Below are 54979 nucleotides of genomic sequence, written 5' to 3' on the forward strand. Positions count from 1 at the left end.
CGACCGGCCATCGGTGTGGGGAGCAACCATCCTCAGGGTCCTCACCCAGCGCATCCCCTTGAACCGGTCGATCTCGGCCAGCAGCTCGGGGACGCTGAACCCGCGGAGTCTGTGCAGGGCGTCGAGCGCGGTCAGCGCCGGCTCCGGCCACCGCTGCCGACCCAGGTCGAGGGCGGTCCGCAGGGGCGTGGTCATTCGAACGCCGTCGACCACGGTCAGGTCTCGCTCGAGAAAGGTGCGCTCGCCGCTGTCCGCGAGCTTGTTGCGGAGCCGACCGCGCCCACCGGGCAGGAACATGGCGATCGGCATCGCGTGCAGGTGCTCGTTCGGGTGGAGGAGCATGTCGGCTCCCTGCGCCCAGCCGGCGTGCCGATCGACCACGATGGCGTCGGGCGGTGTCACGAGCCTGAGGCACGCGAGCCGGTGTGCCGTGTCGTCAGGCTCCTGCGCGGCAACATGGACGCCCTTGATGGGCGACCGGAGCAGCCCCTCGCGCCTGAGGAGCGTCAGGTCGTGTGGAGCGATCCCAGCGTCGTACGCGTGCCGTGTGGTGAAGGGAGCGTCAAGCGGCAGAGGGAAGGTGTCGTCGAGGTAGGGCATGTGCAGCCACTGGTTCGGGTTCATGACCACGCTGATGCCCGCGGGCCGCGGCCTTGACTCCGCTGTGTCGCGGCCTGTGGACAAGGGCCAGGACGCGCCGACTCGACACCCTCACAACGTCAGGACGCGCCGACTCGGCGCGATCCGGACGCCAGGATGCGCCGACTCGACGAATGGTCAGGGGAGGGCGGAGGCGGCGGCCTCGTCGAGCCACCAGACGGTCTCGTCACCGCGCACGCCGCGGGCGGGGGTCTCCTCGATCGTGCCCTCGGGTGCGAGGGCCCGCGCGACCGCCTCGGCCTTGCCCTCGCCGCTGGCGATGAACCACACCGCGCGGCAGCGCTCCATCGCCTCGAAGGTGAGACTGACCCGGTCGGGCGGCGGCTTGGGGGAGTCGTGGACGGCGACGGCGATCGCGTCGCGGGCCGCGAGGGCCGGGTGGCCCGGGAACAGCGACGCGCAGTGCCCGTCGGGTCCGATGCCGAGCATCAGCACCTCGAAGAAGCCGGCGCCGTGCTCGCGCATCGCCCCGCCGTACGCCGCAGCCGCGTCCTCCGCGGTCGCCACCTGGCCGCTGGCCGGCACCTCGTGGACGTTGGCCGGGTCGACGGGGACGTGGTCGAGCAGCGACTCGCGCGCCTGCCGGGCGTTGCGGTCGGGGGACTCGGCGGGCACGAAACGCTCGTCGCCCCACCAGAAGACGACCTGTGACCAGTCGACCGCTGAGTCGGCGGCCCGGCGGGCGAGCTCGCGGTGCAGCTCCTCGGCGATGCTGCCACCGGTGAGCCCGACCTGGGGGACCTCGCCCCGCGCCTGGGCGGCCTCGAGCCGGTCGAGGAGGGCGGAGGCGACGTCGCCGACGAGGACGTCGGCGTCGTCGTGGCGGCGGACGTGGACGTCGTTCACTTCTTGCTCCTCAGCTTGACCAGGTGGGCGGCGACATGGGCGTAGACGTCGTCCTCGTCGAGGCGGCGCAGCTCCTCGGCCAGCAGTGCCGGCACCTCGCGACGCTTCAGCGCGACCGGCCGGTCGGGACGATTGGGGGAGGAGAACGTCGCCAGGCGGCCATCAGCGCGCGAGATGCGGATCGGGCCCTCCTTGGTGTCCATGCTGACCTCGGTGATGCCGGGCCCGTCGGAGCTGCCGCGCGCGACGTCGACCTTGAGGCGATCGCTGAGCCACGCGACGAGCAGGTCGGCGCTGGGGCTGATGCGCTCGGCGGTGACCTTGGCCGCGGTCACCTTGAGGGGGTGCTGGTCGAGTGCCGCGGCGAGGAGCGCCCGCCACGGGGTCAACCGCGTCCAGCTCAGGTCGGTGTTGCCGGGCGCGTAGGTGCGGCACTGGGTGAGCATCGCGGTGGACTTCCCGCGCGGCACGGCCGCGGAGTCGGTGATGCGCCGTTGCGCGAGGGCACCGAGCGGGTCCGTGGCCGGGTCGGCCGGAGCGGTCGTCGGCCACCAGATCGCGACGGGGGAGTCCGGCAGGAGCAGGGGCAGCACGACCGACTCGGCGTGCTTGACCACCTCACCCTTGAGCCGGATCAGGGCGGTCTCGCCGCCCCACCCGTCGCCGCTGCCGACCTGCGCGTTGACCTGCCCGGCGCCGCGGGCGTCACCGAGGATCACGCCGAGGACCCGCGACGGGTGCTCGCGCGAGGCGCGCTTGGCGGCGGCCATCGCCTCGACGGCGTCCTCCTCCGGGGCGACGATGACCAGGGTCATCACCATGCCCATGGCGGGGCTGCCGGCCCGGGTGCGCGCACGGACGAACTCCGCGGCGATGCTGGACGAGTTGGTGTGCGTGAGCTCGATCATCAGGGCCTCCTCCAGGTCCGGCCATCACGCGCCAGCATCTTGTCGGCCGACGCCGGACCCCAGGTGCCGGAGTCGTAGGGCTCGGGCTTGCCCTTCCGGGCCCAGTGCTCGATGACCGGGTCGAGGATCTTCCAGGAGAGCTCGACCTCCTCGTGGCGCGGGAACAGCGGCGGGTCGCCGAGCAGCACGTCGAGGATGAGACGTTCGTACGCCTCGGCGCTGGCCTCCGTGAACGAGCCGCCGTAGGCGAAGTCCATGTTGACGTCGCGGATCTCCATCGCGGTGCCGGGCACCTTCGACCCGAAGCGCATGGTCATCCCCTCGTCGGGCTGCACGCGGATCACGATGGCGTTCTGGGACAGGTCCTCGGTCGCGGTCTGCGAGAACGGCAGGTGCGGTGCCCGCTTGAAGACGACGGCCACCTCGGTGACGCGCCGGCCAAGGCGCTTGCCGGTGCGGAGGTAGAACGGCACGCCCGCCCAGCGGCGGGTCTCGACGTTGACCGTGATCGCGGCGTAGGTCTCGGTCGTGGAGGTCTTCTTGATGCCCTCCTCCTCGAGGAACCCCTGGACCTTCTCGCCGCCGGCCCACCCGGCGGTGTACTGGCCGCGGGCGGTGGTGAGGTCGAGGCGCGCCGGCAGGGTGGCGGAGGCGAGCACCTTCTGCTTCTCGACGCGCAGGCCCTTGGCGTCGAACGCGATGGGCTCCTCCATCGCCACGAGCGCCATCAGCTGGAGGAGGTGGTTCTGGATCACGTCGCGAGCGGCGCCGATGCCGTCGTAGTAGCCGGCGCGGCCGCCGATGCCGATGTCCTCGGCCATCGTGATCTGCACGTGGTCGACGTAGTTGGCGTTCCAGATCGGCTCGAACATGTTGTTGGCGAAGCGCATCGCCAGGATGTTCTGGACCGTCTCCTTGCCGAGGTAGTGGTCGATCCGGAAGACCGAGCCGGACGGGAAGACGCCGTCGAGGATCTGGTTGAGCTCGCGCGCCGACTCGAGGTCGTGGCCGAACGGCTTCTCGACGACCACGCGGCGCCACTGGTCGGGACCGGGGTCGGCGAGGCCGTGCTCCTTGAGCTGTCCCACGACGGTGCCGAAGAAGGCCGGCGGGATCGCGAGGTAGAAGGCCATGTTGCCGCCGGTGCCGCGCAGCTGGTCGAGCTCCTCGACGGTGCGGCGCAGCTGGTCGAAGGCCGCGTCGTCGTCGAAGTCCCCGGAGACGAACCGGAAGCCCTCGGACAGCTGGTTCCACACCTCCTCGCGGAACGGCGTACGGGCGTGCTCCTTGACCGCGTCGTGGACGATCTGCGCGAAGTCCTGGTCGGCCCAGTCGCGCCGGGCGAAGCCGACGAGGCTGAAGCCGGGCGGCAGCAGGCCGCGGTTGGCCAGGTCGTAGATGGCGGGCATGACCTTCTTGCGTGACAGGTCGCCCGTCACGCCGAAGAGCACCATGCCGCACGGGCCGGCGATCCGCGGCAGCCGGCGGTCCTGCGGGTCGCGCAGCGGGTTGGCGTGGCTCATCAGCCTCGGTTCTCCTGGTAGTAGCGGATCAGCGACTGGGTGGAGGGGTCCTGCTCGGCGAGGACGTCCGCGTCGCCGGACACGGCCGGGCCGAGCTGCTGCGCGAGCTGCTTGCCCAGCTCGACGCCCCACTGGTCGAAGCTGTCGATGCCCCACACCGCGCCCTGCACGAAGGTGATGTGCTCGTAGAGGGCGATCAGCTGACCGAGCACCGACGGCGTGAGCTCCGGCGCCATGATCGAGGTGGTCGGCCGGTTGCCCGGGAAGGTCCGCGCGGCGACGAGCTCCTCGGCGACGCCCTCGGCCCGGACCTCGTCGGCGGTCTTCCCGAAGGCGAGCGCCCGGGTCTGGGCGAAGAAGTTGGCGAGGAACAGCTCGTGGACGTCGACGTCGCCATCAGTGAGCTCGTACGCCGGTCGAGCGAAGGCGATGAAGTCGGCCGGCACGAGCCGGGTGCCCTGGTGGATGAGCTGGTAGAACGCGTGCTGGCCGTTGGTGCCGGGCTCGCCCCAGAAGACCTCACCGGTGTCGTAGCCGACGGCCTCGCCGTCCCACCGGACGCTCTTGCCGTTGGACTCCATCGTCAGCTGCTGGAGGTAGGCCGGGAAGCGGTGCAGCAGCTGTGCGTAGGGCAGGACGGCGTGGGTGTGGGCGTCGAGGAAGTCGGTGTACCAGACGTTGAGCAGCCCCATCCGGAGCGGGACGTTGGACTCCGGGGGCGCGGTGCGGAAGTGCTCGTCCATCGCGTGGAACCCGCCGAGCATCTCGGCGAAGCGCTCGGGCCCGACGGCCACGACGAGCGAGAGCCCGATCGCCGAGTCCATCGAGTAGCGACCGCCCACCCAGTCCCAGAAGCCGAACGCGTTGTCGGGGTCGATGCCGAAGTCGGCGACCTTGTCGAGGGCTGTGGACACCGCCACGAAGTGCTGGGCGACCGCGTCGTCGCGCCCCACGTCGGACGGCAGGTGCTCGAGCAGCCAGGCCCGGCACAGCCGGGCGTTGGTCAGCGTCTCGAGGGTGCCGAACGTCTTGCTCGAGACGATGAAAAGCGTCGTCTCCGGGTCGAGGCCCTTGAGCTCCTGCCCGGCGTCGGTGGGGTCGATGTTGCTGATGAAGCGGCAGGACAACCCGTCCTGGCGGTAGGGCTCGAGCGCCTCATAGGCCATCACCGGCCCGAGGTCGGAGCCGCCGATGCCGATGTTGACGACCGTCTCGATCCGCTTGCCGGTGACGCCGGTCCACTCGCCCGACCGCACGCGCTCGGCGAAGGTGTACACCCGCTCGAGCACCTCGTGGACGTCGGCCACGACGTCCTGGCCGTCGACGGTCAGCGACGCGTCGGCGGGCAGCCGGAGCGCGGTGTGGAGCACCGCCCGGTCCTCGGTGACGTTGATGCGCTCGCCCGCCAGCATGGCGTCGCGGCGCCCCGTCACGTCGACCTGGTCGGCGAGCGCGAGCAGCGCCGCCTCCACGTCGCCGTCGAGGAGGTTCTTCGACAGGTCGACGTGGAGATCGGCGGCCGCGAGGGTCTGCCGGTCGACCCACTCGGGCGTGAGCGTGGTGCGCAGGTCGGGCTCGTACGACGCTGCGAGCCCGGTGAGGCGCGCCCACGCCTCGGTCGTGGTCGGGTCCACCGGACCGGGCCCGCTCATGCTCGGGCGGCCTCGAGCGACTTCCCGAGGGTCGTCTGCAGCTCGTCCCAGGCGACGACGAACTTGTCGACGCCCTCCTTGATGAGCACCTCGATGACGTCGTCGTAGTCGATGCCCGCGGCGGCGAGGGCCTTCATGTGGGCGGCGGCGTCGTCGTAGAAGGGTCGGATGCGGTCACCGCGGACCTCGCCGTGGTCGGCGACGGCCTCGAGCGTCTTCTCTGGCATCGTGTTGACGGTGTCCTCGACGACCAGGTCGACGACGTACATCGTGTCGTCGTAGTCGGGGTTCTTCACCCCGGTCGAGGCCCACAGGGGACGCTGCTTGCGCGCGCCCTTGGCCTCGAGCGCCTCCCAGCGCTCGCCCCTGAAGAAGTCCTCGAACATCTGGAAGGCGAGCCGCGCGTTCGCCACGCCGGCCTTGCCGCGCAGGTCGGGGTCGGTGCCCGGCCCCTCGGTCGTCGCCTCGAGCCGCTTGTCGATCTCGGTGTCGACCCGCGAGACGAAGAAGGACGCCACGGAGTGGATGTCGGCGAGCTCGTGGCCGTTGTCGGCGGCCTTCTCCAGGCCGGCGACGTAGGCCTCCATCACGTTGCGGTACTGCTCGAGGCCGAAGATGAGCGTCACGTTGACCGAGATGCCGGCGGCGATGGTCTCGGTGATCGCCGGCCACCCCTCCTTCGTGCCGGGGATCTTGATGAGCAGGTTGGGCCGGTCGACGATCCGCCAGAGCTCGGCGGCCTCCTTGACGGTCTCCTCGGTGTCGTGGGCGAAGCCGGGGGACACCTCGATCGAGACGCGGCCGTCCACGCCGTCGGTGGCGTCGAAGGTCGGGCGCATCACGTCGCACGCGTCGCGGACGTCGTCGGTGGTGATGACCTGGGTGGCCTTGTCGACGTCGGCGCCCGCGGCCGCCAGCTCCCGCACCTGCGGGTCGTAGCGCTCACCGTCGGCCAGTGCGGCCTGGAAGATGGCCGGGTTGGACGTGACACCCACGACGTGGCTGTTCTTCACCAGGTCGGCCAGGTTGCCGGTCTCCAGCCGCTCGCGGGAGAGGTCGTCGAGCCAGATGGACACCCCGGCGTCGGCCAGGGCCTTCAGACGATCGTTCATTGGTGCCTCCTGTGTGGGCTGTCGGGACGCGTACGTCAGTCGGTCAGGGTGCGCAGGCTGTCGCGGGCGGCGTTGGCCACCGCCTCGCCGGTGATGTCGAACTCCTCGTAGATCCGCGCGAAGTCGGCCGAGGCGCCGTAGTGCTCGATGGACACGATGCGGCCGTGGTCGCCGACGTACTCGCGCCAGCCCTGCTTGACGCCGGCCTCGACCGACACGCGGGCCTTCACGGTGGGCGGCAGGACCGTCTCGCGGTAGGCCTCCTCCTGCTCCTCGAACCACTCGAGGCAGGGGAGCGACACCACGCGGGCGCGGATGCCGTCGGCGGCGAGGAGCTCGCGCGCGGCGACCGCCACCTGCACCTCCGAGCCGGTGCCCATGAGGATCACGTCGGGGTCGCCCCCACGGTCGTCGGTCGTCGGGGCGTCGAGGAGGACGTAGCCGCCGCGGTGCACGTTGCTGGTGTCGCTCCAGCCGTCCTCGCCGCGCGGGAAGACGGGGACGTTCTGCCGCGTCAGCGCGATGCCGGCCGGGTGGTCGGTGCGCTGGAGCACGGCGTGCCACGCCGCCGCCGTCTCGTTGGCGTCGGCAGGTCGTACGACGTCGAGGCCGGGGATGGCGCGCAGGGCGGCGAGGTGCTCGATCGGCTGGTGCGTCGGGCCGTCCTCGCCGAGGCCGATGGAGTCGTGGGTCCAGACGTAGGTGACGGGCAGGCCCATCAGCGCGGCCAGGCGGACCGAGCCCCGCATGTAGTCGCTGAACGTGAGGAAGGTGCCACCGAACACGCGCGTGCCGCCGTGGAGCGCGATGCCGTTGAGGATGCCGCCCATGCCGTGCTCGCGGATGCCGAAGTGCAGCACCCGGCCGGCGAGCGGGTCACCGGTCCACTGGTCGGTGGAGCGGCTCTCCGGGATGAACGACGGCGCGTCCTCGATGGTGGTGTTGTTGGACTCGGCGAGGTCGGCCGAGCCGCCCCACAGCTCGGGCATGACGCCGGCCACGGCGTTGATGACCGCGCCGGAGGCCTTGCGGGTGGCCACGCCCTTGGGGTCGGCGTCGAAGCTCGGCAGCGCGTCGGCGAGCCCGGCGGGGAGCGCGCGGGTCTTCATCCGCTCGAAGGTCCGGACGGCGTCGTCGGACGCGGCGCCCTTCCACGCGTCGAAGCGCTCCTGCCAGGCGGCCTGCTCCTCCTTGCCCCGCGCCACGAGCGAGCGGGTGCGCTCGATCACGTCGGTCGGCACCTCGAAGTGCTGCTCGGGGTCGAAGCCCAGAACCTCCTTGGTGGCGGCCACCTCCTCCTCGCCGAGGGCGGAGCCGTGGGACTTGCCGGTGCCCTGCGCGTTGGGGGCGGGCCAGGCGATGATCGTGTGCAGCACGATGAGGCTGGGTCGGTCGGTCACCTCGTCGGCGGCGCGGATCGCGGCGTAGAGCTCGGGGACGTCCTCGACGTACTCCGTGCCGTCGTTGGTCCAGTCGACGTGCTGGACGTGCCAGCCGTAGGCCTCGTAGCGCGCGCCCACGTCCTCGGTGAACGCCACGTCGGTGTCGCCCTCGATCGAGATCTGGTTGGCGTCATAGATCAGGGTGAGGTTGCCGAGCTGCTGCGTGCCGGCGATGGAGGAGGCCTCGGCGCTGACGCCCTCCTGCAGGTCGCCGTCGGAGCAGAGCGCGTAGACGTGGTGGTCGAAGGGCGACTCGTCCTCGGCCGTCTCGGGGTCGAGCAGCCCGCGCTCACGGCGCGCCGCCATCGCCATGCCGACGGCGTTGGCGACGCCCTGGCCGAGCGGGCCGGTCGTCGTCTCCACGCCGGCCGTGTGGCCGAACTCGGGGTGTCCCGGCGTCTTGCTGCCCCACGTGCGCAGCGACCGCAGGTCCTCGATCTCGAGGCCCCACCCGCCGAGGAACAGCTGGGTGTAGAGGGTGATCGAGCTGTGGCCGCACGACAGCACGAAACGGTCGCGGCCGGTCCAGCTCGGGTCAGCGGGGTTGTGCCGCATCACCTTCTGGAACAGCAGGTACGCCGCCGGCGCCAGGCTCATCGCCGTGCCGGGGTGGCCGTTGCCGACCTTCTGGACCGCGTCCATCGCCAGGACCCGGGACGTGTCGACGGCCCTGCGGTCGATGTCGTCCCACTCGAGGGTGGCGGGCAGGGCGGACTTCTTGGTCAACGCAGTTCCTCTCGGTGGAGTGCAACCGGGTGCAGTCAGGATCACAGCCCAGCAGGGGTGGCCTCGACTGCGACCCTATCGTCGTGGCCGAGTAGACTCGACCGTGCCCGAGGGTCGTCCCGGACGCCGCAGCAGCTGGCCGTTCATCCTTCGGTTCCCCGCTGTCCGCGTCCCATCCGTCCCCGTCCTCCCGAGGTTCTCCACCGTGTCCCACGCCGGCCCGAACGCTGCCGCGTCCGCCCGGCCGTCGACCGGTGACGAGGGCGTCGCCCCTGAGGGGTCGAAGACGTGGCGCGACGTCGTCGCCGCCTACGTCGGGCTGACCAAGCCGCGCGTGATAGAGCTGCTCCTGCTGACGACGGTCCCGGTGATGTTCTACGCCGCCCGCGGCGTGCCCGACCTCGACCTGGTCGTGTGGACGGTCCTGGGCGGCACGTTCTCGGCGGGTTCGGCCTCGGTCTTCAACTGCGTCTACGACCGCGACATCGACGAGCAGATGCGACGGACGCGCCGACGGGCGCTGCCGCGTCACATCGTGTCGCCCCGCGCCGCGCTGGTCTTCGGATTCGTGCTCGGCATCCTGTCGACGGTCGTGCTCTACCTCGGCGTGAACGCGCTGTCCGCGCTCCTGTCGGTCACCGCCATCGCCTTCTACGTCTTCGTCTACACGATGCTGCTCAAGCGCCGGACCACGCAGAACATCGTCTGGGGCGGGATCGCGGGCTGCTTCCCGGCGCTGATCGGCTGGACGGCCGTCACCGGCTCGCTGGCCTGGACGCCGGTCGTGCTCTTCCTCGTGGTGTTCTTCTGGACGCCGCCGCACACGTGGGCGCTCGCGCTGCGCTACCGCGAGGACTACCGCAACGTCGACGTGCCGATGCTCCCGGTGGTCAAGCCCGCCGCCGAGGTCGGACGCCAGGTCGTGGTCTACAGCTGGGTCATGGTCGCGACCTCGCTCCTGCTCTGGCCGGTCGCCGGGACGAGCCTGGTCTACCCGGTCGCCGCTGCGATCCTCGGCGCTGTCTTCCTCGTCGAGGCCCATCGGATGTGGAAGCGCGCGAAGAGCTCCGATTCCCTGACCGACATCAACCCCATGCGGCTCTTCCACGCCTCCAACCTCTACCTCTCCCTGCTCTTCGTCGCCGTAGCACTGGATCCCCTGCTCGGCCGGTAGCGCAACCTGCAGGTCGTGTCAGGAGACTTCGAGGTCTCTGCGGACCTTCTTGAGACAACGTTCCGCGTCCGCTGACGCGATCTCCCGTTGACTTCTCGCAGGGGGCGGCATCGGGTCACCCCCGCGGGAGCAGGGGGTAGTTCTGCATGTCTTCATCACGTGAGCGACGACACCGGACCGCTGGGGGCGCGTCCGGACCGGGGGTACGTCGCCGTCCCATCCACCGTGGGGTCTCGAGGGTCGTGACCCTCGTCCTGGCCGTGGGCTTCGCCGTCGTCGGCGTCGCCGGCGCGGCCAGCGCCCACCACAACACGATCAGCGGCACCGTCGCCTGCAAGACGGGCGGCGGCTGGGCGGTGACCTGGACGGTCGTCAACAGCGAGGACCGCACCGAGTGGATCACCGCGTCCAACCGAACGGGTGTCGTCCCGGTGGGCACCGAGCTGACGCGTCGGCAGACGCGCACCTTTGCCGAGACCGTCACCGTCAAGCCGACCTCACCGCTGACGCTCACGCTGTCGGCCAGGTGGTCCAACGACACGCGAGCCACCAATTCGGGAAGCATCAAGGTCGAGAAGTTCTCCGACGACTGCAACGTCACGACCGTGCAGCCGCCGACGGTCCCGGTCGTCGACGACTGCGGCCCGGGCAACGCCCACTACGGCCAGGTGCCGTCGGGGCCCTGGACCTCGACCACCAACCCCGACGGCAGCGTCACGGTGACGGCGACGTCGGGCCACCAGTTCCCGGGCGGTCAGACGACCACGACCTACCCGGCGCCGACCGACAGCGACGACCCGTGCCCGACCCCGCCGGTCGTCCCGCCCGTCGAGCCGCCGGTGGCGACGCCCCCGGTGGTCACGCCGCCGGTCGTCGCCCCGCCCGAGGTGCTGCCCGAGGTGCTGCCCGCCGAGGCGCGCGCCGTGTCGGCCCGGGCCCGCAAGATCGACAAGTGCGGCACCCGCGGTGACGTCTACAAGGTCGTCGAGCGCTCAGGTGTCGTCTACACGTCGAAGGGCAAGGTCCTGCGCCAGGGCGTCTGGCTGAAGGCCGGTGGCAAGCGCGTCACCGTCCGGGCTCACGCGGCGGACGCGTCCTACCGCCTGCAGGGCAAGCAGGTGTGGAAGATGTCGTTCCGCACCCGCCCGTGCGCCAGCGCTCCGGAGGTCGCCCCCAGCACCGGGTCGCGATGACCCGCTCCCGCGCTGCCGGGATCGTCGCCGCGACGGTGCTGTGCACGACCGTGGTGCTCGGTCAGGGTGCGGCCCACGCCGCCCCCGACCGGCTCACGATCGCGCGCACCTCCACCGACGCAGCGGTCATCAGGGTGCCGGCGCGCAACGACACCCTCGCCGTCGGCAACCGGCTCCGCGGGGCCGTCTACACGTGGTCGAAGGGCGACCCGCCGTGCGACCCCACGGGCAGCACCGTCTACGCCGGTCACGCCTGGCGCGCCGGCAACGGGGTGGCCGACCGCTGGGGCTCGTTGCGGCGTGGCGACGTCATCGAGGTCGCGGGTTGCCGGTTCGAGGTCACCCGGCGTGAGTACTGGCCGGCCTCGAGGCGGATGGGGTCGCTCTACTCCGTCGCCGGACCCGCCCGGATCGTGCTCGTCGGGTGCAAGGCCGACGACTACTCCAGGCGCACGGTCGTCTTCGCCCGCAAGGTGGGCCGGTCCTAGCTACGACGGGGCGATGCGCGTGGCGGCGTGCGTCTGGCGTACGCCGTCCGCGCGGGCCTCGTCGGACCCGCGGTGCGGCAGCACGGCGAGCGCGATGCGGGCCAGACCGGCCGCCAGGAGCCCCGCGCCGAGCATGTGGAGGGCGACGAGGCCGACCGGCAGGTCGAGCCAGTACTGCACCCAGCCGAGCACGCCCTGGAGCACCTCGATGAGCAGCACCAGCGCGGTGACCCGGGCGAGCCAGTGGTGACCTCCGCGCCGCGCGACGACCAGCAGGGCCACGGTCAGCGCGACCAGCACGTAGACCGAGATGGCGTGGGCCTGCGACACCGTCGCAGGGTCCAGGCCGTTGCGAGGCGAGTCGGTGTCGCCGGCGTGGGGGCCGGCCCCGGTCACGACGGTGCCGAGGTAGAGGACGACCCAGCCGGAGGCGAACGTGGCCCAGGCGAGCGCGCGCGGCAGCGACGGCGCGAGCCCGCGCGTGGGACTGCGGAGCTCGTCGAGCAGGGCGACGCAGACCATGATGATCGCCATCGACAGCAGGAAGTGGCCGGCGACGACCCAGGGGTTGAGGTCGGTCAGCACCGTGATGCCGCCGAGCACCGCCTGCAGGGGGATGCCCAGCCCGATCACGAGGGCGAGCCTGGTCGCCCGGCGGTGCCGGGCCCCGAGGGCGGCGAGGAAGCACAGGACGGCGACGGCGGCGAGGACGAAGGTCAGCAGCCGGTTGCCGAACTCGATGGCGCCGTGCATGCCCAGCTCACCGTGGGCGACGTACGACGCGTCGGTGCAGCGCGGCCACGTCGGGCACCCGAGGCCCGAGCCGGTGAGCCGGACGGCGGCCCCGGTGACGACGATGCCGATGTTGGCGAGGAGGTTGGCCACGGCGAGCGGCCACAGGAACCGTGCCAAGCCGTCGAGCAGGGTGCGTCCCATCATTCCCACCTGAAGGTCCGGGCCGTGAGCACGGCGCCGAGCAGCGCCCAGGCCGCCAGCACGAGCAGCGATCGGCCGTCGATGTCGCCGTGGACGAGCGTGGAGCGCATCGCCTCGCCCAGGGCTCCTGACGGCAGCCACTCGATCAGCCCGCCCGCGGCGCCGTAGGTGCTGGTCGGGAGCACCACGCCGCCACCGGCCATGAGGAGCAGGTAGACGAGGTTGGCGAGCGCGAGCGTCGCCTCGGCACGCAGCGCGCCGGCGACGAGGAGACCGAGGGAGGCGAACGCGGCGGTGCCCAGGCCGATCGTGAGCACCAGGCCGAGCACGGTGCTCGACGGGTCTGCGAGCGAGGGCTCCCAGCCGAGGGCCAGGGCGACGCCGCCGAGCACCACCAGCTGCAGGGCGACGACGTTGAGCAGGGCCAGCACCTTGCCGAGCAGCAGGCCGTGGCGGGGCAGGGGAGAGGACCCCAGCAGCTTGATCACGCCGTAGCGGCGCTCGAAGCCGGTGGCGATCGCCACCGAGGTGAACGCGGTCGACATGACGGCGAGCGCGAGCACGCCCGGCGTGAGGACGTCGACGGCGCGACCGTCGAAGGCGTCGCTGAAGCGACCGGCCGCGACGACACCGCCCACGAGCACGATCACCGGGATCACGATCGCGAGCAGGAGCTGCTCGCCGTTGCGCAGCATCAGCCGCGCCTCCATCCGCGCCTGCGCCCGCACCATGCGCCCGAGGCCGGCTCCACCGGGGGCAGGCGTGAAGGTGCCGGTGGCCGGGGCGCTCACGACGCGAGCTCCCGCCCGGTCAGCTCGAGGAAGACGTCCTCGAGGGTGCGCTGGCCCAGGGTCAGCGTCTGGGGCAGCACGCCGTGCTGCTCGCACCACCGCGACACGCGGCCGAGCGTGGTGGCGTCGGCCGGGCCGTGGATGAGCATGCTCACCTCGTCGAGCTGCCGCACCTCGGTGAGCGGGCCGAGCTCGGCGCGCAGCGACTCGGGCGCGCCGTCGGGGAACGGTCGGTTGACGACCAGCCGGATGGTCGCCGAGCGTCCGCCGCGGGTCAGCTCGGCCGGCGTCCCGGAGGCGATGAGCGTGCCGCGGTCGATGATGTGGATCCGGTCGGCCAGGTGCTCGGCCTCGTCCATGTGGTGGGTCGTCAGCACGACGGTCACGCCGTCCGCGCGGACCTCCTCGAGCATCTCCCACGTCGTGCGCCGCGCCTGCGGGTCCATGCCGGCGGTCGGCTCGTCGACGAAGACCAGCTCGGGCCGCCCGACGAGCGCGATGGCGAGCCCGAGACGCTGCTTCTGGCCACCGGACAGCCGGCGGTACGGGGTCCGGCCGCAGTCGGCCAGCCCGAGTCGGTCGACGAGCATGCCGGTGTCGAGAGGGTGCGCGTGGAGCGAGGCCATGTGCTCGAGCATCTCCACGGCGCGTACGCCGCTCCAGGCGCCGCCGCTCTGGAGCATGACGCCGATCCGGGGGAGCAGCTCCGCGCGGTCGCGCTGGGGGTCGAGGCCGAGCACCCGCACGGTGCCCCGCTGCGGGACGCGGTAGCCCTCACAGGTCTCGAGCGTCGTCGTCTTGCCGGCGCCGTTGGGGCCCAGCACAGCGGTGACCGATCCCCGGGGCACCTCGAGCGACAGCCCGTCGACGGCCACCTTGTCGCCGTACGCCATCACCAAGCCGTCGATCACGACGGCGGGGGAGGCGGGTGGCACGTCCCAATTCTAGGTGCGCCTTAATGAGGAGCGGCTGTCGGTCCCCATGGCTAGCGTGGTCGCCATGAGCCCACACCATGCGATCGAGGCCGAGCACCTGGTCAAGCGCTTCGGCGACACCCTTGCGGTGGACGACGTCTCGTTCGTCGTCCCGCAGGGCTCCGTGCTCGGGCTGCTGGGCCCCAACGGCGCCGGCAAGACGACCACGGTGCGCATGATGACCACCCTGACGCGCCCCACCTCCGGCACGGCCCGGGTCGCCGGCCACGACGTCCTCACCGAACCCGACGCGGTGCGCAGCAGCATGGGGCTCACCGGCCAGGCGGCCACCGTTGACGAGCTGCTCACCGGCCGGGAGAACCTCCGCCTCATCGGCCAGCTCTACGGCCTCGACAAGGGCTACATCGCCCGCGCCAGCGAGGACCTGCTGGAGCGGTTCTCCCTGGCGGAGGCGGGCGACCGCACCGCCAAGACCTACTCCGGCGGCATGCGGCGACGGCTCGACCTGGCAGTCAGCCTCATCGCCACCCCACCTGTGCTATTCCTCGACGAGCCGACGACGGGTCTCGACCCGCGGTCCCGCGTCGAGCTGTGGGAGGTGCTGCGCGAGCTGGTGGCCGACGGCACGACCCTGCTGCTGACGACGCAATACCTCGAGGAGGCCGACCAGCTGGCCGACAACATCGTGGTCATCGACCGGGGGACCGTCATCGCGGAGGGGACCCCGTTGCAGCTGAAGGACCAGTCCGGTGCGGCCGCCCTCGTCGTCACCGTCTCCCGGGCACAGGCCCTCGACGAGGCCCGGACGCTGCTGGCTCCCCACGTGCGCGAGATGCACGTCGACGAGGGAGCCCGGCAGATCACCGCCCCCGCTGAGGGCCTGGGCCACATGACCCGCGTCGCGGGCATCTTCGACGACAGCGGGATCGTCCTCGACGACATCGGGCTGAAGCGGCCCAGCCTGGACGACGTGTTCCTCCACCTCACGGGCCACCGCGCGGAGGAGCGTGACGACGGGGCCGCGCACGACGCCGGCGACACCGACCAGAGCAGGGAGACCGTCCGATGAGGACCCTCGAGCGACCCGAGATCCGCCCGACGGGCCTGATGACCCAGTCCTGGTCCATCGCCCGTCGCAACTTCCTCCACATCCGGCGGATGCCCGAGATGCTGCTCGACGTCACCATCCAGCCGGTGATGTTCGTGCTGTTGTTTGCGTTCGTCTTCGGCTCGTCGATCTCCGTCGACACGGAGGCGGGCTACCGGGCGTTCCTCCTCCCGGGGATCATGGCGCAGACGGTCGCGTTCGCGTCCTTCATCGTGGCCGTGGGGCTCACTGCCGACCTCGACAAGGGCATCGTCGACCGGATGCGGTCGCTGCCCATCGTCCCGGCGGCCGTGCTGGTGGGCCGCAGCATCTCCAGCCTCGTCCACTCCTCGATCGGCCTCGTCACCATGTCGCTGACCGGCCTGCTCATCGGGTGGCGCATCCACACCGACGTCCTCCAGGCGGCCTTCGGCTACGTCCTGCTCGTCGGGTGGGGGTTCGCGATGATCTGGGTCGGCATCTGGGTCGGCTCCGCGATGCGCTCGGTCGAGGCCGTCAACGGCGTGATGTTCGCGACCATGTTCCCCATCACGTTCCTGGCCAACACCTTCGCGCCGACCGACCAGATGCCGGCCTTCCTGCGGTTCATCGCCGAGTGGAACCCTATCTCCTCGCTGACCCAGGCCGTCCGCGTGCTCTGGGGCAACGACCAGCCGCTCGCCGAGGGTGCGGCGTTCCCGATGCACCACCCGATCCCGTTCACGATCGGCTGGATCATCCTCATCACCGCGGTCGTGGCGCCGCTGGCGATCCGCACCTTCCGCGCCCGCACCGCCGACTGAGGGCCGGCGGGCGGTGGGCCAGGTGACTTAGGCGACCCTTGCTTGAACGACGGGAAGCAATAACGACACACTGTCGTTGTGGAATTCGTGAGGACGTCGACGGCACAGCGTGAGGGCGATGCGCCCACGCGCGACCGCGTGGCCCGCACGATCCTCGAGAACGGCCCCTCGACGGCCGCCGATCTCGCCCTCCGGCTCGACCTCACCCCGGCCGCCGTACGTCGGCACCTCGACCACCTGGTCGAGGAGGGAGTCGTGGAGGCGCGCGACCAGAAGGTCTACGGCACCCGCGGTCGCGGGCGGCCCGCAAAGGTCTTCGCCCTCACCGAGGCCGGGCGCGACAGCTTCGACCAGCAGTACGACGACCTCGCCGTCCAGGCGATGCGCTTCCTGGCCGAGACCCAGGGCGAGGACGCCGTCGTCGAGTTCGCGCGGCGACGGGTGGCCTTCGTCGAGCGCGACTACGCGGCCGTCATGGCCGCGGACCCCGACCTGACGCCCGCCGAGGCGCTGGCGCGGGTGTTCACCCAGAACGGCTACGCCGCATCGGTGCGGGAACTTCCGGTCGTGGGGGAGCAGCTGTGCCAGCAGCACTGCCCGGTCTCCCACGTCGCCCACGAGTTCCCGCAGCTCTGCGAGGCCGAGACCGAGGCGATCGCCTCCGTCCTCGGCACCCACGTCCAGCGGTTGGCGACCATCGCCCACGGCGACGGCGTGTGCACCACGTGCATCCCCCAGACCCCCCAGACCACGAAGACCAGCGAGAAGGAGAAGGCATGACCTCCATCGAAGAACTCAACCCGGAGCTCAAGGGCATCGGCAAGTACGAGTTCGGCTGGGCCGACTCCGACGACGCCGGTGCTGCCGCCACCCGTGGCCTCAACGAGGACGTGGTGCGCGACATCTCCGGCAAGAAGTCCGAGCCGCAGTGGATGCTCGACCTGCGCCTGAAGGGCCTCAAGCTCTTCCACCGCAAGCCGATGCCGACGTGGGGCTCCGACCTGTCGACGATCGACTTCGACAACATCAAGTACTTCGTGCGCTCCTCGGAGAAGCAGGCCACCTCGTGGGAGGACCTGCCCGAGGACATCAAGAACACCTACGACAAGCTCGGCATCCCGGAGGCGGAGAAGCAGCGCCTGGTCGCCGGTGTCGCCGCCCAGTACGAGTCCGAGGTCGTCTACCACTCGATCCGCGAGGACCTCGAGGAGAAGGGCGTCATCTTCGTCGACACCGACACCGCGCTGAAGGAGCACGAGGACCTCTTCAAGGAGTACTTCGGCACCGTCATCCCGGTCGGTGACAACAAGTTCGCCGCGCTCAACACCTCGGTGTGGTCGGGCGGCTCGTTCATCTACGTCCCGAAGGGCGTCCACGTCGACATCCCGCTCCAGGCCTACTTCCGGATCAACACCGAGAACATGGGCCAGTTCGAGCGGACGCTGATCATCGCCGACGAGGACTCCTACGTCCACTACGTCGAGGGCTGCACCGCGCCGATCTACTCCTCCGACTCGCTGCACTCCGCGGTCGTGGAGATCGTCGTCAAGAAGGGCGCCCGCGTCCGCTACACGACCATCCAGAACTGGTCCAACAACGTCTACAACCTCGTCACCAAGCGCGCCACCTGCGAGGCCGGCGCGACCATGGAGTGGGTCGACGGCAACATCGGCTCCAAGGTGACGATGAAGTACCCCGCCGTCTACCTCATGGGCGAGCACGCCAAGGGCGAGACGCTGTCGATCGCGTTCGCCGGTGAGGGCCAGCACCAGGACGCCGGCGCCAAGATGGTGCACGCGGCGCCGCACACCTCGAGCTCGATCCTGAGCAAGTCGGTGGCGCGCGGCGGCGGGCGCACGTCGTACCGCGGCCTGATCCAGGTCAACGAGGGCGCCCACGGCTCGAAGTCCAACGTGCTGTGCGACGCGCTGCTGGTCGACCAGATCAGCCGCAGCGACACCTACCCCTACGTCGACATCCGCGAGGACGACGTGTCGATGGGCCACGAGGCCAGCGTCTCGAAGGTCTCCGACGACCAGCTCTTCTACCTCATGTCGCGCGGCATGGAGGAGGACGAGGCGATGGCGATGATCGTGCGCGGCTTCGTCGAGCCGATCGCCAAGGAGCTGCCGATGGAGTACGCCCTCGAGCTCAACCGCCTCATCGAGCTGCAGATGGAAGGGGCTGTGGGCTGACGCCCGCTGCCGCCGACCCGTCCGACGTACGTAGAAAGAAGAGCTTTGACCGTCACCACTGATTCCGTCCGCTCCGCGCTGGAGCAGGGTCCCGAGCACGGCAAGGTGGAGAGCCACCTCCACCCGGCCGGCTCGTTCGACGTCGCCGACCACGAGGTCCCGACCGGCCGCGAGGAGATCTGGCGCTTCACTCCGCTCAAGCGGCTCAAGGGCCTGCACGCCGACGCGCCGCTCGACGGCCGCAACGTGAAGGCCTCCTGGACGGCGCCCGAGGGCGTGTCCGTCGGTGTCGTCACCGGCGACGAGGCCTCCGCGCTGCGGGGCGTGAGCGGCTGGGTGCCCAACACCCGGTTCACCGCGCGGGTCCTCTCCGAGGTGCCGTCGACCCTGCTGGTCGACGTCCCGGCTGACGTCGAGGCGGGGGAGCCCATCGTCCTCGAGGTCGACGGCACGGACGCCGAGCTCACCAGCGGTGCTCACGTCGTCCTGCGCTTCGGTCGGCACAGCAAGGCCGTCGTGGTGCTCAACCACACCGGCTCTGCCGCCGTGGCTGCCGTGGTCGAGGTCGTCGTCGCGGACGGCGCCGAGGCCAGCGTCGTCTCGATCCAGGACTGGGCCGACGACGCGGTCCACCTGTCGCACCACCAGGCCCGGGTCGGGCGCGACGCGACGTACAAGCACGCCGCGATCTCCTTCGGCGGCGACCTGGTCCGGATGGACGCCAACGTCACGTACGACGGTCCCGGCGGCTCGGCAGAGCTGCTCGGGCTCTACTTCGCCGACGCCGGCCAGCACATCGAGCACCGGATCTTCGCCGACCACACCGCCCCCCGCACCAAGTCCCACGCGGTCTACAAGGGCGCGCTGCAGGGCGAGAAGGCGCACACGGTCTGGGTCGGCAACGTGCTGATCCGCAAGGTCGCCGAGGGCATCGAGACCTACGAGGAGAACCGCAACCTGGTCCTCACCGACGGCTGCCAGGCCGACTCGATCCCCAACCTCGAGATCGAGACCGGTGAGATCGAGGGCGCCGGTCACGCCTCGGCCACCGCCCGCTTCGACGACAACCAGCTCTTCTACCTCCAGTCGCGCGGTGTCTCCGAGCAGGAGGCGCAGCGGCTGGTGGTGCACGGCTTCTTCAACGACCTCATCCGTCAGGTGGGCGTGCCTTCGATCGAGGACCGCCTGCTCACCACCGTCGAGGCCGAGCTGGCCAAGAACGTCCTCAAGGACGTCGGCTCGCTCGCGGCCTTCGGGTCGGAGGCCTGATGGCCTTCGAACGCGCCTGCGCGCTCGACGAGGTCAAGGCCGACCAGGGCCTCGCTGTGACTCTCGGTCGCTACGAGGTCGTCATCGCCCGCGACGGCGACGAGGTCTTCGCGCTGGAGAACGAGTGCAGCCACGCCGCGGTCGCCCTCAGCGAGGGCGAGGTCGCCGACTGCCAGATCGAGTGCTGGCTGCACGGGTCGATGTTCGACCTCCGCACCGGCAAGCCCACCAACCTCCCCGCGACCGAGCCGGTCGCCACCTTCCCGATCGACGTACGCGCCAATGCCGACGGCACCAGCGACGTGTACGTCGACACCGAGACCACCCTGAACGGAGTCACCCCCGCATGAGCAAGCTCGTGATCACCGACCTGCACGTCACCGTCGACACCGAGGACGGCCCCAAGGAGATCCTCAAGGGCGTCACCCTCACCATCAAGGATGGGGAGACCCACGCGATCATGGGGCCCAACGGCTCCGGCAAGTCGACGCTGGCCTACTCGATCGCCGGCCACCCGAAGTACACGATCACCGGCGGCACGGTGACCCTCGACGGCCAGGACGTGCTGTCGCTCTCGGTCGACGAGCGCGCCCGTGCGGGCCTCTTCCTCGCCATGCAGTACCCGGTCGAGGTCCCCGGCGTCTCGGTGTCGAACTTCCTCCGCACCGCGAAGACCGCGATCGACGGCGAGGCCCCCAAGCTGCGCACGTGGGTCAAGGACGTCAACGGCGCCCTCGAGCGGCTCAACCTCGACCCGAGCTTCGGCACCCGGAGCGTCAACGAGGGCTTCTCCGGCGGTGAGAAGAAGCGCCACGAGATCGCCCAGCTCGAGCTGCTCGACCCCACGGTCGCGGTGCTCGACGAGACCGACTCGGGCCTCGACATCGACGCGCTCAAAATCGTCTCCGAGGGCGTCAACCGGTTCCGGCAGCGCGAGGGCAAGGGTGTCCTGCTGATCACCCACTACACCCGCATCCTGCGCTACATCGAGCCCGACTACGTCCACGTCTTCGTCGACGGCAAGGTCGCCGAGTCCGGTGGCAAGGAGCTCGCCGACCAGCTCGAGGCCGAGGGCTACGACAAGTACCTCAAGGCCGCGCAGGTCTGAGACCGCCCAGACCGCCCACATCGAAGGAGACCATGATGGAAGGACTGCTTCCGGATCTCGACGTGATCCGCAAGGACTTCCCGATCCTCGAGCGCACGCTCGCGGGCGGAGTGCCGCTGGTCTACCTCGACAGCGCCAACACCTCGCAGAAGCCGCAGGTCGTCATCGACACGATGGTCGACCACCTCGAGCGGCACAACGCCAACATCGCGCGCGCCATGCACCAGCTCGGCGCCGAATCGACCGAGGCCTACGAGGCGGCCCGCGACCAGGTCGCGAGCTTCCTCAACGCGCCCTCGCGCAACGAGGTCATCTTCACCAAGAACGCGACCGAGGCGCTCAACCTGCTGGCCCGCACGATCGAGCTCGGCCCCGGCGACAACGTCGTCATCACCGAGATGGAGCACCACTCCAACATCGTGTCGTGGCAGCTCGCCTGCGAGCGGTCGGGCGCGGAGCTGCGGTGGTTCGGGCTGACCGACGACGGCCGGCTCGACCTGACCAACGCGGAGCAGCTCGTCGACGAGCACACCAAGGTCGTCGCCTTCACCTGGGTGTCCAACATGCTCGGCACGATCAACCCGGTCACCGACCTCGTCGCCCGGGCGAAGGCCGTCGGCGCCCTCTCGGTGATCGACGCCTCGCAGGCGGCGCCGCAGCTGCCGGTCGACGTCCAGGCCACGGGCTGTGACTTCCTGGTCTTCACCGGGCACAAGGTCACCGGTCCGACCGGTATCGGTGTGCTGTGGGGGCGCGAGGAGCTCCTCAACGAGCTGCCCCCGTTCCACGGTGGCGGCGAGATGATCGAGACCGTGACCATGGCGCGGTCGACCTACGCCAAGGTGCCGCACCGCTTCGAGGCCGGCACCCCGCCGATCGTCGAGGCCGTCGGTCTCGGCGCGGCCGTCGACTACCTGCGCCACATCGGGCTCGACGCGATCCACCGCCACGAGCAGACGATCACGGCGTACGCCCTCGAGGGCCTGCAGTCCGTGCCGGGCCTCACCGTCCTCGGTCCGCTCGACGCGGCCGACCGTGGCGGAGCGATCTCCTTCGAGCTCGCCGGCGTCCACCCGCACGACATCGCGCAGGTCCTCGACTCGCGCGGGGTCGCGGTGCGGGCCGGCCACCACTGCGCGAAGCCGGCGCATGCCCGGTTCGGCGTGCAGAGCTCGACGCGGATGTCGTCCTACCTCTACACGACGCCGGCCGAGATCGACGCGCTGGTCGAGGGCCTCCACCACACCCGCAGCTACTTCAAGGTGGGATGACCATGAGTGCCGAGCTCGACAGCCTCTACCAGGAGATCATCCTGGACCACTACAAGAACCCGCACCACAAGGGCTTGCGCGACCCGTTCGAGTCCGAGGTGCACCACGTCAACCCGACCTGCGGCGACGAGGTCACCCTCCGGGTGCACCTCGCCGACGGCCCGGACGGGGTTGTCGTGCAGGACGTGTCGTACGACAGCGTCGGCTGCTCGATCTCGCAGGCGTCGGCGTCGGTGCTGACCGACCTCGTCATCGGCAAGCCGGTCGACCAGGCGATGTCGATCCACCAGACCTTCCTCGACCTCATGCAGGGCAAGGGGCAGGTCGAGCCCGACGAGGACGTCCTCGAGGACGGCATCGCGTTCGCCGGTGTCGCCAAGTTCCCCGCGCGCGTGAAGTGCGCACTGCTCTCCTGGATGGCGTGGAAGGACGCGACCACCCAGGCCCAATCTGAAGGAGCCACCTCATGACCGACACCCAGGGCATCGATCACGGCGACCTCCCCGACGTGCCCGAGGCCGGACAGGGCGGCGGCACCTCGACGGTGACCGTCGACGACGTGACCGAGGCGATGAAGGACGTCGTCGACCCCGAGCTCGGGATCAACGTCGTCGACCTCGGCCTCGTCTACGGCGTGCACCTCGACGAGCACAGCAACGCGGTGCTCGACATGACGCTCACGTCTGCGGCGTGTCCGCTGACCGACGTGATCACGGACCAGACCGAGTCGGCCCTCGAGGGCCTCGTCGGCGACGTGGCCATCAACTGGGTCTGGATGCCCCCGTGGGGCCCGGACAAGATCACCGACGACGGCCGCGAGCAGCTGCGCGCCCTGGGTTTCAACGTCTGACGCTCGAAACCTCGACGGGCGCCGTCAGCTCCCCGCCTTCGCCCGCACCTTGGTCACCCAGTAGTCGGTGTCCGGGGTGGGCGGGGTGGAGAACCGCGCGTTGGGCAGGTAGAGGTTCGCGCCGAACTTCGCGACGGTGGTGGGGACGTCGAACGACGTGTCCGATCCGAGGTCGTCAGCGGTGATGGTCCGCACTAGTCGACCGGACAGGCCGGTGCGCGAGAGGCGCAGGACGGCGACCTCGTTGATTCGATTGCGTACGACGTAGAGCGTGCGCCCGTGCCGCAGCATCCCGTCACCCATGGTGAGGGAGGCGCCCCCGAGATCGACCTCGGTCGCCTCGCCGGTGGCCGGGTCGACGCGGTAGAGCAGGCCCGTCGTCGAGTTGACCACGAGCAGGCCGCGCCCCGTGGGCGTCGTGCTGATGCCGTTGGCCCCGAACCCCGTGCCCTGCACCCACTCGCCAGTCAGGGCGAGGGTGGTCGCCGCCGTGCCCGGCTCCCCGTCGGGGCCACGGTCGACACGGTAGAGCTGGGGCCGGTTGGAGTCGGTGAACCACGCAGCCGACCGGCTCAGCACGACGTCGTTGACGAAGGTGGGCGCGGACGAGAGCGGGATGTCCCGCACCACCTCGCCGGTTGCCGTGTCGACGACACGAGCGGTGCCGGAGGTGCCGCCGGCGACGTAGAGCCGGCCCTGCCGGTCCGACTTCATGCCGACCGATGGGGTGCCCGGGCCCTGGCTGATCACCGAGCCCTCGCCGGTGCGCAGCGAGACCTCGTAGATGTCGCCGTCGGCGCGCGAGCCGAACCAGGCCGTCGGCCCGGGACCGAGGGCGATGCCCTCGGGCTGGAAGCCGTCAGGCAGCTCCATGCGAGCCGGGAACGGGCGGTCCGGGGGAGCGACGGCTGCGGTGGTGGGTGACGGCGCCAGGCAGCAGGGTCACGGCGAGGACGGCGGCGGCAGAGGAGACGGTCAGGCGGCGCATGAGACCTCCGAGAGGGTGGGACTTCGACCGTAGCCCGCAGGGTGAAGGCGGACCAGAGGTCGCCGCTGGCCCCGCACGGATAATCCGTGGCGGCGGCGCCTCCGCAGGCGCACACTCCATGCGTGCTGAACCCCCACCCCACGCGCTACGCCGAGCTCAACGGCGTGCTCCATGACCTCGTCACCGGTGCCCAGGAGGCGCTGGGCGAGTCGTTCGTCGGCGCCTACCTGCAGGGGTCGTTCGCGCTGGGGGCAGGTGACCTCCACAGCGACTGCGACTTCCTCGTCGTGGTGCGCGAACGGCCCGACGCCGAGCACGAGGCCGCACTACGGCGGCTCCACGCCGACCTGCCGCACCGCGACGGCTTCTGGCACGGACACCTCGAGGGCTCGTACGCCGTCGCGGAGGACCTCAGGTCGGTGGCGGGGCTGGGCCGGGAGTGGCTCTTCGTCGACCACGGCTCGGACGTCATGTCGTGGTCCGAGCACTGCAACCAGCCGTGGACGCGCTGGATCCTGCGCGAGCACGGCATCACCCTCCTCGGCCCGTGCCCGGTGCAGCTGATGGACCCGGTCCCCGACGACGTGCTGCGCGACAGTGCCCGGGCGGGCCTCACGACCCTGACCGACGAGGTGCTGGGCTGGTGCCCGCCGACCATCGCGTGGTGCCAGCGCTACCTCGTCGTGCAGGCGAGCCGCAGCCTCTACACGATCCGCACGGGCGAGGTCGCCAGCAAGCGCGACGCGCTGCGGTGGGCGATGGTGCACGGCGACCCGACGTGGCGCCCGCTGCTGCAGCAGGTGCTCGCCGACCGCGACCTCGGGCTCGACCCGCAGGCCCCGCCACGTCCGGGGTCGATGGAGGCGGCGCGCGACTTCGCGGCGTACGTCGCCGCCGTGGCGTGACTGGCTACCCTTCGCCTCATGGATCCCGAGGTCGACCCCCACAACGTCGAGTTCAGCGCCGTCGAGCTCAGCGAGATCGAGTTCGACCACGAGGAGCTGCGGGTCTTCTGGGACCTCGCCCGCTTCCACGCCAAGCTCAACGCGGCGCCGACCTACTTCGGGCCGACGACGCTGGAGTCCGTGCCGCCCCCGGCCTGGGCGTACGGCGACTCGGCGGAGGAGTCCGACGCCTACGTCGAGACCGTGCTGGCCGAGGAGCGGGGCAGCACGACCGCCGCCGTGGCGGACTACGCCGGCGACCTGCCCCAGGCCGGCGTGCTGTCGATCCTGTGCGACGGCTCGGGCAGGCCGCGGGCGCTGATCGAGGTCAGCGACGTGACCGTCACCGGCGACGACGTGACCGAGTCGTTCGAGGTCGTCTACCAGGCCTGAGCCACGCGACGGCGTGTGGGAGAGTCCTCGCATGGCTGAGCGGATGACCTACCTCCTCGTCGACGGGGAGAACATCGACGCCACCCTGGGCACCTCGATCCTGGGCCGGCGTCCGCGTCCGGAGGAACGGCCACGCTGGGACCGGCTCCTGGAGTGGGCCGAGCGGGCCTTCGACCAGGACGTCACCGGCCTGTTCTTCCTCGCCGCCACCACCGAGCTGCCGATCAGCTTCGTGCAGGCGCTGCTCGCGATCGGTTTCAAGCCGATCCCGCTGAGCGGCGAGGGCAAGGTCGTCGACATCGCCATCCAGCGCACCGCCGAGGCGCTCGTCCAGCGCGAGGCCGACGTGGTGCTGGTCAGCCACGACGGCGACTTCGTCGACCAGGTCTCCGCGCTCTGCGACGGCAGCAGGCAGGTCGGCGTCATCGGCTTCACCGAGTTCGTCAACGCGCAGTTCCGCAACCTCCCGGGTCTGCGGATCTTCGACCTCGAGTACGACCTCGGCGCGTTCAACACCCCGCTGCCGCGCACCCGGGTCATCCCGATCGACGAGTTCGACCCGCTCGACTTCCTGTGAGGCTGATGTAGCACCCTTGCTACAGGGATAGCACGAGTACTACCTTCGTGGGCATGGCCTTCGTCGCGCCCGTCATCACGGTCCGCGACCTGCGCATGCGGTACGGCGACACCGACGTGCTGACCGGGCTGGACTTCACGATCGGCGCGGGGGAGGTGGTCTGCCTGCTCGGGCCCAACGGTGCGGGCAAGACGACGACCATCGAGATCCTCGAGGGCTTCCGCGAGCGATCGGCCGGCGAGATCGACGTGCTGGGTGAGGACCCGCGCCGCGCGAGCGAGGCCTGGCGCGTTCGCACCGGTGTGGTGCTCCAGTCCTGGCGGGACCACGCACGGTGGACCCCGCGCAGCCTGCTCGACCAGGTCGGCGGCTACTACGCGACGTACTCCACACCCGATCGACGGCGCCCGGTGCCCACCGAGGAGCTGCTGGAGGTCGTCGGCCTCGTCGACCTCGCTGACCAGAAGATCGCGACGTTCTCGGGCGGCCAGCGTCGCCGGCTCGACGTCGCCATGGGCATCATCGGACGACCCGAGCTGCTCTTCCTCGACGAGCCCACCGCAGGCTTCGACCCGCAGGCGCGCCGCGAGTTCCACCAGGTCGTGCACCGGCTGGCCGACCTCGAGCACACGACGATCCTGCTCACGACCCACGACCTCGACGAGGCGGAGAAGCTGGCCGACCGGGTGCTGATCCTGGCCGGCGGGAAGATCGTCGCCGACGACACCGCCGAGCAGCTCGCCCTGCGGGCGGCGCTGGGGGTGGAGGTGAAGTGGTCGCGCGGGGGCGAACGGTTCGTGCACTCGACCGACGACGCGACCGAGTTCGTCCGCCGGCTGCTCAATGAGCAGGGCGATCCCGTCACGGACCTCGAGGTCCGCCGCGCCAGCCTCGAGGACGCGTACCTCGACCTCGTCCAGCGTTATGAGTCCGGTCAGTCCGACGAGGCCGTCCGCGCCTTCACGGAGGTGGTCTGATGTCCGACCCGTCGGCCTCGTCGGCCGTCACGCGCGCCGTACGCCTGGGTCTCCGGCGCGGCTGGACCGAGTTCATGCTCAGCCTGCGCAGCTCGCAGGACCAGTGGTTCTACCTGTTCACCGCGGCCCTCGCGGTCGGCTACCTGTACCTCCGTCGGGACACCCCGGTCGACGACACCGGTCTCATGCTGCCGTCGGTCGCGCTGCCGAGCATCCTCGCCGGGCTGATCGCGTTCGGGCTCGTGATCGGCCCTGCCTACAGCCTGGCCATGGAGAAGGAGGACGGCACCCTGCTCCGCGCCAAGGCGGTGCCCCACGGCCTCGTCGGCTACTTCTCGGGTCAGCTCGTGCTCCACTCGGCGAGCCTGGTCCCGCAGACGGTGGCAGTCCTGGTGCCGAGCTTCCTCCTCTTCGACGACCTGATGGCCCACCCGAGCGGCTGGTTCACCGTCGCCTGGGTCCTGGTGCTCGGCCTGCTCGCGACGCTGCCGATCGGGATGATGATCGGTGCCCTCGTCCCGAGCGTCCAGAAGGTCGGGATGTGGGGGATGCTGCCCGTCATGGTCCTCGCCGGGATCTCCGGGATCTTCTACCCCGTGCAGGAGCTCTGGGGCTGGGTCCAGGTCGTGGCCCAGGTGTTCCCGATGTACTGGCTCGGACTCGGGATGCGATCCGCCTTCCTGCCCGACTCCTACATGGTCGCCGAGATCGGTGGCTCGTGGCGCACGCTCCAGACCGTGGCCGTGCTCGGCGCCTGGGCGATCGTCGGCGCGCTCGTCGCACCGACGCTGCTTCGCCGCATGGCGCGCCGCCAGTCGGGGTCCCAGGTCGCAGCCGCGCGCGAGGCTGCGACACAGTGGGTCAGGTGAGGTGGGCCCCGTGAGCGACTCCGTGCACAACCGCATCGCCCTGCTCCGCGCCGAGCAGGGGGTGAGTCGACGCGACCTCGCCACCGCACTGGGGGTCCACTACCAGACCGTGGGCTACCTCGAGCGTGGCGAGAACAGCCCGAGCCTCGACCTCGCCCTGCGCATCGCGGCCTTCTTCGGCGTCCCCGTCGAGGCGGTGTTCTCGCTGACCCCGTTCCCGCGGGTCAGCGACCAGTCCACCCGCCCCGAGGTGCCGACCGGCTAGGTTCAGGCGCGTGCCCGAAGTCCTCGTCCCGTCCGCGCGATGGGAGCGGTGGGTCGCCAACTTCGCGACCGGCCACGGCGGGGCCGAGCTCTCGGTATCCGGGGGCGCGCTGCGCGGCGACGCCGCCGACGGGTCCCACTTCGCCGCCCGCCTGCCGTTCGCGACGACGTACGACGGCGCGGCTGAGGCAGCCGACTTCGCCGCGGCCGCCGTGGCGCCGGGGGAGTGGGGCGTGCTGCTCGTGCGCAAGGGCGGCTTCGCCGTGGCCCGGATGAGCGGCGCCGCACTCGTCGAGCACAAGGTCGGCCAGCGGCACGTGCAGGGGCGCACGAAGGCCGGCGGCCAGAGCCAGCAGCGCTTCGCCCGCCGCCGGGACAACCAGGCCCGGCAGGCCTACGAGGCGGCCGCCGACCACGCCGCACGGATCCTCGGCGGCGTCCGCCTCGTCGTGGCCGGCGGGGACCACGCTGCCGTCGACGCCGTGCTCGACGACCCGCGCCTTTCGTCGGTCACGCGTGTCGACCCGTGGCTGCCGGTGCCCGACCCGGGGCGGGCGGTCCTCGACCAGGCGGTGCTCCAGGCGCAGTCGATCGCCGTGGACGTCGTCAACGCCTGACGAGCCCGTCGGGTCGTGGCTCCAAGTTGTCCACCGATGTCCGTCGATGCGTTGACCGATGAGGAGTCGCATGAGATGATCGAACACACGTTCGATGACTCGGGGAGATGAGATGGCGGCTCAAACAGACGGGCAGGTGTGGCAGGCCGAGGACCTGCACGCCCTTGCCGATCTGCTCGCCGACCTGCCGCCCGGTGCCACGCCGGTCGACCAGCTCGACCAGCTCGAGGCCCTCCAGCGAGTCAAGTCCGCCGTCGCGGCCGCCCAGGTTGTCGTGGCGGCCACCTTCGCTGACGCCGGCGACAGCGAGGACGTTCCGGTACGCGGTCGGCGCAGGCCGCCGCGGGCGATGTCGATCGGCGCCGAGGTCGCGCTCGCCACGATGGCCAGTCCTCACGCGGGCGAGCGGCGGGTGCTGCTCTCGCGGCGGCTGCGTGACCACCTCCCCCTCACCTTGGCGGCACTGGCCCGCGGGGAGCTGACCGAGGAGCGTGCCTTTGCGATCGCGCGTGAGGTGGCCCACCTCACCCCCGAGCAGCGCAGGGAGGTCGACGCCGACCTCGCCCCACGGCTCGCCGGCCTGGGCGACGTCCGCCTGCGTCAGGCGGTGCGCCGCTCCTGCCTCACCCACGCCGCCGAGTCCGAGACCCGCCGCCACGCCCGCGCCCGTGCCGAGCGCCGGGTCACCTCGCGTCGCCTCGACGACGGCACCGGCCAGCTCATCGCCACGCTGCCGCTCGAGGTCCTCGCCGCGGTCCGCGCGGCCCTTGACACCGCCGCCGCGACCGCCCGCACCGAGGGCGACGCGCGCACCGCCGGGCAGGTCCGCGCCGACACCCTCGCCGCCCGGATCACCGGCGACGAGACCGTGACCGAGCCGGTCCCGGTGCGCGTGAACCTCGTCATCGGCGTCGAGTCCCTCCTCGGTGAGGGCACCGAACCGGGTCTCGTCCTCGGTGAGGGGTTCCTGCCCGCCGCCCTGTGCACCGCCTGGGTACGCCGCGCCAGCGCGGCGGCCAAGGCCACCCTCCGGCGGCTCTTCGTCACCCCGGCCGACCGGGCGCTGGTCGCGATGGAGTCCACCAGCAGGCGCTTCGACGGCCTCCTGGCCGAGCTCCTCGACCTCCGCGACGGCGGCACCTGCCGCACCACCGGCTGCAACGCCCCGATCCGGCACCACGACCACGTCACCCGCGTCGCCGAGGGCGGTCCGACCGAGGCCGGCAACGGCCAGGGCCTGTGCGAGCGCTGCAACTACCTCAAGGAGTCACCCGGCTGGACCTCCTGGGTCGCCGACCCCGGCGACACCCGCCTCCACGAGGTCCACGGCGTCACCGAACACCTCCGCATCACCCGCTCCACCTCACCGCCACTGCCCGGCGGCCCAGCCGGAACCGTCGGCTACTCCCCACTCGAGCTCAGGCTCGCCAGCAACTACACCCTCGCTTCCTAGGCGTCGGACCCGCAGCCCGTCGTCAGGCCGCGCACCCTCGCGCGGCAGTGCTACCGATGGCATAGTTCGACTTCTCGACACTGAGGGGGAATCATGCAGGTGAATCTCACGCGTGATGTCGTACCGGAGCGTAGGCGGTGGGCGCGATGACCTACCTCGTCTTGGGACTCGTCGCTCTGCTCATCGGTCTCGTGATCGAGAACGTCCTCCGCGGGCCCGTGAAGGCAACCAGGACCGGCAGCCAGGCTGGTCACGGCGGTCACGGGTCGGACGGCGGTGGCGGCGGCGCTTAGTCGTTGATCGCCGAAACCCACTCGTGGCTCGGCCAGTGCTCGTGTGAGGGTGCTCGTGTGGCGAACGACGAGGTGCTGAACCGAGCGGGCGAAGTGAACGAGCTGTTCCGCACCATCGAGCTGACCGCCGAGACGGTCACCCGACCCGCTGGGCCACGCACGCCGACCGTGCACTCGTTCCTGCGGCATGTTCGCGCGAAGGGCCTGGACTGTGTCCCCGAGCCGGTTTCGCTGGACGGCGAGACCGACACGCTCCGCTTCATCGAGGGCGAGAGCGGCGGCGACGCGTGGCAGCACCAGCACGACGAGCACGGGCTCCGATCGGCGGCACACCTCCTGCGGCGCATCCACGACGCCTCCTCTGACTGGGTCCCACCCGACTTCGCCGTCTACGCCGCACCAGGAGTCGAGGACGAGGACGTCTTCGTCCACGGCGACCCCGGCCCTTGGAACTTCGTCTGGCGGGACGGACAGGCTGTCGCGCTCATCGACTGGGACTTCCTCCATCGCGCGCCCAGGCTCAGCGACGTCGCGTACGCCCTCCAGTGGTTCGCCCCGTTCCGGGACGACCAGGCAGCCCTCGACTGGCACCACTTCCCGGAGATCCCCGATCGGCGAGCGCGCATCGAGGCATTCCTCGACGCCTACGGGACCCCGGCCGACTTCGACGTCGCTGACGCCGTCGTCCAGCGCATCCGCTACACCAGCGAGCACGTCCGGTTCCTCGCCGCCCAAGGACACGAACCCCAGAAGACATGGGTCGCCGAGGGCAGCGTGGAGACAGAGGAACGTGCCGACATCGCATGGATCGAGGAGAACAGGTCGCTGTTCGGCCCCTGCGTCGTCGAGGGCTAGCGGGCCGCGCCGATCTCCACGAGAAGCACGCCGCTGACGATGAGGGCGATACCGCCCATCATCACTGGCGTGAGGGGTTCATGGAAGAGGACCCTGGAGGCGACAGCGGTCAGGGCCACACCGGAGGCCGCCCAGATGCCGTAGGCGACACCGAGGCCGAGGCCCTCGTCGAGTGCCAGCGTCAGGAAGGTGAAGGCGAAGAGGTAGCCGACGGCCACGGCGGCGTAGTAGGCGCGTCGTCCACTCGCAGCCATGCGCAAGGAGATGGTTCCGCCGACCTCGAAGACGATGGCTCCTGCGAGGAACAGCCACTGCATCAGCGGGCTTCCTGGGTGTGCCGGTGGGCTTGCTGGGAGCCGATTTCGACGGTCAGGACGCCCGCCATGATGAGGACGACGCCGAGGCCCATGAGAGCGGTGAAGGCTTCGTCGAAGATCAGCGACGACATCAATGCGGTGGTGGCGACGCCGAGCGCAGCCCAGACACCGTAGGCGACACCAAGGGCCATGCCCTGGCGCAGGACGAGCGCGAGGAGTGTGAAGGAGGCGAGGTAGCCGACGGCCACGACGACGTAGAGCGCTGGATGGTCGAGTGCGCCCTTCAGGGACAGCGTGGCGGTGACCTCACAGAGGATGGCTGCCGCGAGCAGCAGCCACCTGGTCACGATCTCTCCTGGCGGTCAGGCATGCCCCCGAGCCTAGGTGCAGCGGCTGGCGAAGATCCGCGCCCTGCGTGCGCTAGGTTCGCGCGCATGGACGGTTCCACCGTGGCGGGCTGGCAGCCGGAGCCGGGCTGGCAGCGGCTGCCGGGGTCCGGTCCCGCGACCGTGGGCCTGTGGTCCGCCACTCACCAGGGACGCGACGTGGTCGTGAAGCGGCTGCAGGCTCCCGACCTGCGCGACGCGCCCGGGGTGCTGGCGCCGGGCGACGTGAATTACTGGCGGCGGGCCGCCGACGTCGCGCTGAGTGGGGTGGTGGCCGACGCGCCGGGGCTGCGCGAGGCGCCCGTCGTACGGGTCGACGAGGACGAGGAAGGCATCACCCTGGTCCACGAGCGCGTCGAGACCCAGGACCCGCCGGGGTTGTGGCTGGCGGCCTGCCTCGGGCGCTTCGCCGCCGTCGACCTGGGCGGGCACCCGTGGCTGGCCCGCGACCAGCTGCGCAGCAGGCTGCGCCTCGTCGAGCGCAGGGGAGGCTGGCGCACCCTGGCCCGCACGCCGGTGTCCGACATCGCCGATCACCTCTGGTCACGTCGCGAGAAGTGGCTCGACCGCTGCGACGCCCTCCCGCAGGTGGCGCAGCACGGCGACCCGTCGGCGGCCAACATCCCCGGCCGGCACGGTGACGGAGCCGTGGCGATCGACTGGGCGCACCTCGGCCGGGGGCCGGTCGGCGCCGACCTCGGCTACCTGTCGCTGGCGACCCGGGAGGACGTCGAGCCGCTTGTGGAGGCGTACGTCGCCGCGCTGCCCGCGGGCCTCGCGGATCGCGCCGCCGTGGTGACCGGCGCCCGCGTCATGGCCGTCTACACCGCCCTGACCCGCCTGGACTGGGCGCTGGCGCGGGTCGCGGACGGGGAGGGAGCGCTGGCCGGGAAGTTCCGCCACCCCAGCGTGGCGCCGTACATCCGCTCGATGCAGCGCCAGGTAGGGCAGATCGAGGCGCTGCTCGAGGACCGCTGAACCCGTCGGGTGAGGCTCAGAGCGACGAGGCGGAGAAGGTGTCGCAGGCCTCGAGGGTGCCCTCCTGGTAGCCCCGGGTGAACCACGCCATCCGCTGCTCCGACGAGCCGTGGGTCCAGCCCTCGGGGTCGACGCCCTGCCCGGACTTCTGCTGGATCCGGTCGTCGCCGACCGCCTTGGCCGAGTCGAGGGCCTCCGCGATGTCTCCCTCGTCGAGCGTGATCAGCTCGCTGTCCTCGGCGTGGGCGGTCCACATGCCGGCGTAGCAGTCGGCCTGGAGCTCGAGGCGTACGGCGTCGGAGTTGGGCCCCTGCTGGGTGCGGACCTGCCCCATGGTGCCCATCAGGTTCTGGACGTGGTGGCCGTACTCGTGGGCGAGCACGTAGGGCTCGACGAAGTCGCCGCCCTGGCCCCCGAGCTGGCCCTCGAGCACGTCGGCGAAGAAGGTGGTGTCGAGGTAGATCTGCTGGTCGGCCGGGCAGTAGAACGGTCCGACCTGCGAGGTCGCCTGGCCGCAGCCGGTGTTGACGCCGCCGCTGAAGGTGATGGTCTGGGCGGGCGCAAGCTCGGCGCCGGCCTGCTCGGGCAGCGTGGCGCCCCAGTACTGCTCAAGGGAGAGCAGCACCGCCTTGCGGGCGCAGTCCGCATCCTCGTTGGCGTCGGCTCCGGTGCGGCAGTTGGCGTAGCGCTCGCTGTCCTGCTCGATGCCCGCGGGGGTCCCGCCCTGGCCGGTCGGGTCGATCCCGGTCCCGCCGCCGCCGCCACCGCCGACGCACTGGGTCAGCACCACGAACAGGATGATGATGAGGATGCCGCCGATGCCGCCGCCGGCTCGGGTGCCGCCGGGCAGCGGCATCCGCATCGGGCCGCCGCCACCGCCGCCGCGGCCCGCGTCGCTGACCCGGCCTCCGCTGATGTCGGCTCTCGGGTTGAAGCGCATGGGTGTTGCCTTTCCGCAGGTCATGACGGTCGGAGCGACCTCGTGGGCAGGTTAGCGCGTGCGTCGCCGATGGGGCTCTCGCCTCCACCCCTTCGTAGGATGTCGCCCGATGATCACCGCCCAGAAGCTCGAGGTCAGAGCCGGCGCGCGGCTCCTCATGGAGGACGTCACCTTCCGCATCGCCGCGGGCGACAAGGTGGGCCTCGTGGGGCGCAACGGAGCCGGCAAGACGACCCTCACCCGCATCCTCGCCGGCGAGGGCCAGCCCGCCTCGGGACAGGTCCTGCGCAGCGGTGAGGTGGGCTACCTCCCGCAGGACCCCCGGGTCGGCGACCCCGAGGTCATCGCCCGCGACCGGATCCTGTCGGCCCGCGGCCTCGACGACGTCGTACGCCGCCTGCGCGAGGCCGAGGTCGACATGGCGAGCGAGGACCCGAAGGTCCACGAGCGCGGCATGAAGCGGTGGTCGCGCGCCGACGCCGAGCTGCACGCCGGTGGCGGGTACGCCGCCGAGTCCGAGGCCGCGCAGATGGCGGCCGCCCTCGGCATCGAGGAGCGGCTCCTCGCGCAGCCGATCGGCACGCTGTCCGGCGGCCAGCGGCGCCGCGTCGAGCTGGCGCGCATCCTCTTCTCGGGCGCCGAGATCATGCTCCTCGACGAGCCGACCAACCACCTCGACGCCGACTCCATCGTGTGGCTGCGCGACTTCCTCAAGGCGCACCGCGGCGGCTTCGTGGTCATCAGCCACGACAACGCGCTGCTCGAGGCGACGGTCAACAAGGTCTTCCACCTCGACGCCAACCGCGCCGTCATCGACATCTACAACATGGGCTGGCACAACTACCTCACCCAGCGCGAGGACGACGAGAAGCGCCGCAAGCGCGAGCGCCAGAACGCCGAGAACAAGGCAAAGGTGCTCACCGACCAGGCCAACAAGATGCGCGCCAAGGCGACCAAGGCCCAGGCCGCGCAGTCGATGCTCAAGCGCGCCGAGAAGATGATGGCCGGCATCGAGACCGAGCGGCAGGCCGACAAGGTGGCGCGGATCGCGTTCCCCGAGCCCGCGCCGTGCGGCAAGACCCCGCTCATGGGCACCGAGCTGTCCAAGTCCTACGGCTCGCTCGAGGTCTTCACCGCCGTCGACCTCGCGATCGACCGGGGGAGCCGGGTCGTCATCCTCGGGCTCAACGGTGCCGGCAAGACCACGATGCTGCGCATCCTTGCCGGCGTCGACCAGCCCGACACCGGCGAGGTCGTGCCGGGCTACGGGCTCAAGATGGGCTACTACGCCCAGGAGCACGAGACCCTCGATGTGAACCGCACCGTCCTCGAGAACATGCACAGCGCGGCGCCCGAGCTCACCGACACCCAGGCGCGTTCGGTGCTGGGGTCGTTCCTCTTCTCCGGCGACGACGCGCACAAGCCCGCCGGCGTGCTGTCCGGCGGTGAGAAGACCCGGCTCGCGCTGGCGATCCTGGTGGTGTCGAGCGCCAACGTGCTGCTGCTCGACGAGCCCACCAACAACCTCGACCCGGCCTCCCGCGAGGAGGTGCTCCACGCGATCCGGAGCTACACCGGCGCGATCATCCTGGTCACCCACGACGAGGGCGCGGTGCGCGCCCTCGACCCCGACCGGGTGCTGCTGCTGCCCGACGGCGACGAGGACCTCTGGAGCGAGGACTACGCCGACCTGGTCTCCCTCGCGTAGTTACTGACCAGTAGTACGCTGCGGCCATGACTCCCGAAGAGCTCGCCGCGGTCGGCCTCCGCCTCGACGTGGACGGCGCGGTCGCCACGATCACCCTCGACCGCCCCGAGGTCCGCAACGCGCAGACGCCCGCCATGTGGCTGGCGCTCGCCGAGGTCGGTGCCGCCCTTCCCGACGACGTACGTGTGGTGGTGGTGCAAGGGGAGGGCGAGACCTTCTCCGCCGGCCTCGACCGCGCCATGCTCGACCCGGCCAACGCCGGGGAGGGGACGGTCCTGGGCCTGCTGGCCCTGAGCGACGAGGAGGCCTCGGCCCGGATCGAGGAGTTCCAGCGCGGCTTCACGTGGCTGCGCGACCCGCGGTTCGTCTCGATCGCCAAGGTCCGCGGGTACGCCATCGGCGCCGGGTTCCAGCTGGCCCTCGCGTGCGACCTCCGGGTGGTCGCCGACGACGCGAAGCTCTCGATGAAGGAGTCCGCCCTCGGCCTGGTGCCCGACCTCACCGGCACCAAGCCGCTGGTCGAGCACGTCGGCTACGCCAGGGCGCTGGAGATCTGCGCGACCGCGCGCGTGGTGCCGGGGGAGGAGGCCGTCCGCATCGGCCTCGCCACTACCTGTGTGCCCGCGGCCGAGCTCGACGCAGCCGTCGCCGACCTCGCGGCAGCGATGTGCGCGCCCATGGCGGGCGTCGTCCCGGAGACCAAGAGGCTGCTGCAGGGAGCCGCTGACCGCGACCTCGCCGAGCAGCGGCGCCTCGAGCGGGAGGCGCAGGTACGCCGCTTCCGCGCCGTCGCCGCGGCCTTCGCGGGCTGAGGAACAATGAGGTCCCGCCGGTGGTTCACGGTGATGGACCTCAGGAGGAGCAGGCATGTCGATGGGACCGGGCGCAGGTGGCCCCCCGTGGCGGCACCTGCGCAGTGACCGGAGCGTCGTCGACAGCAAGATCGAACGCCGCACGCTGCGCCGGGTGCTCAGCTTCGCGCGCCCGCACCGGCGGCTGATCGCTGCGTTCCTCGGGGTGACGGTGGTCGACGCGGCGCTGGTCGTGGTGCCGCCGCTCCTGCTCAAGGCGATCATCGACGACGCCGTGAGCACGGGTGACACGGCGATGGTGATCTGGCTCGCCCTCGTCGTCGCGCTGGTGGCCGTCGTGGACGCCGGCTTCGGCCTCATCACGGGCTGGCTGTCGAGCCGGATCGGTGAGGGGCTGATCTACGACCTCCGCACCCGCGTCTTCGCGCACGTGCAGCGGCAGTCGCTCGCCTTCTTCACCCGCACCCAGACCGGCGCGCTCGTCAGCCGTCTCAACAACGACGTCATCGGCGCGCAGCGAGCGTTCACCTCGACGTTGCAGGGCACGGTCTCCAACATCATCGCGGCCGTCGTCGTGGGCGTGACGATGCTGTTCCTCAGCTGGCCGGTGACGGTGCTCTGCCTGGCGCTCTTCCCGATCCTGCTGATCGCCTCGCGGCTCGTGGGCAACCGCCTCGCCGACCTCTCGCGCCAGCAGATGGACGGCAACGCCGACCTCGGCAACGCCATGACCGAGCGCTTCAACGTCGGCGGCGCCATGCTCCTCAAGCTCTTCGGACGCCGCGAGGCCGAGGACGTCGCGTACGCCCATAAGGCCGCGGTCGTGCGCGACCTCGGGGTGCGGATCTCGCTGCTCACCCGCATCTTCTTCGCCGCGATGACGCTCGTGCCGGCGCTGGCGACCGCGCTCGTGTACGGCATCGGTGGCTGGCTGGCCATCCGCGGCGACCTCTCGGTCGGCACCATCGTCGCGCTCGGCGTGCTGCTGACCCGGCTGCTGGGGCCGCTGCAAGGCCTGTCCAACGTGCGCATCGACGTGATGACGGCACTGGTCAGCTTCGACCGCGTCTTCGAGGTCCTCGACCTGCCGTCCCTCATCCAGGAGAAGCCCGACGCCGTCGCGCTCGCCCCGTCGGCCTCCCGCCTGGAGTTCGACCACGTGGCGTTCACCTACCCGCGCGCCGACGAGATCTCCCTCGCCTCGCTCGAGACCGTCGCCCGCAGCGAGTCCCGCGACACCGGGCAGGTGCTCCACGACGTCACCTTCACCGCCGAGCCCGGCCAGATGGTCGCCCTCGTCGGCCCCTCGGGCGCCGGCAAGACGACGGTCACGCACCTCGTCGCCCGGCTCTACGACGTCGAGTCCGGTGCCGTGCGCGTCGGCGGGCACGACGTGCGCGACGTCACGCTCCAGTCGCTGGAGGACGTGGTCGGCTACGTCACCCAGGACGCCCACATGTTCCACGACACGATCCGCGCCAACCTGCTCTACGCCCGCCCCGCCGCGTCGGAGGCCGACGTGTGGGCCGCGCTCGAGGCCGCGCAGATCGCGTCCCTCGTGCGGTCGCTGCCCGACGGGCTCGACACGGTCGTCGGCGACCGCGGCTACCGCCTCAGCGGGGGAGAGCGGCAGCGGCTCGCGATCGCCCGCCTGCTGCTCAAGGCGCCCGCCATCGTCGTCCTCGACGAGGCCACCGCCCACCTCGACAGCGAGTCCGAGGCCGCCGTCCAGCAGGCGCTCGACGCCGCGCTCGAGGGACGTACGTCGCTGGTCATCGCGCACCGGCTCTCCACGGTCCGCAACGCCGACCTGATCCTCGTCCTCGACGACGGCCGCGTCGTCCAGCAGGGCACCCACGCCGAGCTGCTCGCCATTGGCGGCCTCTACGCCACCCTCCACGCCACGCAGTTCCGTGAGGATCGGTCCGAGGTCGTCCCCGGCTAGGGTCGAGGAATGGACCTGCAGCTGGCCGATCGCGTCTTCATCGTCACCGGCGGGGCCCGCGGGCTCGGTCGGGCGACCGCAGACGTGCTGGTCGCCGAGGGCGCGCGCGTCGTGCTGTCCGGTCGCTCGCAGGAGTCGCTCGACGAGGCGACCGCCGCGCTGGACGAGGTCGCGGGCCGCCGCGCCGCGGTCGGTGTCGTGGCCGACAACGCCGATCGCGAGACGCCGCGCCGGCTGCTCGCGGCCGCGGACGACGCGTTCGGCCGCGTGGACGGCGCGCTGATCAGCGTCGGCGGCCCGCCCAAGGGGCCGGTCGCCGAGATATCCGACGAGCAGTGGAGCGCGGCCTTCGAGTCGGTGTTCCTCGGCGCCGTGCGCCTGGCGCGGGAGCTCGGCGCCGCCCTTCCGGCCGGCGGGTCGCTGGGCCTCGTGCTGTCCTCGAGCGTGCGGGCGCCACTGCCGGAGATGGCGATCTCCAACGGCCTGCGCCCGGGCCTGGCGATGGTGGCCAAGACGCTGGCAGACGAGCTCGGCCCGCGCGGCGTACGCGTCAACGGGTTCCTGCCGGGCCGGATCGCGACCGAGCGCGTCGCGGAGCTGGACGCCTCGACCGGGGACCCCGAAGCGGCCCGGCAGGCCGCCGTGGCGACCATCCCGCTCGGTCGCTACGGCGACCCCGCGGAGTTCGGGGCGGTCGCTGCGTTCGTGCTGTCGCCGGCGGCGTCATTCCTGACGGGCGTGATGCTCCCGGTCGACGGTGGTCTGCTCCGCGCCCTTTGATTCGTCTGCGGCGTCGTCCGGAGCGTCGTCCGGGGCGAGCCGCTCGCGCCACGTACGTCGTCGGGGCCGCGCCGGCTCGGGGTCAGGCGCTGCCTGGTTGCCCCAGGGCCCGCGACCGCCGCGCCACTCGTCGTAGATGAGGAAGAAGAAGCCGAAGATCGCCAGGGCGCCGAAGAACCACCACTGCAGCCCGTAGAAGAAGTGCGGGCCCTCGTCGAGCTCGGGGAGCTCCACCGGCTCCAACGGAGTCGCGGGTTCGGGCGACTCGGACCGGAGGTCCACCCAGCCACCGAGCACCTCGCGCCCCAGTGCCTCGCCGATCTGCTCGCTGTCGATGGCGCGGGTCGACTGGTCGGTGACCGCGGTGCTGTCGCCCTCGGCGTCGCGGCGCACCCAGCCGGTGATGTCGACCTCGCCGTCGGGCGGGGCGGGCACGTCGGCGGTCGACGCGCCGCGGTTGTCGGTCGCGAACCAGCCGCGGTCGACCAGCAGGCTCGTGCCGTCGGCGAGCTCGAGGGGGACCACCACGTCGACGCCGGCCGCACCCTCGCGGGTGCGGTAGCGCACGATCACGGTGTCCTCGACGGCGTAGGTCCCAGTGGCCTCGACGATGCGCCACTCGTCGGCCGCGACCACCGGCCGTCCCGGCGCCAGGACGTCCGTCACGGGGTCGGCGCCGGCCTTCTCGTTGCGCTCGATGATCTCGTTGCGCTCCTGGCGGTCCGCGAGCCGGTGGAACTGCCACTCACCGAGCCGCCAGGCGACCCACGCCAGGAAGACGACCACGAGCGCGAAGGCGATCCAGCGGCGCGAGACCAGGAACCGCAGCTTGTGCACCCGGCGAGGTTATCCGCCCAGTCCTGAGCGTCCGGCGGGTGGTGCAGCCCCCGTCGTTAGACTTGTGACCGTGACGACACCCCTGGCGGATCGCTTCGGCCGTGTGGCGACGGACCTGCGGGTCTCGTTGACCGACCGGTGCAACCTGCGCTGCAACTACTGCATGCCCGCCGAGGGCCTCGACTGGCTGCCCACCGAGCAGACGCTGAGCGACGACGAGGTCGTCCGGCTGATCACGATCGGCGTCGAACGCCTCGGCATCCGCGAGGTGCGCTTCACCGGCGGTGAGCCCTTGCTGCGCCGGGGGCTGGTCGACATCGTCGCTCGGACGCACGCGCTGGGCGTCGAGACGTCGCTGACCACCAACGCCCTCGGCCTCGTGCACACCGCGCAGGCCCTCGCCGACGCCGGGCTCGACCGGATCAACGCGAGCATCGACTCGGTGCGGCCGGAGACCTTCGCGACCATCACCCGGCGCGACCGCCTCACCGACGTCGTCGCGGGCCTCGAGGCAGCGAAGGCCGCGGGGCTCGGGCCGATCAAGCTCAACGCCGTCCTGCTGCGCGGCACCAACGACGACCAGGCCGCCGAGCTGCTCCGCTGGAGCATCGACCACGGCTACGAGCTCCGGTTCATCGAGCAGATGCCGCTCGACGCCCAGCACGACTGGAGCCGCGCCGCCATGGTCACCGCCGACGAGATCCACGAGGCGCTCGCCGCCGAGTTCACCCTGACGCCCCACGGCGCACCGCGCGGCAGCGCCCCGGCCGAGCTCTTCGACGTCGACGGCGGACCGGCGACCGTCGGGATCATCGCCTCGGTGACCCGCCCGTTCTGCGGTGACTGCGACCGCGTCCGGCTCACCGCCGACGGACAGGTGCGCAACTGCCTGTTCGCCCGCGAGGAGTCCGACCTCCGGTCGGCGCTGCGCTCCGGCGCCGGCGACGAGGAGATCGCCGAGCGCTGGGTCATCGCGATGCGCGGCAAGCGTGCCGGCCACGGCATCGACGACGAGACCTTCCTCCAGCCCGACCGCCCCATGTCCGCCATCGGTGGATGAGCGGAGACGCGTCAGCTCAACGGCGCACGTCAGTCCGCCGGGCGGTGCGGTACGACGTCCTTGAGGAACCCGCGCGCACCCAGGAAGTCGGATAGCGAGGCCCGGTGCTCGTCGCAGGCGAGCCAGGACTTGCGGCGCTCGGGCGTGTGGATCTTCGGGTTGTTCCACTGCAGGTCCCACACGGCGTCGGACTGGCAGCCCTTGGCCGAGCAGATGTCGCGGTCGAGGTCCATCGTCGTCCTTCCGCACATGAGAAGTGCCGGACAGCCACGGGGGGAAGCTGTCCGGCACCTCGGTCGCTGACGCAGACGGGGGATGCTGCGCTCGCTGCAAAGATCATTCCATGGGACTGGGTGAAAACCAAACTTTCGACACACCCGTGTCGTGTCGTGTTTCCTCAGTCTTCATCGTCGTGTGCCGTCAGTTCGTGGGCTCCCGCGTTGCTCGGCAGGCTGAATCCGTCGTCGCGCTGGTCGTTGGCGTTCGCCATGACCACGGCGAAGAGTGGCAGGAAGACCGCTGCGCCCACGAGGACCCACCGCAGGGCCCCCGGGCCGACCGCCACCGCCGCGACGAAGCACACCAGCCGGATGGTCATGGAGATGGCGTAGCGACGCTGTCGCGATCGCATGTCGTCGGCGGCGCTGCTGCGAGCCGTGGTGATGCGCACGGCATCGGACTTGGCCATGCTCGGAGTCTACGTCGCTAGGCTCGCAGATCCACGGGCCCGTGACGGTCCGCACAGCCGTCGAGCAGGAGGAACCATGACCAACCGCACCTACCGCGTCACCGAGATCGTCGGCACGTCGCCCGACGGCATCGACCAGGCGATCCGCAACGGCATCGAGCGTGCCGGCCAGACGCTCCGCCACATCGACTGGTTCGAGGTCACCCAGGTCCGTGGCCAGGCCAAGGACGGGGCCGTCGAGCACTTCCAGGTCGGGATGAAGGTGGGGTTCCGCCTGGAGGACGAGTGACCGGATTGACCGATACCCCCCGGTAATCACTAGCGTCGGGAGCGTGAGCGAGATTCCCGGATCCAGCACCCCGCCCGCACCCCGCTCGGTCCTGGTGACCGGCGGCAACCGTGGCATCGGCCGCGCCATCGCCGAGGCGTTCATCGCCCAGGGCGACAAGGTCGCGGTCACCACCCGTAACGGTGGCGCGCCCGACGGCGCGCTCGACGTGCGGTGCGACATCACCGACGCCGAGCAGGTCGAGGCAGCCTTCGCGCAGGTCGAGGAGGCGCACGGTCCGGTCGAGGTGCTGGTCGCCAACGCCGGGATCACGAAGGACACGCTGCTGCTGCGGATGAGCGAGGACGACTGGTCCTCGGTCATCGACACGAACCTCACCGGCACCTTCCGGCTGGCCAAGCGGGCCGCGAAGGGGATGCTCCGTCTGCGTCGCGGCCGGATCATCCTCATCTCGTCGGTCGTCGGGCTGCTCGGTTCGGCCGGCCAGGTCAACTACGCCGCGTCGAAGTCCGGCCTGGTCGGCATGGCGCGCTCGCTGGCGCGTGAGCTCGGCAGCCGGTCGATCACGACCAACGTCGTCGCGCCTGGCTTCGTCGAGACCGACATGACCGACGTCCTGACCGACGACCAGAAGAACGCCATCAAGACGCAGGTGCCGCTCGGTCGCTACGCCTCGACGGCCGAGGTGGCCTCCGCGGTCACCTGGCTCGCCTCCGATGGCGCGTCCTACGTCACCGGCGCCGTGATCCCGGTCGACGGCGGCCTCGGCATGGGCCACTGATCCTCCCGCGACACACGACCACTCACGACGAAAGGTCCAACGACATGGGAATCCTCGACGGCAAGCGCATCCTCGTCGCCGGCGTCACGATGGACAGCTCCATCGGCTTCGCCACCGCCAAGATCGCCCAGGAGCAGGGCGCCACGGTGCTGATCTCCAACTTCGGCCGCGCGCTCGGCATCACCAAGCGGATCGCCAAGCGGCTCCCGCAGGAGCCGCCGGTGCTCGAGCTCGACGTGACCGACGAGGGCCACCTCGCGGGCCTCGCCGACCAGGTCCGTGAGCACGTCGACGGCCTCGACGGCGTCGTCCACTCCATCGCCTACGGCAACCCGCAGACGCTGCTCGGCGGCAAGTTCATGGACGGCCCCTGGGACGACGTGGCGCAGGCCGTGCAGGTGTCGGCGTACTCCCTCAAGTCGCTGGCCGTCGCCACCAGGCCGCTGCTCTCACGCGGCTCGTCGATCGTCGGGCTGACCTTCGACGCCACCACCGCGTGGCCGGCGTACGACTGGATGGGCGTCGCGAAGGCGGCGCTGGAGAACACGAGCCGGTACGTCGCCCGCGACCTCGGCCCCGACGGCATCCGCTGCAACCTCGTCGCCGCCGGCCCGCTCAAGACCCTCGCGGCGAAGGCGATCCCGGGGTTCGAGGACCTCGAGTCGGCATGGAAGGACCGCGCGCCGCTCGGGTGGGACGAGTCCGACCACACGCCCACCGCGCAGGCCGTCGTGGCCCTGCTGAGCGACTTCTTCCCGGCCACCACCGGCGAGATCGTGCACGTCGACGGCGGCTTCCACGCGATGGGCCTGTAGCGGCCCGACCACGGTCCGCTAGTTTCCCCGGGTGACCTCACTCGTCGAGCTGCGCGTCCTCGAAGGCCCCAACCTCTACTTCCCGCGCGCCGCGGTGAAGCTGACCCTCGACGTCTCGACGATCACCGAGGCCGGTGACGAGGCCGTGCTGCGCTTCGCCCGCCGGATCGGGCTCCGCACGACGCGGCCGGGAGCCGCCGGATCGGGCTTCCGGCAGCGCTTCGCGCTCCGGGCCGTGGAGCGCCTGGTCCGTGCGATCGCGGGGGAGGCGGGCACGCGGCGCCTCGCCGTGCGCGTACGTCCCACGTCCGACCCGGACGTGGTGGTCGTCGCCTTCCCGTGGCGCAACCGGGGCCGGGCGCGCGCCCTCGGCGAGGCGGTCGCGCACGCCCTCGACGCCCTCCCGACGCCCGATGTCGAGGCAGCCGTGAGCGACGCCGCCGCGGAGGTGGCTGCTGCCCCGCGCGGTGACCGGCCCGGCACGATCACGCCGACCATCCCCGTCGTCGCGGTGACGGGCACCAACGGCAAGACCACGACCAGCCGGATGATCGCCCACGTCGCCCGCACGAGCGGCCTGGTCGTCGGCTGGTCCAACACCGATGGCATCTACCGCGACGGGGTGCTCGTCGAGGCGGGCGACTACTCCGGGCCCTCGGGTGCCGGGCGCGCGCTCGGGCTCGACGGCGTGCAGCTCGCCGTGACCGAGACCGCCCGCGGCGGCATCCTGCTCAAGGGCATCGGCATCACCTGCAACGACGTGTCGGTGGTGACCAACGTGACCGCCGACCACCTCGGCCTGCAGGGCATCGACACGGTCGACCAGCTCGCCGAGGTGAAGTCCGTCGTCCCGCGGATCACCCGCAAGGACGGCTGGGCGGTGCTCAACGGCGACGACCCGCGGGTGCTGGCCATGCGTGCCGTGATCTCGGCGCGGCCGTGGATCTTCAGCCGTGACCCCGACTCGCCGGCCGTGCGCGACGTACTCACCGACGGCGGCCGGGCCACGACGGTGATCGACGGCTGGATCACCGTGCTCGCGCCCGCCGCCGACCCCGACCCGCTGGTCGAGCTCGTCGACGTCCCGATGACGCTCGCCGGGCTGTCCCGCTTCAACATCGAGAACGCCCTCGCCGCCGCGTCCGCCGCCCTCGCCATCGGCCTGCCCCGCGACGCAGTGGTCGCCGGCCTCACGTCGTTCCGCCCCGACGCCGAGCACAACCCGGGCCGGATGAACTTCTTCTCGATGCCCGCCACGGACGGGCAGAGCATCTCGGTCGTCATGGACCTCGCCCACAACGAGGCCGGCCTCGAGGCGCTGCTCGAGATCATGGCGGGCGTACGACGCCCCGGCGCGCGTCTGCTGCTCGGCCTCGGCGCCGTCGGTGACCGCACCGACGAGCTGATCGACGCGCTCGGCGAGATCGGTGCCAAGGGCAGCGACGTCGTCGCCATCGGCCACAAGGAGTGGTACCTCCGCGGTCGCACCATGAAGGAGATCGACGACCTGCTGCGCGCCGGTGCGGCCCGGGTGGGCGTCACCGACATCGACACCTACGACACCGAGGTCGAGTGCCTCGCCGCGCTGGTCGCGCGGGCGCGGCCGGGCGACGTCGTCGGGCTGATGTGCCATGCCGAGCGCCAGGAGGCCTACGACTGGATCGCCGCGCACGGCGGCACGCCGGACTCGCCCGAGACGCTGTCGCAGAAGGTGCGGGCGGCGCGCGCGTGAGCGGGGGCTGGGCGCAGGTGTACGACGCCCTCGCGCCGACGTACGACGAGATGACCACCGGCAACGGCTGGTCGGCCAACCGCCGCGCCCGCGGCCTGCTCGCCCCGCTCGGCCTGGTGCCGGCGCGGGTCCTCGACCTCGGTGCCGGGACCGGGCAGACGGCCGTCATGCTGCACGAGCTGTTCCCCGCTGCCGCCCTGACGCTCGTCGACCCGTCGCCCGGGATGCTGGAGCGGGCCCGCGCCATGATGTCGGACGCCGGAGTGTCGGGAGCCGAGGTCGTGGCCGCGGATGCCGCGTCGTTCCTCCGCGCCGACGACCGCCAGTGGGACCTGGTCGCCGCGATCGGCTTCCTCGAGCTGGTGCCCGACCTCTTCGAGGTCCTCGGGTTGGCCGCGACGCGGCTGGCGCCCGGCGGGCACCTCGTCGTCAGCCACGAGCCGCTGCTGGACGACGGGTCGGTGCAGGCTGCGCCGGTCAGCGTGGTGAGCGGCGACCAGCGGGTGCGCCGCCACCCGCGCGAGGACGTCGAGCGTGGCGCGGCGTCGTACGGCCTCGAGCGCGTCGCGTCGGACGACGGCGTCGCCTTCGAGCGCAGCGAGGGCGGCGGCCCAGCGGTCAACGAACTCGTGGTCTGGCGGGCCGCCGTCGACCGGTGACGTGGGCTCAGGTGTCGCCCGGGTCCACCTGCTCGCCAGGTGCGCCGATGTCGAGGTCGCCTTCGACGATCATCGCGGACATGCCCGTGGGCGAGCGCGTCTCGTGCAGCTCGCCGGGCTCCCACACGGCGGCCTGGCCGGGACCGAGGCGACGCACGGCCCGCTCGGCGCCGCTCACCTCGGCCTCACCAGACAGCACGACCAGCAGCTGACGACCCGCCGCCGGGTGCCGCCCGATGGTGCCGCCCGGGGTGAGCGAGACCGCGACCAGGTGGGCGTCGGCGCTGATCCCGAACGCGCCGATGGAGAACCCGCGGCTCCCGTGGGCCTCGATCGGTCGGTGGGGCAGGTCGGCGAGGTCGAGGATCCGCACTCAGCCGGCCCTCACGCGTCCGTGGCCGGCGGGACGTAGTCGGGGTCCGCCGACGGCGCGTCGGGGTTGGCCACGGACCCGGCCTGGGCGACGTCGGACCAGTTCTCCAGCTCTGCCATCACCTCGGCGTGCTTGTCGACGCACACCACGACGAGGTCGCCACGGTTCGCGCGGCTCATCGCGTGCCGCACCGCCTCGATCTCTTCGAGCACGAGCTCGGCCTGCTTGCAGCGGGCGCCGTCGGCCATCGCGGCGCGTACGCCGTCCAGCACGAGCTGGGCGGTCGCGCCCCGGTCGCGGCCGCGCAGCGCCACGTCCTCACGCACGATGCACACGTCGAAGTGCTGGGCCGCGATCTGCCCGAGCTCGCGCATGTCCTGGTCGCGGCGGTCGCCGGCGGTGGCGATGATGCCGATCCGCGATGGTCGGGCGAGGTCGTGGGAGGACTCGAGCGACTCGCCGACCCGGTCCACGAAGTCGCCGAGCATCTTCATGCCGGGCGCGTTGTGGCAGTAGTCGACGATCACGTTGACGCCGTTGACCTCGACCTCGTTGAGGCGGCCGGGGGAGAGGTAGTAGTTGGTCGAGAAGGTCCGCAGGCCCTGCCGGATGTCGTGGAGCGGGGCGCCGGCCGCGAACGCGGCTGCTGCTGCGGCGAGGGCGTTCTGGACGTTCATCCGCGCCCGGCCGCTGAAGGTCGACGGCAGCAGGTGGGTCCACGCCAGCTGCATCTCGCGACGACCGTGCAGCACGACCATCATCTCTCCGCGGTCGCTCGGGTTGAGCACGATCGCCTTGCCGCCGCGACGGCAGTGCGCGTCGATCATGTCGCGCACCTCGCTGCCGGGCTCCTCCATCGAGAACCACACGACCTGGCCCGAGCACTTGCGGCGCATCTCGCGCACCAGCGGGTCGTCGGCGTTGAGGACGGCGTGGCCGTCGCGCGGCACCGCCTCGACGATCACCGCCTTGACGTCGGCGAGCTGCTCCACGGTGTCGATGCCGCGCAGCCCGAGGTGGTCGGGCTGCACGTTGAGGACGACGGCGACGTCGTTGCGCTCGTAGCCGAGACCCTCGCGCAGGATGCCGCCGCGCGCGACCTCGAAGACCGCGAAGTCGACGCGCGGGTTCTGCAGCACCATGCGCGCGGACCGGGGACCGGAGGCGTCGGCGCGGATGAGCAGCCGCTCGTCGATGACGACGCCGTCGGTCGAGGTCATGCCGACCTTGCGGCCCATCCCCTTGAAGATGTGGCTGATCATCCGGCTCGTGGTCGTCTTGCCGTTGGTGCCGGTCACCGCGACGATCGGGATCCGCGACGTCGCACCGGGCGGGAACAGCATGTCGACCACCGGCTTGGCGATGAACTGCGGCTCGCCGATCGTCGGGTGTGTGTGCATCCGGAAGCCCGGCGCCGCGTTGACCTCGCAGATCGCGCCGCCGGCCTCGCGGACCGGTTCGGTGATGTCGGGGCAGATGAAGTCGATGCCGGCGATGTCGAGGCCGACCATCCGGGCGGCCTCCTCGGCGATCTCGACGTTCTCCGGGTGCGCCTCGAAGGTGCGGTCGATGGAGATGCCGCCGGTGGACATGTTGCCGGTGAGCGCGAGCTTGACCATCTCGCCCTCGGCGGGCACCGAGTCGAGCGTGTGCCCCTGGTCGGCGAGCACCTCGATCGCGGCCTCGTCGACCTTGATCCGGGTCAGCACCTTCTCGTGGCCGACGCCGCGACGCGGGTCGGCGTTGGTCAGGTCGACCAGCGCCTGCACCGTCGACGTACCGTCACCGGTCACCGATGCCGGCACCCGCTCGGCGATCGCGACCATCCGCCCGTCGATGATCAGGCAGCGGTAGTCCTTGCCGGTCACGAACGACTCGACGATGACGTTTCCGCGGCGCGACTGGCCGTGCGCCACCGGGAACGCGGCGCGTACGTCGTCCTCGTCCTGCAGGTCGAGGCACACCCCGCGGCCGTGGTTGCCGTCGAGCGGCTTGAGCACGACCGGGTATCCGATGCGGCGCGCGGCGGCGACGGCACCCTCCTCGGTGCGGACCGACTCCTGCTTGGGCACGGGCAGTCCGGCGGCGCCGAGCAGCTTGGTGGTGAGGTCCTTGTCGGAGGCGATGTCGACGGCGATCGACGACGTCTCGGACGTCATCGTGGCGCGGATCCGCCTGGCGTGGACGCCCTGTCCGAGCTGGACGAGGGAGTACTGGTTGAGCCGGATCCACGGGATGTCGCGGGAGACCGCCTCGTCGACGATCGCCTGCGTCGACGGCCCGAACGCCGTGCGCTCGGCGCGGCGGATGAAGTCGTCGCGCTCGGTCTCCCAGTCGAAGTCGGGGTCGCCCTCGACGAGGTGGTTGACGAGCCGGACGGCGAGGCGACCGGCGGTGAGGCCGACGTTCTCCTCGATGTAGCCGTAGATGATGTTGTAGCGACCGGGCTGGCCCTTGACCTGCCGGGTCTTGCCGCGGCGGATGTCGTGGCCGACGAGCTGCTGCAGCGCGAGCGCGACGTGCTCGGCGACGTGCCCCAGCCAGGTGCCCTCGTTGAGGCGCTCGAGGAAGCCGCCCCGACGTCCGCGCGAGCAGGAGTGCTCCCGCAGCCCGGGGAGCATCGCGACGAGGTCGTCGGTGAAGCCGGGGATCGTGTTGGTGGGGTACTGCTCGAGCGAACCCAGGTCGACCACGAGGTGGATCGACTTGTCGTAGGACCAGACGTTGGCACCGCGGTAGACCCGCGTCTCGACGATCTCCAGGTCCGGGGTGGGGCGCTCGCTCATCAATCGTCTCCCTGGTTCGGGTCGGGGGTCTGGGGGGCCGGGCCGCGGCGCAGCTTGAGGCGTCGGCGGATCGCGGCGGGGGTCGCGTCGGCGGCGGCGATGTCGCGGGCCAGCTGGCGCAGGTCGCGGCTGGCCTCGGCGAGCTCGGCGGCGTCCTCCTGCTGGATCGCCGGTTCCTGGGTGACGAGGGCCCGCGTGGTGAGGTTGAAGACGGTGCCCTCGGGCAGCGTGTGGAACACCACCCCGCTCGCGAGCAGGGGTGAGGACCGGGTCGCCTCGTAGGCGTTGGAGACCATGCGCGTGCCGTCGAAGATCGTGACCGCACCCTTGCCGAGCACCCGCATCACGAGCTCGCCGGCCACGTCCTCGACCAGGCCGCACGTGTCCTCGTCGACGCCGATGCCGAGCAGCTGCGGGCTCTGCGCGACGATCATCAGCAGGCGGCCGTAGCGGTTGCGCTGGTCGAAGTGCTGGTCGATCACCGCCCTGCCGACCAGGCCGAGCCCGCCTGCCACCTGCGTCATCCGCTGCTTGGGGGTGGCCCCACCGACGCCGAAGGCGACCATGTGGGACGACTGGATGCTCGCACCGGCCGACGTGCCGGCGACGACCGCGCCGCGCTCGTGGGCGCGCAGGATCGCGTCCCCCACCGGCGTGCCGCACACGATGGAGGAGAGCTTGAGCTGGTTGCCGCCGGTCATGAAGATGCCGGTGGCCTCGTCGAGCGCCTTCACCAGCACCGGGTCGTGGGCCTGCTCGCGCGACTCCGGACGTACGGCGTCCACGCTGGCCGCGCCGAACTTGCTGAACAGGGCGTCGTAGACGTCCACCACCTCGCGTCCGAGCGAGGAGGCGGTCGGGATGACGGCGATGTGCGCGTCCCGGCCGCCGCTCAGGGCGACGAAGTGCTTGAGGATGGTGGGCTTGCGCACCTTGTCCTCGGCACCCCCGATGATCATGAGTGGTCCCCTGGGCATGACAGGCAGGCTAGCGGCTGGAAGGGTGAGGGAATGCAGGAGTCAGTGAGGGAGGCGTCCGGCGCGGGTCTGCGCAGGCTCGTGGTGATGCGTCATTCGAAGGCCGAGCACAGCGCGAGCACCGACCACGCGCGCGCGCTGGCCGAGCGCGGCCTGGGCGACGCCGAGGCTGCCGGCCGCTGGATGCGCGACCAGGGCATCGAGCCCGACGTCGCGCTCGTCTCCGACGCCGTCCGCACGCAGCAGACGTGGGAGCAGGTCGCCGCCGGCGCCGGGTGGGAGGAGGGCCTCGTCGTGCTCTCCGACGCGCTGTACGCCGCCGGCACCGACTCGGCGTTCGACCTGGTCCGGGACACCGCGCCCGAGGTCCGCACCCTGGTCGTCATCGGCCACAACCCGACCGTCGGCTCGCTCGCCGAGCTCGTCGACGACGGCGAGGGCGACACCGAGGCGACGACCACCATGCTGACGCGCGGCTTCCCGACCTCTGCCGTCGCGGTGTTCAGCGTCGACGGCGACTGGGCTGACCTCGGCCCCGGTTCCGCGCGCCTCGAGGCCTTCCACGTCGGGGCTGCGTGAGCGATCCGCACGTCGCGGCGCGGCTCCGCGCCGCCGGCTGCGTGTGGGCCGAGGACGAGGCGGCCCTGCTGGAGCAGGCGGCGTCGTCCGCCGACGACCTCGAGCGCCTCGTCGTACGCCGCGTCGCCGGCGAGCCGCTGGAGACGGTGCTGGGCTGGGTGGAGTTCCTCGGTCGGCGGCTGGTGGTCGCGCCAGGGGTGTTCGTGCCGCGGCGGCGGACCGAGCTGCTCGCGCGGCTGACGGTCGACCGCGCGGGTCGGGCGCCCGGGCGTCCGGTGGTGGTCGAGATGTGCTGCGGGGTCGCGCCCGTCGCCGCCGCCCTCGAGGCCACGCGCGCCGAGGTGCACGCGTGCGACGTGAGCGCGACGGCGCTCGACTGCGCCCGGTCCAACGCCCCGTCCGCGACGCTCCACCACGGTGACCTGTACGACGCGCTGCCGGCCCGCCTCGCCGGGCGCGTGGCGGTGCTGGCCGCCAACGCCCCCTACGTCCCCTCCGACCGCGTCGCCGACATGCCACCAGAGGCGCGCGACCACGAGCCACGCGTCGCCCTCGACGGCGGCGCCGACGGCGTGGACCTGCACCGGCTCCTCGCCGCGGACGCCGTCCGCTGGCTGGCGCCCGGGGGAGTGCTGCTCGTCGAGACGAGTCGCGAGCAGGCCGGGCTGACGACCAGTGCGATGGCGGCGGCCGGGCTGGTGACGGCCGTCGAGACCGACGACGACATCGGCGGCTGCGTCGCGGTCGGCGTACGCCTCCCTCGTCCAGCTGACGGCGTCAGCCGATGAGCGGCGGCGCGGGCGTCGTGATGCCGACGGCCGCGTCCGCCTCCTCGATCTGCTCGCGCGAGATGCCGAGCAGGTAGAGGATCGCGTCGAGGTAGGGGACGTTGACGGCCGTGTCGGCGGCGTCGCGGACCATCGGCTTGGCGTTGTAGGCGATGCCGAGACCGGCGGCGTTGAGCATGTCGAGGTCGTTGGCCCCGTCACCGATGGCGATCACCGCGTCCAGCGGTACGCCGACCTCCGTGGCGAACTCGCGCAGCGCGGCCGCCTTGCCTGCCCGGTCGACGACGTCGCCCACGATGCGGCCGGTGAGCCGGCCGTCGACGACCTCGAGCTCGTTGGCGCGGGCGAAGTGGATGCCGAGGTCGGCGGCGAGCCGGTCGGTGATCTGGGTGAAGCCGCCGGAGACGATCGCGAACCGGTACCCCAGGCGGCGCAACGTGCGCACCATCGTGCGGGCGCCGGGCGCGAGCACGATCGAGTCGTAGACCTCGTCGAGCGCCGACTCCGGCACGCCCTCCAGCAGGGCGACGCGTTCGCGGAGCGACGCCTCGAAGTCCAGCTCGCCCCGCATCGCCGCCTCGGTGACCCGCGCGACCTCCGCCTCCTGGCCCGCGTGCGCGGCGAGCATCTCGATGACCTCGCCCTGGATGAGGGTGGAGTCGACGTCCATGACGATCAGCCGGATGCCGCGGCGGTGCAGGGAGTCGCGCTGCACGGCGAGGTCGATGCCCTGCCTGACGGCCTCGACCGCCAGGAGCGGGCGGAGCGTGTCGGCCGGCGCGCCCGAGACGTGCAGCTCGATCGCCGTCACCGGGTAGCGCGCCATCCGCTCGATCTTGTCGATGTTGGCGCCCGAGTCGGCGATGCGGCCGGCGATCGCGGCCATCGCCGAGGCCTTCAGAGGACTGCCGATGATCGTGATGTGCGAACGCTCGCCGGGGCGGCTGCGGTTGTCACCGGCGCCGCGGTCCACCTCGACGCTCATGTCGAGGTCGGTGGCGGTGCGCTCGATGACGTCGCGCAGCTTCTTCCAGTCCCGCGGCGCCGTGACGAGGATGCCGAGCACCAACCGCCGCCGCAGCACGATCTGCTCGATGTCGATCACCTCGACACCGGCGGCCGACAGCGCGGCGAAGATCGCTGAGGTGACGCCAGGGCGGTCCTTGCCCGTGAGGGTGACCAGGAGGGTCTTCGGCTCGTCTTCCATCGCGTCGAAGGCTAGCGTGGTGCTGGCGACCAGCGGCCCCCGTGCCCTACGTTCGGGACGCTGGCGGTCCGGCTCAGGGAACCGCCCACGACCACGGGGGTAATCCATGGACTTCATGACGGCTGTCCGCACGTGCTTGTCGAAGTACGTCGGCTTCTCGGGCCGCGCGCGGCGCTCCGAGTACTGGTACTTCGCACTGTTCACGTTCCTGGTGAGCGTGGTGTCCACGATCCTCGACGTCGTCCTCGGCACCGACTACGAGGGCGCGGCCAGCGGTGGTCTCATCAACACCGTCGCCAGCCTGGCGCTCTTCCTGCCCAGCCTCGCCGTCGGCGTGCGCCGGCTGCACGACACCGACCGCAGCGGCTGGTGGATCCTCATCGGCCTCATCCCGATCATCGGCTGGATCCTGCTCATCGTGTGGTACTGCACCGATTCCAAGCCCGACAACCAGTACGGCCCCAACCCCAAGACGGGCCCGAGCGGCTACGCCGGCGACTACCCGCCGCCGGCCTACGGCAGCGGCCAGTACGGCGGCTGACGCCGGGAGTCCCTCAGCGGTCCGGCCACACCTCGGGGGAGCAGGCCGCCACGATCGCGCGCCGGGCCGCCCGGCCCAGCGGCTGGAGCAGGTCGCGGCGGCGCTCCACCTCGTACGACGACAGTGCCCCGCCGTCGTCCACGAGGGCGAGGTCGACGATGGCCCACGCCTGCAGGCCGCGCGCGGCGAGGTCGACGCACCGCGGCGGGGTGCCGAGCGGTGCGTCGACGGAGGGACGGTGGTGCAGGTTCATCAGGGCGTCGGCGGCCTCCGGTCGCCACCTCGCCACGTCGAGGTCGGCGAGGTCGCCGGCGGCGCCCAGGAGCGCGGCGCGCAGGACGCGGTCGGCCTCCCCGACGTCCGGGAGCTGGCGCCGCGAGGCCTCGAAGGGCCGCCACTGCACCGTCTCGCCCTGCTCCTGCGGCACCAGGCCGAGGTCGCCCACCACGACGGCCTGCCCGGCCTCGAGGGCGGCGGTGTTGAAGTCGCGCGGGCCGCCCAGGCCCAGGGGGTCGCCGTCGACCGGCAATGCCAGTCCGGCGTACGACGCCCCGGTGCCCCGCGCGTGCGTCAGCAGGTCGAGCGCCGAGCCGCCGTCCAGCAGGTGGGTGTCGTCGGCCAGCGCGTCGAGCACGTGGTCGGTCTGCTCGTGACCGCGCAGCCACGCGGTGAACCACCAGGCGAGGGTCGCCGAGTGGGGGAGGGCGAGGGGCGTGCGCGACATCGCGGTGAGGTTACCCGCCCCGCAGTGTCGCTGAAGGATGGGCGGACCTGCTGGATAGGGTGACGCCATGGTCGCCGTCATCGAGCTCGCAGGGGTCACGGTGCGCAGGGGCCAGTCGTTGCTGCTCGACGACGTCGACTGGCTGGTCGAGGACGACGAGCGCTGGGTGGTCCTCGGACCCAACGGCGCCGGCAAGACGACCCTGCTGCAGGTCGCGGCCGCGCAGCTGCACCCGACGTCGGGAGTCGCCGGCATCCTCGACGAGGTCCTCGGCACCACCGACGTCTTCGAGCTGCGCCCGCGCATCGGCCTCACCAGCGCCGCGCTCGCCGACCGCATCCCGCGCTCCGAGCTGGTCAAGGACGTGGTGGTCTCGGCGTCCTACGGCGTGCTGGGTCGCTGGCGCGAGGAGTACGCCGACCTCGACCACGACCGGGCCGCCAGCCTCCTGGCCGAGGTCGGGGCCGACCACCTCGCGGAGCGCACCTTCGGCACCCTCAGCGAGGGCGAGCGCAAACGGGTCCAGGTCGCGCGGGCCCTGATGACCGACCCCGAGCTGCTGCTGCTCGACGAGCCGGCCGCGGGCCTCGACCTCGGGGGCCGCGAGGACCTGGTCGCGACGTTGTCCCAGGTGGCCCTCGACCCCGACTCGCCTGCGACGGTCCTGGTCTCCCACCACGTCGAGGAGATCCCGCCCGGCTTCACCCACGCCCTGCTGCTGCGCGAGGGACGGGTCGTGGACTCCGGACCCGTCGAGGACGTCGTCACCGCCGAGTCGCTGTCGGAGACGTTCGGGGTGCCCCTGGTGGTGACCCGCGCCGACGACCGCTACGCAGCGCGCCGACGGCCCGCCCAGCGCGTCGCTCCCGCCTGACGTCACGACGTACTGGATAGGCTCGGGCCATGGACTGGATCCGCGACCACCTGTGGGAGACCTGGCTCGGGGTCTCGATCGTGCTGGGTGTCGCCGAGATGTTCAGCCTCGACCTGATCTTCGCGATGCTCGCCGCCGGCGCGGTGATCGGCACGGTCGCCGCCATTCTCGGACTGCCGGTCGTCGTCCAGGTCCTCGCGGCGC

60 protein-coding genes (2 of these 60 cut by a window edge) are annotated in these 54979 nt (G+C 71.5%); 38 read left to right on the forward strand and 22 right to left on the reverse strand.

What is annotated here, in order from left to right; genetic code table 11:
* The 7 genes from HOO61_RS15185 to tkt form a co-directional block, all read right to left on the reverse strand.
* Positions 1-624, reverse strand: partial view of a hypothetical protein gene (locus HOO61_RS15185; RefSeq protein ID WP_172259785.1) — the 5' portion only. It extends 330 nt beyond the left edge of the window; 624 of the gene's 954 nt are visible here — the first part of the coding sequence; the start codon lies at positions 622-624; its stop codon lies off the left edge, out of view.
* A gap of 153 nt (positions 625-777) precedes the next feature.
* On the reverse strand, positions 778-1506 hold the full coding sequence (gene pgl, locus HOO61_RS15190) for a 6-phosphogluconolactonase (protein ID WP_172259787.1): 729 nt from the start codon (positions 1504-1506) through the stop codon (positions 778-780).
* Positions 1503-2414, reverse strand: a complete 912-nt coding sequence (locus HOO61_RS15195; protein ID WP_172259789.1) for a glucose-6-phosphate dehydrogenase assembly protein OpcA — start codon at positions 2412-2414, stop codon at positions 1503-1505. The genes pgl and HOO61_RS15195 overlap by 4 nt, the downstream gene beginning before the upstream one ends.
* Entirely contained in the window at positions 2414-3937 is a 1524-nt protein-coding gene (gene zwf / locus HOO61_RS15200; protein WP_172259791.1) for a glucose-6-phosphate dehydrogenase, read from the reverse strand. The genes HOO61_RS15195 and zwf overlap by 1 nt, the downstream gene beginning before the upstream one ends.
* Positions 3937-5589: a glucose-6-phosphate isomerase gene (gene pgi / locus HOO61_RS15205; RefSeq protein ID WP_172259793.1), complete on the reverse strand. Its 1653-nt coding sequence runs from the start codon at positions 5587-5589 to the stop codon at positions 3937-3939. Before pgi ends, zwf begins: the two co-directional genes overlap by 1 nt.
* Positions 5586-6701, reverse strand: coding sequence for a transaldolase (gene tal, locus HOO61_RS15210; RefSeq protein WP_172259795.1), 1116 nt, complete (start codon positions 6699-6701; stop codon positions 5586-5588). Before tal ends, pgi begins: the two co-directional genes overlap by 4 nt.
* Positions 6702-6736: 35 nt before the next feature.
* Positions 6737-8869 carry a transketolase gene (gene tkt / locus HOO61_RS15215; RefSeq protein ID WP_172259797.1) on the reverse strand — a complete coding sequence of 711 codons (2133 nt, stop codon included), beginning with the start codon at positions 8867-8869 and terminating at the stop codon, positions 6737-6739.
* Between the two features lie 205 nt (positions 8870-9074).
* Between tkt and HOO61_RS15220 the strand changes: the two genes are divergently transcribed.
* The 3 genes from HOO61_RS15220 to HOO61_RS15230 all read left to right on the forward strand — a co-directional run bounded on the left by HOO61_RS15220 (position 9075) and on the right by HOO61_RS15230 (position 11724).
* Positions 9075-10043 carry a heme o synthase gene (locus HOO61_RS15220; RefSeq protein ID WP_172259799.1) on the forward strand — a complete coding sequence of 323 codons (969 nt, stop codon included), beginning with the start codon at positions 9075-9077 and terminating at the stop codon, positions 10041-10043.
* A gap of 242 nt (positions 10044-10285) precedes the next feature.
* Complete coding sequence (locus tag HOO61_RS15225) at positions 10286-11236, forward strand: hypothetical protein (RefSeq protein WP_172259801.1); 951 nt, start codon at positions 10286-10288, stop codon at positions 11234-11236.
* Positions 11233-11724 (forward strand): class F sortase, encoded by a 492-nt coding sequence (locus HOO61_RS15230; protein ID WP_172259803.1) that lies wholly within the window; start codon positions 11233-11235, stop codon positions 11722-11724. Before HOO61_RS15225 ends, HOO61_RS15230 begins: the two co-directional genes overlap by 4 nt.
* Here HOO61_RS15230 and HOO61_RS15235 read toward each other — a convergent pair whose 3' ends face one another.
* The 3 genes from HOO61_RS15235 to HOO61_RS15245 are packed head-to-tail and all read right to left on the reverse strand — an operon-like array spanning position 11725 to position 14386.
* Positions 11725-12660, reverse strand: coding sequence for a heme A synthase (locus HOO61_RS15235; RefSeq protein WP_253942397.1), 936 nt, complete (start codon positions 12658-12660; stop codon positions 11725-11727).
* On the reverse strand, positions 12660-13451 hold the full coding sequence (locus HOO61_RS15240; RefSeq protein ID WP_367650196.1) for an ABC transporter permease: 792 nt from the start codon (positions 13449-13451) through the stop codon (positions 12660-12662). Before HOO61_RS15240 ends, HOO61_RS15235 begins: the two co-directional genes overlap by 1 nt.
* Positions 13448-14386, reverse strand: coding sequence for an ABC transporter ATP-binding protein (locus HOO61_RS15245; RefSeq protein WP_367650197.1), 939 nt, complete (start codon positions 14384-14386; stop codon positions 13448-13450). Before HOO61_RS15245 ends, HOO61_RS15240 begins: the two co-directional genes overlap by 4 nt.
* Positions 14387-14450: 64 nt before the next feature.
* Between HOO61_RS15245 and HOO61_RS15250 the strand changes: the two genes are divergently transcribed.
* The 10 genes from HOO61_RS15250 (at position 14451) to HOO61_RS15295 (ending at position 22969) form a co-directional block, all read left to right on the forward strand.
* A complete protein-coding gene (locus HOO61_RS15250) occupies positions 14451-15455 on the forward strand; it encodes an ATP-binding cassette domain-containing protein (RefSeq protein WP_172259807.1) in 1005 nt (334 codons plus the stop codon).
* Positions 15452-16276: an ABC transporter permease gene (locus HOO61_RS15255; RefSeq protein ID WP_172259809.1), complete on the forward strand. Its 825-nt coding sequence runs from the start codon at positions 15452-15454 to the stop codon at positions 16274-16276. The genes HOO61_RS15250 and HOO61_RS15255 overlap by 4 nt, the downstream gene beginning before the upstream one ends.
* Positions 16277-16354: 78 nt before the next feature.
* The gene (locus tag HOO61_RS15260; protein WP_172259811.1) at positions 16355-17056 is read left to right on the forward strand and encodes a metalloregulator ArsR/SmtB family transcription factor; all 702 of its coding nucleotides are present in this window, start codon (positions 16355-16357) and stop codon (positions 17054-17056) included.
* A complete protein-coding gene (gene sufB, locus HOO61_RS15265) occupies positions 17053-18471 on the forward strand; it encodes a Fe-S cluster assembly protein SufB (protein ID WP_172259813.1) in 1419 nt (472 codons plus the stop codon). Before HOO61_RS15260 ends, sufB begins: the two co-directional genes overlap by 4 nt.
* A 45-nt stretch (positions 18472-18516) precedes the next feature.
* The gene (gene sufD, locus HOO61_RS15270) at positions 18517-19740 is read left to right on the forward strand and encodes a Fe-S cluster assembly protein SufD (RefSeq protein WP_172259815.1); all 1224 of its coding nucleotides are present in this window, start codon (positions 18517-18519) and stop codon (positions 19738-19740) included.
* Complete coding sequence (locus tag HOO61_RS15275) at positions 19740-20090, forward strand: non-heme iron oxygenase ferredoxin subunit (RefSeq protein ID WP_172259817.1); 351 nt, start codon at positions 19740-19742, stop codon at positions 20088-20090. Before sufD ends, HOO61_RS15275 begins: the two co-directional genes overlap by 1 nt.
* Positions 20087-20848, forward strand: coding sequence for a Fe-S cluster assembly ATPase SufC (sufC, locus tag HOO61_RS15280; RefSeq protein ID WP_172259819.1), 762 nt, complete (start codon positions 20087-20089; stop codon positions 20846-20848). The genes HOO61_RS15275 and sufC overlap by 4 nt, the downstream gene beginning before the upstream one ends.
* A gap of 35 nt (positions 20849-20883) precedes the next feature.
* Positions 20884-22119, forward strand: coding sequence for a cysteine desulfurase (locus HOO61_RS15285; RefSeq protein WP_172259821.1), 1236 nt, complete (start codon positions 20884-20886; stop codon positions 22117-22119).
* 2 nt (positions 22120-22121) lie between these two features.
* Positions 22122-22589, forward strand: coding sequence for a Fe-S cluster assembly sulfur transfer protein SufU (gene sufU, locus HOO61_RS15290; RefSeq protein WP_301539047.1), 468 nt, complete (start codon positions 22122-22124; stop codon positions 22587-22589).
* Entirely contained in the window at positions 22586-22969 is a 384-nt protein-coding gene (locus HOO61_RS15295; RefSeq protein ID WP_172259825.1) for a metal-sulfur cluster assembly factor, read from the forward strand. The genes sufU and HOO61_RS15295 overlap by 4 nt, the downstream gene beginning before the upstream one ends.
* Before the next feature lie 24 nt (positions 22970-22993).
* Here the strand turns inward: HOO61_RS15295 and HOO61_RS15300 are convergent, their stop codons facing one another.
* Entirely contained in the window at positions 22994-23842 is an 849-nt protein-coding gene (locus tag HOO61_RS15300) for an SMP-30/gluconolactonase/LRE family protein (RefSeq protein ID WP_216658920.1), read from the reverse strand.
* Positions 23843-24079: 237 nt separating this feature from the next.
* On the opposite strand from HOO61_RS15300, the gene HOO61_RS15305 reads away from it, so the two are divergent.
* The 9 genes from HOO61_RS15305 to HOO61_RS15345 all read left to right on the forward strand — a co-directional run bounded on the left by HOO61_RS15305 (position 24080) and on the right by HOO61_RS15345 (position 31199).
* Positions 24080-24862 (forward strand): aminoglycoside adenylyltransferase domain-containing protein, encoded by a 783-nt coding sequence (locus tag HOO61_RS15305; RefSeq protein ID WP_216658921.1) that lies wholly within the window; start codon positions 24080-24082, stop codon positions 24860-24862.
* A gap of 18 nt (positions 24863-24880) precedes the next feature.
* Positions 24881-25294, forward strand: coding sequence for a hypothetical protein (locus HOO61_RS15310; protein WP_172259827.1), 414 nt, complete (start codon positions 24881-24883; stop codon positions 25292-25294).
* 31 nt (positions 25295-25325) lie between these two features.
* Positions 25326-25871: an NYN domain-containing protein gene (locus HOO61_RS15315; protein WP_172259829.1), complete on the forward strand. Its 546-nt coding sequence runs from the start codon at positions 25326-25328 to the stop codon at positions 25869-25871.
* Between the two features lie 53 nt (positions 25872-25924).
* Positions 25925-26848, forward strand: a complete 924-nt coding sequence (locus HOO61_RS15320; RefSeq protein WP_172259831.1) for an ABC transporter ATP-binding protein — start codon at positions 25925-25927, stop codon at positions 26846-26848.
* Complete coding sequence (locus tag HOO61_RS15325) at positions 26848-27717, forward strand: ABC transporter permease (RefSeq protein WP_172259833.1); 870 nt, start codon at positions 26848-26850, stop codon at positions 27715-27717. The genes HOO61_RS15320 and HOO61_RS15325 overlap by 1 nt, the downstream gene beginning before the upstream one ends.
* Before the next feature lie 10 nt (positions 27718-27727).
* Positions 27728-27982, forward strand: coding sequence for a helix-turn-helix transcriptional regulator (locus tag HOO61_RS15330; RefSeq protein WP_172259835.1), 255 nt, complete (start codon positions 27728-27730; stop codon positions 27980-27982).
* A 10-nt stretch (positions 27983-27992) separates the two neighbouring features.
* Positions 27993-28598 (forward strand): acVLRF1 family peptidyl-tRNA hydrolase, encoded by a 606-nt coding sequence (locus HOO61_RS24210; protein WP_172259837.1) that lies wholly within the window; start codon positions 27993-27995, stop codon positions 28596-28598.
* Positions 28599-28692: 94 nt separating this feature from the next.
* Positions 28693-30051 (forward strand): HNH endonuclease, encoded by a 1359-nt coding sequence (locus tag HOO61_RS15340; RefSeq protein WP_172259839.1) that lies wholly within the window; start codon positions 28693-28695, stop codon positions 30049-30051.
* A 350-nt stretch (positions 30052-30401) separates the two neighbouring features.
* Entirely contained in the window at positions 30402-31199 is a 798-nt protein-coding gene (locus tag HOO61_RS15345; RefSeq protein WP_216658922.1) for an aminoglycoside phosphotransferase family protein, read from the forward strand.
* Here HOO61_RS15345 and HOO61_RS15350 read toward each other — a convergent pair.
* Both HOO61_RS15350 and HOO61_RS15355 read right to left on the reverse strand, forming a co-directional pair.
* The gene (locus HOO61_RS15350) at positions 31196-31516 is read right to left on the reverse strand and encodes a multidrug efflux SMR transporter (RefSeq protein ID WP_172259841.1); all 321 of its coding nucleotides are present in this window, start codon (positions 31514-31516) and stop codon (positions 31196-31198) included. The genes HOO61_RS15345 and HOO61_RS15350 overlap by 4 nt on opposite strands.
* On the reverse strand, positions 31516-31863 hold the full coding sequence (locus HOO61_RS15355; RefSeq protein WP_172259843.1) for an SMR family transporter: 348 nt from the start codon (positions 31861-31863) through the stop codon (positions 31516-31518). Before HOO61_RS15355 ends, HOO61_RS15350 begins: the two co-directional genes overlap by 1 nt.
* A gap of 87 nt (positions 31864-31950) precedes the next feature.
* Between HOO61_RS15355 and HOO61_RS15360 the strand changes: the two genes are divergently transcribed.
* Positions 31951-32880 carry a phosphotransferase gene (locus tag HOO61_RS15360; protein ID WP_172259845.1) on the forward strand — a complete coding sequence of 310 codons (930 nt, stop codon included), beginning with the start codon at positions 31951-31953 and terminating at the stop codon, positions 32878-32880.
* A gap of 16 nt (positions 32881-32896) precedes the next feature.
* On the opposite strand, the gene HOO61_RS15365 is transcribed toward HOO61_RS15360, so the two are convergent.
* Entirely contained in the window at positions 32897-33820 is a 924-nt protein-coding gene (locus HOO61_RS15365) for a neutral zinc metallopeptidase (RefSeq protein WP_172259847.1), read from the reverse strand.
* 109 nt (positions 33821-33929) lie between these two features.
* On the opposite strand from HOO61_RS15365, the gene HOO61_RS15370 reads away from it, so the two are divergent.
* Genes HOO61_RS15370 through HOO61_RS15385 form a run of 4 tightly spaced genes read left to right on the forward strand, consistent with a single transcriptional unit; the run spans position 33930 to position 39065 of the window.
* A complete protein-coding gene (locus tag HOO61_RS15370) occupies positions 33930-35528 on the forward strand; it encodes an ABC-F family ATP-binding cassette domain-containing protein (protein ID WP_172259849.1) in 1599 nt (532 codons plus the stop codon).
* 26 nt (positions 35529-35554) lie between these two features.
* Positions 35555-36340, forward strand: a complete 786-nt coding sequence (locus HOO61_RS15375) for an enoyl-CoA hydratase/isomerase family protein (protein ID WP_172259851.1) — start codon at positions 35555-35557, stop codon at positions 36338-36340.
* A gap of 55 nt (positions 36341-36395) precedes the next feature.
* The gene (locus HOO61_RS15380) at positions 36396-38285 is read left to right on the forward strand and encodes an ABC transporter ATP-binding protein (RefSeq protein ID WP_253942399.1); all 1890 of its coding nucleotides are present in this window, start codon (positions 36396-36398) and stop codon (positions 38283-38285) included.
* Positions 38286-38294: 9 nt separating this feature from the next.
* On the forward strand, positions 38295-39065 hold the full coding sequence (locus HOO61_RS15385) for an SDR family oxidoreductase (protein WP_172259853.1): 771 nt from the start codon (positions 38295-38297) through the stop codon (positions 39063-39065).
* Here the strand turns inward: HOO61_RS15385 and HOO61_RS15390 are convergent.
* On the reverse strand, positions 39009-39902 hold the full coding sequence (locus HOO61_RS15390; RefSeq protein ID WP_172259855.1) for an SURF1 family protein: 894 nt from the start codon (positions 39900-39902) through the stop codon (positions 39009-39011). The two genes, HOO61_RS15385 and HOO61_RS15390, sit on opposite strands and share 57 nt — an antisense overlap.
* Before the next feature lie 70 nt (positions 39903-39972).
* Here HOO61_RS15390 and moaA point away from each other — a divergent pair, with 70 nt between their 5' ends.
* Complete coding sequence (gene moaA, locus HOO61_RS15395; protein WP_172259857.1) at positions 39973-40962, forward strand: GTP 3',8-cyclase MoaA; 990 nt, start codon at positions 39973-39975, stop codon at positions 40960-40962.
* 29 nt (positions 40963-40991) lie between these two features.
* On the opposite strand, the gene HOO61_RS15400 is transcribed toward moaA, so the two are convergent.
* The gene (locus tag HOO61_RS15400) at positions 40992-41195 is read right to left on the reverse strand and encodes an acetone carboxylase (RefSeq protein ID WP_172259859.1); all 204 of its coding nucleotides are present in this window, start codon (positions 41193-41195) and stop codon (positions 40992-40994) included.
* A gap of 164 nt (positions 41196-41359) precedes the next feature.
* The gene (locus HOO61_RS15405) at positions 41360-41650 is read right to left on the reverse strand and encodes a DUF3099 domain-containing protein (RefSeq protein ID WP_172259861.1); all 291 of its coding nucleotides are present in this window, start codon (positions 41648-41650) and stop codon (positions 41360-41362) included.
* Positions 41651-41726: 76 nt separating this feature from the next.
* On the opposite strand from HOO61_RS15405, the gene HOO61_RS15410 reads away from it, so the two are divergent.
* Genes HOO61_RS15410 through HOO61_RS15430 form a run of 5 tightly spaced genes read left to right on the forward strand, consistent with a single transcriptional unit; the run spans position 41727 to position 45926 of the window.
* Positions 41727-41939 carry a dodecin gene (locus HOO61_RS15410; protein WP_129473603.1) on the forward strand — a complete coding sequence of 71 codons (213 nt, stop codon included), beginning with the start codon at positions 41727-41729 and terminating at the stop codon, positions 41937-41939.
* A gap of 52 nt (positions 41940-41991) precedes the next feature.
* The gene (gene fabG / locus HOO61_RS15415; protein WP_367650210.1) at positions 41992-42720 is read left to right on the forward strand and encodes a 3-oxoacyl-[acyl-carrier-protein] reductase; all 729 of its coding nucleotides are present in this window, start codon (positions 41992-41994) and stop codon (positions 42718-42720) included.
* 44 nt (positions 42721-42764) lie between these two features.
* Positions 42765-43535: an enoyl-ACP reductase FabI gene (gene fabI / locus HOO61_RS15420; protein ID WP_172259865.1), complete on the forward strand. Its 771-nt coding sequence runs from the start codon at positions 42765-42767 to the stop codon at positions 43533-43535.
* A gap of 31 nt (positions 43536-43566) precedes the next feature.
* Positions 43567-45267 (forward strand): Mur ligase family protein, encoded by a 1701-nt coding sequence (locus tag HOO61_RS15425; RefSeq protein WP_172259867.1) that lies wholly within the window; start codon positions 43567-43569, stop codon positions 45265-45267.
* Complete coding sequence (locus HOO61_RS15430) at positions 45264-45926, forward strand: methyltransferase domain-containing protein (protein ID WP_172259869.1); 663 nt, start codon at positions 45264-45266, stop codon at positions 45924-45926. Before HOO61_RS15425 ends, HOO61_RS15430 begins: the two co-directional genes overlap by 4 nt.
* Before the next feature lie 7 nt (positions 45927-45933).
* On the opposite strand, the gene HOO61_RS24215 is transcribed toward HOO61_RS15430, so the two are convergent.
* Genes HOO61_RS24215 through HOO61_RS15445 form a run of 3 tightly spaced genes read right to left on the reverse strand, consistent with a single transcriptional unit; the run spans position 45934 to position 50062 of the window.
* The gene (locus tag HOO61_RS24215) at positions 45934-46299 is read right to left on the reverse strand and encodes a cupin domain-containing protein (RefSeq protein ID WP_172259871.1); all 366 of its coding nucleotides are present in this window, start codon (positions 46297-46299) and stop codon (positions 45934-45936) included.
* An 11-nt stretch (positions 46300-46310) separates the two neighbouring features.
* Positions 46311-49085 carry a cyanophycin synthetase gene (gene cphA, locus HOO61_RS15440; RefSeq protein WP_172259873.1) on the reverse strand — a complete coding sequence of 925 codons (2775 nt, stop codon included), beginning with the start codon at positions 49083-49085 and terminating at the stop codon, positions 46311-46313.
* Positions 49085-50062 (reverse strand): cyanophycinase, encoded by a 978-nt coding sequence (locus HOO61_RS15445; RefSeq protein WP_172259875.1) that lies wholly within the window; start codon positions 50060-50062, stop codon positions 49085-49087. Before HOO61_RS15445 ends, cphA begins: the two co-directional genes overlap by 1 nt.
* A gap of 87 nt (positions 50063-50149) precedes the next feature.
* Here HOO61_RS15445 and HOO61_RS15450 point away from each other — a divergent pair, with 87 nt between their 5' ends.
* Together HOO61_RS15450 and HOO61_RS15455 are read left to right on the forward strand one after the other, a co-directional pair.
* Complete coding sequence (locus HOO61_RS15450; protein ID WP_253942400.1) at positions 50150-50641, forward strand: histidine phosphatase family protein; 492 nt, start codon at positions 50150-50152, stop codon at positions 50639-50641.
* Entirely contained in the window at positions 50638-51429 is a 792-nt protein-coding gene (locus tag HOO61_RS15455; protein WP_172259877.1) for a putative protein N(5)-glutamine methyltransferase, read from the forward strand. The genes HOO61_RS15450 and HOO61_RS15455 overlap by 4 nt, the downstream gene beginning before the upstream one ends.
* Here HOO61_RS15455 and serB read toward each other — a convergent pair.
* On the reverse strand, positions 51419-52636 hold the full coding sequence (gene serB, locus HOO61_RS15460; protein ID WP_172259879.1) for a phosphoserine phosphatase SerB: 1218 nt from the start codon (positions 52634-52636) through the stop codon (positions 51419-51421). The genes HOO61_RS15455 and serB overlap by 11 nt on opposite strands.
* 106 nt (positions 52637-52742) lie before the next feature.
* On the opposite strand from serB, the gene HOO61_RS15465 reads away from it, so the two are divergent.
* Positions 52743-53177, forward strand: a complete 435-nt coding sequence (locus tag HOO61_RS15465; RefSeq protein WP_172259881.1) for a DUF805 domain-containing protein — start codon at positions 52743-52745, stop codon at positions 53175-53177.
* A gap of 13 nt (positions 53178-53190) precedes the next feature.
* On the opposite strand, the gene HOO61_RS15470 is transcribed toward HOO61_RS15465, so the two are convergent.
* Positions 53191-53901 (reverse strand): hypothetical protein, encoded by a 711-nt coding sequence (locus tag HOO61_RS15470; RefSeq protein WP_172259883.1) that lies wholly within the window; start codon positions 53899-53901, stop codon positions 53191-53193.
* 67 nt (positions 53902-53968) lie between these two features.
* On the opposite strand from HOO61_RS15470, the gene HOO61_RS15475 reads away from it, so the two are divergent.
* A complete protein-coding gene (locus HOO61_RS15475) occupies positions 53969-54775 on the forward strand; it encodes an ABC transporter ATP-binding protein (RefSeq protein WP_172259885.1) in 807 nt (268 codons plus the stop codon).
* A gap of 29 nt (positions 54776-54804) precedes the next feature.
* On the forward strand, positions 54805-54979 hold the 5' portion of the coding sequence (locus HOO61_RS15480; RefSeq protein ID WP_172259887.1) for an NfeD family protein. It continues 287 nt past the right edge of the window; only the first 175 of its 462 coding nucleotides appear in the window; it begins with the start codon at positions 54805-54807; its stop codon lies beyond the right edge, outside the window.

Origin of the sequence: Nocardioides sp. zg-1230, assembly GCF_013155335.1 — a bacterium.
GTDB lineage: Bacteria > Actinomycetota > Actinomycetes > Propionibacteriales > Nocardioidaceae > Nocardioides.

What these genes read in the sequence shown, in the direction of transcription:
- HOO61_RS15375 (WP_172259851.1), top strand. Translation starts at nt 35,555, where the DNA reads ATGACTCCCGAAGAGCTCGCCGCGGTCGGCCTCCGCCTCGACGTGGAC.
- fabI (WP_172259865.1), top strand. Translation starts at nt 42,765, where the DNA reads ATGGGAATCCTCGACGGCAAGCGCATCCTCGTCGCCGGCGTCACGATG.
- sufB (WP_172259813.1), top strand. Translation starts at nt 17,053, where the DNA reads ATGACCTCCATCGAAGAACTCAACCCGGAGCTCAAGGGCATCGGCAAG.
- HOO61_RS15365 (WP_172259847.1), bottom strand. Translation starts at nt 33,820, where the DNA reads ATGCGCTTCAACCCGAGAGCCGACATCAGCGGAGGCCGGGTCAGCGAC.
- HOO61_RS15400 (WP_172259859.1), bottom strand. Translation starts at nt 41,195, where the DNA reads ATGGACCTCGACCGCGACATCTGCTCGGCCAAGGGCTGCCAGTCCGAC.
- HOO61_RS15405 (WP_172259861.1), bottom strand. Translation starts at nt 41,650, where the DNA reads ATGGCCAAGTCCGATGCCGTGCGCATCACCACGGCTCGCAGCAGCGCC.
- HOO61_RS15410 (WP_129473603.1), top strand. Translation starts at nt 41,727, where the DNA reads ATGACCAACCGCACCTACCGCGTCACCGAGATCGTCGGCACGTCGCCC.
- HOO61_RS15195 (WP_172259789.1), bottom strand. Translation starts at nt 2,414, where the DNA reads ATGATCGAGCTCACGCACACCAACTCGTCCAGCATCGCCGCGGAGTTC.
- HOO61_RS15285 (WP_172259821.1), top strand. Translation starts at nt 20,884, where the DNA reads ATGGAAGGACTGCTTCCGGATCTCGACGTGATCCGCAAGGACTTCCCG.
- HOO61_RS15380 (WP_253942399.1), top strand. Translation starts at nt 36,396, where the DNA reads ATGTCGATGGGACCGGGCGCAGGTGGCCCCCCGTGGCGGCACCTGCGC.
- pgi (WP_172259793.1), bottom strand. Translation starts at nt 5,589, where the DNA reads ATGAGCGGGCCCGGTCCGGTGGACCCGACCACGACCGAGGCGTGGGCG.
- sufU (WP_301539047.1), top strand. Translation starts at nt 22,122, where the DNA reads ATGAGTGCCGAGCTCGACAGCCTCTACCAGGAGATCATCCTGGACCAC.
- HOO61_RS15360 (WP_172259845.1), top strand. Translation starts at nt 31,951, where the DNA reads ATGGACGGTTCCACCGTGGCGGGCTGGCAGCCGGAGCCGGGCTGGCAG.
- HOO61_RS15235 (WP_253942397.1), bottom strand. Translation starts at nt 12,660, where the DNA reads ATGGGACGCACCCTGCTCGACGGCTTGGCACGGTTCCTGTGGCCGCTC.
- HOO61_RS15310 (WP_172259827.1), top strand. Translation starts at nt 24,881, where the DNA reads ATGGATCCCGAGGTCGACCCCCACAACGTCGAGTTCAGCGCCGTCGAG.
- HOO61_RS15250 (WP_172259807.1), top strand. Translation starts at nt 14,451, where the DNA reads ATGAGCCCACACCATGCGATCGAGGCCGAGCACCTGGTCAAGCGCTTC.
- HOO61_RS15320 (WP_172259831.1), top strand. Translation starts at nt 25,925, where the DNA reads ATGGCCTTCGTCGCGCCCGTCATCACGGTCCGCGACCTGCGCATGCGG.
- serB (WP_172259879.1), bottom strand. Translation starts at nt 52,636, where the DNA reads ATGGAAGACGAGCCGAAGACCCTCCTGGTCACCCTCACGGGCAAGGAC.
- sufC (WP_172259819.1), top strand. Translation starts at nt 20,087, where the DNA reads ATGAGCAAGCTCGTGATCACCGACCTGCACGTCACCGTCGACACCGAG.
- HOO61_RS15450 (WP_253942400.1), top strand. Translation starts at nt 50,150, where the DNA reads ATGCGTCATTCGAAGGCCGAGCACAGCGCGAGCACCGACCACGCGCGC.
- HOO61_RS15255 (WP_172259809.1), top strand. Translation starts at nt 15,452, where the DNA reads ATGAGGACCCTCGAGCGACCCGAGATCCGCCCGACGGGCCTGATGACC.
- HOO61_RS15340 (WP_172259839.1), top strand. Translation starts at nt 28,693, where the DNA reads ATGACTCGGGGAGATGAGATGGCGGCTCAAACAGACGGGCAGGTGTGG.
- cphA (WP_172259873.1), bottom strand. Translation starts at nt 49,085, where the DNA reads ATGAGCGAGCGCCCCACCCCGGACCTGGAGATCGTCGAGACGCGGGTC.
- HOO61_RS15475 (WP_172259885.1), top strand. Translation starts at nt 53,969, where the DNA reads ATGGTCGCCGTCATCGAGCTCGCAGGGGTCACGGTGCGCAGGGGCCAG.
- zwf (WP_172259791.1), bottom strand. Translation starts at nt 3,937, where the DNA reads ATGAGCCACGCCAACCCGCTGCGCGACCCGCAGGACCGCCGGCTGCCG.
- tal (WP_172259795.1), bottom strand. Translation starts at nt 6,701, where the DNA reads ATGAACGATCGTCTGAAGGCCCTGGCCGACGCCGGGGTGTCCATCTGG.
- HOO61_RS15470 (WP_172259883.1), bottom strand. Translation starts at nt 53,901, where the DNA reads ATGTCGCGCACGCCCCTCGCCCTCCCCCACTCGGCGACCCTCGCCTGG.
- HOO61_RS15370 (WP_172259849.1), top strand. Translation starts at nt 33,930, where the DNA reads ATGATCACCGCCCAGAAGCTCGAGGTCAGAGCCGGCGCGCGGCTCCTC.
- HOO61_RS15445 (WP_172259875.1), bottom strand. Translation starts at nt 50,062, where the DNA reads ATGCCCAGGGGACCACTCATGATCATCGGGGGTGCCGAGGACAAGGTG.
- HOO61_RS15230 (WP_172259803.1), top strand. Translation starts at nt 11,233, where the DNA reads ATGACCCGCTCCCGCGCTGCCGGGATCGTCGCCGCGACGGTGCTGTGC.
- HOO61_RS15295 (WP_172259825.1), top strand. Translation starts at nt 22,586, where the DNA reads ATGACCGACACCCAGGGCATCGATCACGGCGACCTCCCCGACGTGCCC.
- HOO61_RS15300 (WP_216658920.1), bottom strand. Translation starts at nt 23,842, where the DNA reads ATGGAGCTGCCTGACGGCTTCCAGCCCGAGGGCATCGCCCTCGGTCCC.
- HOO61_RS15275 (WP_172259817.1), top strand. Translation starts at nt 19,740, where the DNA reads ATGGCCTTCGAACGCGCCTGCGCGCTCGACGAGGTCAAGGCCGACCAG.
- HOO61_RS15315 (WP_172259829.1), top strand. Translation starts at nt 25,326, where the DNA reads ATGGCTGAGCGGATGACCTACCTCCTCGTCGACGGGGAGAACATCGAC.
- HOO61_RS15350 (WP_172259841.1), bottom strand. Translation starts at nt 31,516, where the DNA reads ATGCAGTGGCTGTTCCTCGCAGGAGCCATCGTCTTCGAGGTCGGCGGA.
- HOO61_RS15325 (WP_172259833.1), top strand. Translation starts at nt 26,848, where the DNA reads ATGTCCGACCCGTCGGCCTCGTCGGCCGTCACGCGCGCCGTACGCCTG.
- HOO61_RS15385 (WP_172259853.1), top strand. Translation starts at nt 38,295, where the DNA reads ATGGACCTGCAGCTGGCCGATCGCGTCTTCATCGTCACCGGCGGGGCC.
- HOO61_RS15465 (WP_172259881.1), top strand. Translation starts at nt 52,743, where the DNA reads ATGGACTTCATGACGGCTGTCCGCACGTGCTTGTCGAAGTACGTCGGC.